The organism is Alteromonas profundi, assembly GCF_010500865.1.
Taxonomy (GTDB): Bacteria; Pseudomonadota; Gammaproteobacteria; order Enterobacterales; family Alteromonadaceae; genus Alteromonas; species Alteromonas profundi.
In genome coordinates this window covers 1-57671 of sequence record NZ_JAAAWN010000010.1, presented here as the reverse complement: position 1 = coordinate 57671, position 57671 = coordinate 1, and the positions used below count along the sequence as shown (strand labels likewise).

Genomic DNA, 57671 nt, shown 5'->3' with positions numbered 1-57671 from the left:
GGGGAAGCGGTAGCCCCAGGATTTGAATACACAGATATGCAGCTTGGCAAGCAAAGCCAACTATTACAACAATACCCACAGCATAGCGCACTTATAAAGCAATTAACCCGACCTTAAAAAAAGCCACGGTATTAGCGTTTAATTAACCATGGTGTGGCTTACGCCATGATACGTGTGAACATTATTTCACTGATATAAACAAAATGAGCGTAACTCAATAAGTGTAGATGTTTTAAAAACTGGTCTTCAAGACAGATGTTCAAAGGCCATTTACAGACTACTTTTATATTTCCCCGCTGTGGGGAATAAACAAAAGGAGTGAATTATGAAACAACTAACATGCAATGAAATCGGCCAAGTTTCAGGTGGCTGTGCCAAATATTGCTGGGGCGACTTTAGTACTGCCGGCTTAACTGCTTCTATGGTAGCGGGCGCCATTGGCGGCTTTAGAGGCGGCTTTGCTGCTATGGCCTTAGGGGCAATTTCAGGTGGCGTGGGCTACGCTGGAAGCAAAATAGGCGATAAGATGTCCGAACGCACCTACAGCTCAATATCGCCCCCTTCTTTTCAACAGTAAACAAAGGAGCTCACGCTCCTTCTCTAAGGGGGTTAATAATGTTTACCAACATAAAGAAGATTGTTAGCTATATTGTTTATGTGCTTTCAATCGCTATTATCAGTACTTTATTCATTCGTTTCATTAAGCGTATAACGACACTCAACGATACCATGGAGCTAATAATGATGGTGGGGGTTATTTGTATAGTCACACTGACGTTTACCGAATTTGCGATAAAGTTAAATCTATTTCCTTTAAAAAAACGACATCCCCCTTCCTAAAAGGGGGGAGAGTCTATATACCCTTTCCTTAATATCTCGGCAGATAGCCCTTATTCGCTAAAACACCTATAAAGCGTTTGCATATCCCCATACTCGCATCTACCCTCTTATTAAGTTCGCTTGAATAATCATGGTATTACTGAGCGATTATTCTATACAAGTAACCTAAGCGAAACATTGCGGCGAGTTCTAACAGTCAGGACAATGTGTAAACGCTAAATTGAAAGCAACGTATATTTTTTATGAAGGGAATTCGTCTCTATAGTCAATGGTGCAAGCCCACACTAACGAAAATAACGTAGGGTTAGAAAGCATTACCGAGCAATCAGATGAACAAATACGCTTGCTTGACTCGCTTAAAACCGCTGTAGGGCGCTTTGAGCTGGAATAAATAAGCACAACACACCCAGTGCTAGTGCTGTTAGGAGGACTATATTATACTGAACGCATCTTTTTATATTGTAGCCTAGTGTCTAATGACGTCTGATTATTCGAAGATCAAAGAGGAAAACGAGAAACTGAAACAGGAGCTTGAGCGTGTCCGCTACGAAAAGGACAAGTACAAGAAAATGTTTGATGTTTCCGCCGACGCCTTATCGATTATCGACTTGGAATCGGGAAGATTTATCGAATGTAACCGCTCAGCGATAGACATGCATGGTGTAGAGAGCAAAGAAAATTTCTTGAATCTTCGGCCATCGGATCTCTCGCCAACGTTTCAACCAAATGGACAACGCTCTGAGGCTCTCGCGGGCGAAAAAATTCATCAGGCTGTAAGCAAAGGTCCACAACTTTTTGAGTGGGTACACTCAAAATTAGATGGTTCTACTTTCCCCTGCCTCGTTTCTCTAACTGCCATTCAGGTAGGCAATAAATACCATGTGCTTGCGATAGGCAGAGATATCTCGATGCTGTCCGACGCCCAAAAGCAACTTGAAGATGCCCATGTTGAAGCACAAAGCTTTAAAAAAGCCTATCTACGTGAAAAGGAAAAATTTGAAAAGTTCGTCAACCTAGCGCCTGTGGGCATTGTTATAAACGAATTTGATACAGGTAAATTTGTTTATGTGAACAAGGAGTTTAGCAAATTTACAGGCTATAAAGTTGGGGAACTGAATAGCATGGATTATTGGCAATTAACACCTAAAAAATACGAAGCGGAAGAAGCTGAACAACTCGCCTCCTTAACCACGAAAAAACGCTACGGCCCGTACAAAAAAGAATATATCCACAATCAAGGGCATAAATTTCCTGTTCTGCTTTCTGGGATAAAAATTGAAGATGAGGATGGCAAAGAGTACATATGGTCTGTAGCCCAAGATATTACCGAACAACAAACCATAGAATCTGATTTGCGTAATGCCAAACAACTTGCCGAAAGTTCCAGTAAAGCGCGAAGCCAATTTTTATCTAACATGAGTCATGAAATTCGAACGCCCATTAATGGTATTTTAGGCACGTTGCAAATACTCCAACGAGATATTAGTGAAAATCAGCATAGCCGCCTCATTGGCAATGCTATTTTTTCCGCTAAATCCTTACTAAGAATTATAAACGACATTCTCGACTATTCAAAAATAGACGCCAATCAACTTGAACTTGAAACAGTAGAGTTAGCACTTGATAACATCATAGAATCGGTTGTGTCAGACTTTCTACCCGTAGCGCACAATAAAGACATTACTATCAAAACTGTTTTTGCACAGAATATGGCAAACCGCTGGTTAAGCGACCCTGTTAGGCTTAGACAGATACTCATAAACCTAGTGTCTAATGCGGTAAAATTCACTGATACAGGCAGCGTTACCATCAAGGTAAGTGAAGCATCAAACGAGGCTCAAAACGGAATTATTATTGCGGTGTCAGATACAGGAATTGGTATGTCTGAACATGCTTTAAGTCAGCTTTTTGAACGTTTTACCCAAGCAGATACATCCATTACACGTCGCTTCGGTGGTTCGGGGTTAGGTATGTCCATTACCCACAACTTAGTGACCCTAATGGGAGGCTACATTCGGGTAGCTAGTTCAGAAGGAAACGGTACTAAATTTCTCGTTTATTTACCTATAGAGAAAGCCGCTACCCAAGTTTCCTATAGGCATGACGAAGGCCTTGCTTTTGAAACACCTAACCTCGCTGGAAAATGCATTTTGGTAGCAGAAGACAATATGATTAATCAGGAAATCGTAAAGTCTATGCTAGAAAAAACCAATGCCGATTTACACTTTGCAGAAAATGGTAGGGTTGCGGTAGATATGTTTAACAAGGTGGCTCCTGATATCGTATTAATGGATATACAGATGCCAGTGATGGACGGTAAACAAGCATTTCACCTTATACGCGAAATAGACGCGGTAGTACCCATAGTCGCGACTACCGCTAATGTTATGACAGAGGATGTCAAAGAATATCAAGCCCTAGGTTTTTCGGGGTACTTAAGTAAACCCTTCGATCTGTCTTCATTTTATCGCTACCTAGATGAAAAATTAAACAACTGAGTGGGACGTTCGTCTGCTCCCCCTTTTTCTTCCCCCCCAATCTTATAAAAGTAATCTGACAGGCGCATTGTTACGTAATTTTAAGCGGATAGCCGTAATCGCATGAGCTGTTATCTGTACCATTATTAACGTTTCATGAATTATTTATTAAATTTATTTGACACTCTAAAAACAACCCTTAGACTGCGCTTTTTCACCACGAGTCTGTGTGTTTTATGGGAGCCTTATGAGAACATTTTTTACAGCGGGGATGATTTCTAGTGCGCTATTAGTGGGCATAGCTGGATCACCTGCGAGTGTTAGTGCGAACGAACTCGACGCTGATATGTCATATAAAAAGGGGTTTACCTTTCAGACCACTGATAATCGCTATAAGATGCAAATTCAAGCGCGTATTCAAGCACGCATTGCTACACCCTCGGATAGCCAACCCACTTCACTTGAAGATTATCTTAACTATTCTAAAGGTGATGAAGAGATAGGTATTAACCGAGCACGGCTAAAGATAAAGGGCCACGCCTATCAACCTTGGTTAAAATTCGCCCTCGAATATGACTTGGATGGCAGTCGTTTATTATCGTATACCGTGAACGTAGAGAAAAACGACGGGTTAAAATTTAAAACGGGCCAGTGGAAATTTGAATATTCTAGAGAGCGCAGCGTGAGTAGCGGCGGACAACAAATGTTAGATCGCTCAATAATCAATCGAATTTTCACTATCGATCGTCAACAAGGCGCGGCAATTTACGGTAATCTAGGCAGCCAACATATTCCCAACGTAAGTTATTGGTTGGGCGTAGGTACAGGTAACGGCTTAGGTAGCAATAAAAATGACGGCGGTGCGCCTCTTTATTACGGGCGCGTGCAATGGAATATAGCCGGAGAAGACTTTGGCTTTAATGCCAGCGACCTTACTTTTTCTAAATCGCTGAATGCATCCATGGCTATAAGTTTTTCAACAAACGAGAGTGCGTTTACTCGCTTTTCCTCTTCCGGCGGCGGGCAATTAGAAAGCTTCGAAGAGGGTATAGATAATCAATACGAGATTGATCAGCATAATATTGATTTTGCATTGATGTACCGTGGTTTGAGTGCTCAAGGAGAGTTTCATAAAAAAAATATCTCAGATAGCGCGGGCGTACAAAATACAGATACAGAATATACCGGCTACTACGTGCAAGCGGGGTATCTAGGACACGCGCGTTTTAATTGGTGGCCGAAGCCGTTAGAGATAGCCTTACGCTACGCTACCTATGAAGAAGTAGACAATACAAATGATGAGCGACACGTTGAAAAAGCCCTCGCTGCAAACTGGTTTTTCAATGGTCATCGCAATAAACTCACCGCTGATATTACTCAGTTTGATATTGAGCAGGCTACCTTAGCTACTGTAGATGAGACTCGCTTTCGAGTACAGTGGGACGTCACGTTTTAACGCTAACGTTTTAAACAAAAAAATCCGATGATTAGTTAATCATCGGATTTTTTGTTTGCCTAACATCATCCATCTAAGGAAGGACATTACTCCTGTCTGGAGCCAAATTCGCAGCTAGTGGTGCGCTAGAAGTTTTTTCTTCTTCTCAATTTTACAATCGAAAATACGTTGCGCGTTTTTACGGCCAACATATGCAGCTACTGCGTATGGGTGCTTGGGTTTGAAACATTTTGTGATTGCTTTTAGCATAATAAGCCCCCTTGGTTATTTTTTCACTTTTTAATGATACCCTATTTCTTTTTTATGAACAAGTGGTTTTATTACTTATTCAGTACCACAGAAAGGTGAAAGGCTTAGCGGCCAAATATCGCGCCCGCTCTAGGCCGTCATAACTTCTTCAAAAAGAGCGGAAAACTGTTCCAGCCCTTCCCTTAAGTGCGCTTCATCAATAGTCAAAGGTGGCAGAAAACGGATGACATTGCCATAAAAGCCGCACGCTAGCAGAATTAATCCATAGTCGAGAGCCTTGCTAATAATGGCTTTAGTGAGCTGGGGGTTAGGTTGACTGGGCTCTCCATGTTGCATTAATTCTATCGCAATCATCGCACCGTGCCCTCGCACCTCTGCAATCACGTCTGGGTAACGAGATTTAAGCGCATTTAAAGATTCTTTAAACTGGCGTTCTATCATCATAGCCCGATTGCAAAGGTTTTCCCTATGAATGATATCGAGAACCGCCAACCCTGCTACGCAACCTAAGGGAGAGCCGCCATAAGTGCCCCCTAGCCCCCCTATAGGCGCGCTATCCATAACATCCGCCTTACCTACAACCGCGGAAAGTGGAATACCCCCAGCGATACCTTTCGCCATGGTTATTAGATCGGGTTCTATACCTGCGGCTTGCGTATAGAACATGCGTCCTGTGCGTGCAAAGCCACTTTGAATTTCATCACATATGAGCAAAATGTCATGCTCATCGCATAGTGCGCGTAGTGCTTGCAAAAACGCGGGGGAAGCCACGTAAAATCCGCCTTCTCCCTGAATAGGTTCAATAATAATAGCCGCCACATCCTTAGGCGAAATATCTACTTTCATCAGCGTAGATAACGCAGCCAAGCTTTGCTTTTCAGATATACCGTGCAGGGTATTTGGAAAAGGCGCGTGATAAATATCACCAGCAAATGGGCCAAAATGATCTTTATAAGGTGTTACCTTTCCGGTAAGCCCCATGGTTAAATTCGTTCTGCCGTGAAAACCGCCATTAAAGGCAATAATGCCTCGACGCCCTGTGTACGCCCGCGCGACCTTTACCGCGTTTTCTACTGCTTCTGCCCCTGTAGTAACAAACATGGCCTTTTTAGCGCTATCCCCCGGAGCAAGCTCTACCAGTTTTTCTGCCAGCGCAACCGCGCTTTCATAGGGATTAATCATGACACAGCTATGGCTGAACTTCTCCATTTGCCCGGTAACTGCCTCAACGATATCAGGGTGGGCGTGACCGGTATTACATACCGCTATGCCGGTACCAAAATCGAGGTAACGATTACCTTCTACATCCCATAGCTCTGCGTTTTTTCCATGGGAAACATAGACGGGATACAAATTACCCTGCCCTTTGGCGAAAACCGTTTGCTTGCGTTGTTGAAGAGAAATATTTGTCGCCATATTAGTAGCCTCCTATGCAGCGATATTGAATGGATAAATAGTCATCTAAACCGTACTTAGAACCTTCTCGACCGAAGCCGGAATGCTTAACGCCGCCAAAAGGAGCCGCTGGGTTTGAGATAGCCGCCTCGTTAATGCCCACCATGCCATAGTCGAGTTGATCTGGAACTCGCTTCATACGTGTGTAATCGTTAGTAAAAATATAAGCCGCTAGGCCATATTCAGTTTGATTAGCCAAACTTACCGCGTGGGCTTCGTCATTAAAGGGAATTACGGTTACCACCGGGCCGAATATTTCTTGACCAAAAATAGCCATTTCTGCTGTTATGTCGGTCAATATAGTGGGGGGGTAGAATGCGCTGCCTGTCCATTCTTGGCCGAAATGTTTAGATGCGCCTTCAGCGAGTGCTTTTACCACTAACGTGTTTACTTTTTCTGCCGCGTGAATACCGATAAGTGGCCCTATATCAGCCCCGTTCAAGCCATTACCTATACTAAGCGTTGCTACTTTGTGCATCAGCGCACTAACAAATTTATCGTGCACACTCCGATGCACCAAAAAGCGGTTGGCACACACACAGGTTTGCCCGGCATTTCGAAACTTTGCCAGCATAGCTGCACTCACCGCAGCGTCAATATCAGCATCTTCAAACACAATAAAAGGGGCGTTGCCTCCTAGCTCCATGGACACCCGCTTAACTGTTGGTGCGCAGTCCTGTATAAGTTGCTGTCCCACCCTTGTGGAGCCTGTAAAAGAAAATTTCGCAACGCGCTCTGATTGCGTTAGCACTTTGCCGAGCGCTTTTGCGTCTGTCCCTACCACAATATTTAACACGCCCGCAGGGATCCCCGCATCTTGCGCTAACTTTGCCATTGCAAGTGCGCTAAGCGGGGTTTCTGCTGCCGGGCGCCCCACAAAGGCGCACCCGGCAGCTAAGGCCGCGGCAGCCTTTCGCGCAATCATTGCGTTAGGAAAATTCCAAGGAGTTATGGCGCCAACAACGCCTACGGGCTTTTTCACTACCTGAATGTGTTGTGTACTGTTTACTCCCGCGCAAACATCGCCATCGATACGTTCAGCCTCTCCTGCAAACCAACGTATATACCCAGCACCATAGTCAATTTCTCCTTTTGCTTCGCTAAGGGGCTTGCCTTGTTCCATTGTCAGAAGCTGCGCCAACGCATCTCTATGTTCTATCAACTTTTCATACCACGCCATAAGTAAGCGAGCCCGCTCAAGGCCACTGGTATATCGCCAAGAATCAAATGCAACACTTGCATGGCTTATAGCCATTTCCATATCCGATACTTGTGCGTTGGCAAGCGAGGCTAATTGCTCGCCCGTGGCTTTATCAAAAATAGAGAACCTAGTATCACTGTGTAACCATTCACCATTGACCAAAGAGCCCGGCATGATGAAATCTTGATATGTGTTTCCCATAGCAATTCCTATTTATTTATCAATAAAGCTATTGAATCAGGGTTGATAACATCGTTAAATAACAAACATTCAACCTTTAGTTTGATGGAATAAAACTTTTGAAGATAGCGGGAAGGGCAATAACTGAATACGATTTAAAGCTACTGAAAGTCTTTAAATCGGTGGTAGAGAATAATGGCTTTGCCGCAGCGGAAAACGAGCTTGGCATTACGCGCTCAACAATCAGTGTGCATATGAGCAACCTTGAGTCGCGCATGGGACTAACGCTTTGCCATCGAGGGCGAGGTGGCTTTGTACTTACTCCTGACGGGCAAAGTGTTTACCAGGCCTGTTTAACTCTATTTGCAGCACTGGGCGACTTTTCTCATGCTGTATCGCAAATAAGCGATGACATTCGCGGCCCTCTGGTTATTTTTCACGCAGACGTGCTTGATCATGCCCGACATCGCCTACTCGCTGACACGATAGACTCCTTGCTCAAGCAAGCGCCTGAACTCACTATTACCTTAGATGGTGATCGTATAGAAAACATTGAGCAGGCACTACTTAAAGACAAAGCGCACGTAGGTATATTTCCGGGCTATAGAAAAATGGCGGGGTTATCGTATAGCGACACACTTAATGAGCCCATTTATCTTTGCTGTGCCCGGGGCCACCCTCTGTTTAGCATAAGTGATGAAGATATTAACGATACGCTGGTGGCTCAATACCCGGCCGTTGTCCCCGGGGTTGAAATAAGTCAGCAGGGGCGGGAGCAATTAAAAAAACTCACCCATGGTGCCCATGCCTATCAATTCGATTCGCGAAAGGCGTTGATAGCGTCAGGTAGATATATTGGCTACCTACCCGGTAGTTACGTACACAACGAGGTACAAAGTCATACCTTTAGGCTTATATGCCCTACACGCTATCAATATAACTTTGCCCAGTCGCTGGTACATAAACAGGTACCGGCTGAGCCGAAAAAAGTGGCGTTATTTACACGTATATTTAACCAGCATATCCAGCAAAGCGATACTTGGAAAGCTAGTACCTAGCCCTTGTGCAATTATGCTAGAGATATACGACGAGACCTGTACGCTGATAAAAGACAGCCTAAAGTAATCCCGCGCCAGCTAGCTTTTCCTGCACGTCAACGAGTTGTGAAGCATAACGTTGCCACTGCCCTATGCCGTGACTATGGATAGGTTCTCTCACCTGAGCCGCACTACCAGTAGTTACGCTAGAGGGGCGCTGGTAAAAGTTAAAACAGTTGGGGTCGTAGTCAACCTGACAAAAACGACTTATACGCTGCATTTCTGCCTCAGGGTTTGCGACCAGGGTTTCATAATTCACTGTTAGCAGGGGGCTTTTTTCCACACGCGAGAATAGCTGCTCCCAATGCGCCATCAAGGCGCGATACGCAATATAGTAGTCAGCAATTTCTGCAAGGTTATAAGAAAACGGGTAAGCATGCGTAAACAGATGCTTGTAAATTGACCACAAGGTATCCATGGGGTGGCGTGTCATGTGAATAATTTTAGCGTTAGGTAGCGCTTTGTGTATTAAACCTAAATACAAAAAGTTAAGCGGGAGCTTGTCGGTAAGTCTTGTTTTGCTTGCATAATCGCGAGTCCCGGTAAGATAACTACGTCCGATAGCGCTAAAGTCACACATCGTTGCACGGCTAATCGCCTGCTCAATAGAGGCCGGCGTTCCGCCTCTAGCAACGTCCTCCATCATACTGCTCGCAAAGGTATTTAACTCTCCCCCCATCGATACCTCTTGGTGGGCCCCCAAAAGGTTTTCAACAAGGGTTGTACCGCTACGGGGCATACCCACAATGAAAACCGCACTTTCCCCCTGTGGCTTCCCCTTGGTTTCATCAAACCATTGAGAAGAAAACTTCGTTTCAATGGTTTGCATAATAGCCTTGTCATTGGCTACTGAGTATTTTAAATAGCGCCGACGCAGGTCTGCCCCGGTCTTATAGGCGTTAAAACTCGCTTCATCACGGCGTAGATCTTCATACTGCTTGCCTAACGCGTACCATGCATGTACACGTTGTTTAGGGGGAAACTTTTCCTCGGTTAACTTAGTCAGTTGAGCGATACGGCGGTGATCATAGGTTTGTCGGCCTAGCTGAACTTTAAGCCAGTGTGCTTCTGCATCGTCAGGGTTTTTCCTAATATGCTCACTAAGCGCAACGTCGGCACCGCTAATATCGCCGGTTATTCTAAGGGTGGAGGCTAGATTGTAATGATAGGTGGGATGCGCAGGTGCGCGTAAACACACCTGCTGATATAAGTGCGTAGCCCCAACAAAATCATTGGCTTGGCAGCGCCAATAGGCGGCTTCGGCCAATTGCTCAACCGAAGGGCTGCTTAAGCCATTAAGATAGCGCTCAATGGCCTGTTGTGCTTTTAACCAACTACCGGCCTTAAGAAGAGGCCGGACAATATGTTCCAAAGGTAACTCCTAGAACTGATATTGAAGTGCCACCCCTATGGTGCGTGGCTGCGTGATATAAGATTTAGACCCATTTCCGTAAAAGTTCTCTTGCGGATCTGTTCCCATATACCCTTCAGATAATACGCCCGTGATCCCCTCTTCGTTAAATAGGTTTTTCACGTATAGACTAGCGCTCCAGTTCTCTGCATGTAAAGTCGTACTTAGGTTAGCAATCCAAAAGGAGGGCAGCATAATGTCAAAAACGGGGTCGTCCCCTAACGCATTTCGTGAATCAGACTGATAGTAAGCGCTCGCCCTACTAAGTAGATAGTACTCACCTTCAAGTTCATAATAGTGCTCTAAATTTGCACTAAACGTATGCTCTGCCGTACTGGGTAACCGTTCCCCCTTTTCTGCCCGCAATACTTCACTAGGGCTGTCCTGAGTGCCTGCGGGGATATAAAGATCATCGGTAAGCTCAGCATCAGTATAGGCGTATTGTATGCCGTATTGCACGGTATCGGTAAGGTAGCCCCGGGTTTCAAACTCCACCCCTTGCGTGCGGGCAGATTGCCCATTAACCGCGGCATAAAAGCCCCAGTTCGGCGTTGTCACGTTAAGCTGAGGGTCGTCCCAATCCATTCTATAGAGGGTTAGCGCATAGAATACTTCTCCGGTATTGCCTTTTACACCCAACTCGTAGTTCGTCACTGAATCAGAATCGTAATTAAGGTAAGCAGGGTTTTCAGCAAAGCCTCCAGTAAGCGGAATGGCACTGGTTCCACCACGCCGATAGCCTTCGGAAACCGTGCCATAAATCATCATGGCTTCATTAACATCGTACGATAAATTTACTTTAAATAGCGTATCACTTTCTTCGGTAGTAGCGCTCACCTCGGAAGCACCTGGATATATGGGCAATTCAATTTCTGTATCATTTGAAATTTCGTTGTCGAATCGACGGGCACCCACCGTTAAATCAAGTCTGGTATTTACATGCCAAGTTACTTCACCAAATACAGATAGGTCTTCCACACTACCGTTATCACGATAAAGGAAGTCTTGGTCGGTTAAGGTACCGCCCCAGCTTGCTAAGGTTTGATCAAACCCACTTGCTATAGCCCACTCAGAAAAGCCTGGCATTATACTGTCTTGCGTGGCTTTTGTGTCTTGGTCGAGATAGAAGGCGCCGGCAATCCAGTCAAAGGTTTTACCTGGTGAAGAAACTAACCGAAGTTCTTGGGTAAAGCCTTTGTCCTCATAAGAGCGAATAGCACTTGCCATTGGGCGAGGGGCGCCCCCATAGAACCACGCGAACCAGTTATTTTGTGCATAGAAACCTGTGTTATCGCTTATAGAACTTCCAGTGTGCTCATAATCTGAGGTACTTGAAGATAGCGTGGCAAAACCCAAATTCCATTCCATTTCCAAGGACATTAGATCAACTTTTCGCTCAGAAGGCTCACGTTGTATCGCGCCATTTTCATAGTCGTTGTAATCTTGTTCTTCCCCAGATACCCAGTTGGCTCCCGTAGTAACTTGACGACGCCCGCCTATTTCATCTGACTGATACTGATAGGATAGAAGCGCACTAAAGGTATCGGAAGGTGCAAACAAGATAGACGCCCTGCCGTAATCTATGTCCACCGTGTCAGCATCTTCTATACTTTTAAACGAAGGATCCCCTTCAGCAATGTCACCGTCTACCGCTACCGGCGCTCCCTCGCTATTTAGCTGGTAAACATTGGTATAGTCGATGATGCCGTCATTGCGGATCACCCCAACGTTCGCGCGAAATGCCACTGTATCGGAGATTGGGATGTTAATTAGCGCATCGTAGTTTTGATTTAGCCCTTCGGAGCCTTCGCTTTGACTAATGGCGCCTTTAACATTACCGCTAAAATATTCTAACTCGGGCCGGTTCATCCGATAGCGTACTGTGCCAGCTAATGCGCCTGAGCCATACAAGGTTCCTTGGGGTCCGCGTAGCACCTCTACAGCATCAATATCTTTAAGGATAAAGTTGGCAAATAGGGGGGTATCATTGACGTAAGATGAAACCGTAGGGGCTGCATTCAGTGCGAAGTCACCATTACCTGAGGAATCTACATTCATGCCTCGGATAATAATATTATTTAGCACACCGGAATTTCGATATCCGCGGTCTACAGCCGTTACTCCGGCAACGCTACGGATCATTTCAACCGCATCGACAATATTGCGTTCGCTAAGCTCACTTCCATTAACCACGGATAAATTGTAGGGCGTCTCTTCGATAGTAGAGACTCGGCGAGAGGAAGTGACTTCGATACGCTCCATGGTGCGCCCTTCCGGCACATTGCTTTCTTGTGCCAGAGCAAGGTTACTAAATAGTGCTGAACCCATGGCCAATGCCAAGGGTGATAAAGTGAATGGCGTAAATTTATTCTTTTTCATCAGTCTGTTTCCCTTCAATCTTTTGTTTTTATGTCTAGTTTGACTGTAAAAATTTTGCCTAATGTTGGTTAGTACCAGTTTTACTTTTTTGTTAGGCCAGATTATCTGGTTTTTTTAGTGGGCCTAACCCATCGAGCGCTTTAGAGCGCGCTTCAGCTTGGTATTGGGGGTAGTTAAGAGGATGGTCCCGAAAACTTTTAAGTGGTTGCCCTAACCCTTGCCAACCGCGCTCCCGCACGCGCCGCACATAGTCAAAGTCAACATCAAACAGCATAACGTCATGCTCACTACTTGACTGATGAATAATTTCCCCACCAGGCCCGACAATGATTGAACGTCCTACGCCCATAGGTGATGCTGCATTGATATCCACCATATAGCATTGGTTTACCGCCGCGGTACTACGTGCGATAGACAGTTCGACATCTCGATCTATTGTATTGGTTAGTGTGGGGTGAATAATCACCTCAGCCCCTTGCCATGCGAGCGCCCGCGTGGTTTCCGGAAACCACATGTCATAGCAGATAGATAGCCCTATTGTGCCAACGTCTGGAATAGTAAACACACAGGGCGTATTGCCGGATGAAATTCCCTCTTCAAAAGGTAAAAATGGGAACATTTTTCGGTATCGTGCAACCACTTCACCGGCTGGCGAAATAACCGAACTGGTGTTGTACACACGGTTCTCGTCACGTTCAAATATTGAACCGTTAACTAACCATATACCTACCTCACAAGCCAATTCAGAATAAGCTGACTCACACTCTCCCGGTAGAGTTTGCGCATAACGGGGGGCTGGGCCAAAGGTAGCAAGCTCTGAAAGTACTACCATTGATACGTGGGGGAAGCGCTTTTTGACGTTGCGCACTTCCTTGGCAATTACGTCAAAATTATTCTCGTTCGCCGGTAGTGCAAGCTGTAAACCGGCGATGCTCATGACCGTCATAGTCACTCTCCTGTCAGTCGAGGTGTATAGTTCCTGTTGAATGACAGAGTAAAATGCCAAGATGTTGGTGAGTAGGTCCAGATGGAGATTCTAAGTGGGGCCAGCTTGGAAGTAATTTACGGTTTAGTGTAATTTGCTGCATCAACTAACTTACCGTCTCGCACCCAATGTATACGGTTTTCGGTAATATAAATATCAAACCCTAAAAGCTCACCATAAGACCATTGCTGCCATTGACGATACCAAACATTGTCTTTCAGCCACCAGGTACCTTCATCTACTTTTTCGTTATTATGCCCCTCCACGCCTTTCATACTGCCGTCGGGGTGCAAGGTGATACAGTACGGATCGCCAAATACAGTATGCCCCGAGAAACTTACCCCCGAGAGAAAGCGTTTAAGTTTTTCACCTTTTAGATGGCAACCAAATGACGGATCGCCGTCAGCGCGAATATCATCAATAAGCTTAGCGAGCTCTTCAATACCCGGCCGAATTTTCTCTTTTGGTAAACTTCGAACCCCTAGACGAAAGAAAGAATCTGGTTTCTCTTGACCACCGTAAAAACGGTCAACAGGCTCAATCAAAATGCCTTTTTGTGCGGCCGCGGCGGCGAACTTTTGGCTGTTTAAGCCTGGCGGCCCCTTTACCCAACAGGTACTTCCTCCCATGGTTTCACTGGTAACTATATAAGGCCCTAAGTAATGATTGAGCGCCTCACGTAACTCCTGCCAGCGTTCATTAATAGCCTGATACAGCCGCCGCATAGTCATATCGTAGTAACCTAATGAAAGGAATAACGCCATAATGCGTTGGTTATTCGCTGGCGGATGACGCAGCATTAGCGCGCGTAATTGTCTTGCCCGCTTAATTAATACCGGGCTTGCCACCATAAAGCCAAGCCGTAAACCAGGCGCGAGCGCTTTTGAAAAACTAGAAATGTAAATAACCCGCCCTTGGCTATCAAGGCTTTTTAGGGCGGGGTTTGGATTGCTAATGAAATTAGCCTCGCTTTCATAGTCATCTTCAATAACAATAAAGTCGTCTTTATTTGCCCGCGCCACTAACGCTTCTCGTTTTTCTTTTGACATAGTCACAGCAGTGGGCACCTGATGGCTAGGCGTGACGTACAGCAGTTGGGTTTGCGGCGATACATCGTCAAGGGCAATGCCATCTTTTTCTATGCTGGCGAAGCGTATGGGGCATAAATTGTGTTGAGCTAACTGGCGTATACCTTGATACCCAGGTTCCTCCATTGTTAACAACGTAGAAGTATTCATAAGCAAACGGCTGACTAAATACAAAGCTTGCTGCGAACCCAAGGTCACAAGTATTTCATCTGGCTGCGCTTGAATGCCACGTCGAGGAAGTACTTTCGTGCGAATCTCGTGAATTAAGCTCGCATCATCTTCATAGCCACTATCCCGCGCCCAGCTTTTTATCTCATCGACATTTAAACTTATTCGAGAGCACTCTCGCCATTGGTTAAGTGGAAATAAAGATTGATCATATTGTCCGTCAATAAACGGGTAGCGATAATCGTCCCAATTGTCGGGGTATGGCGGTGCAGAAGACTCGATACTGAAGGGGTTGCAGGCGGCTTGCCAATTAAGCTGATCGTCTTTAATACATTCAGGCTTTGTCGATTCGGCATGCTCGTCAAACACATGAGTGCTAACAAAAATACCGCTTCTCTCACGGCTAACAAGGTAACCTTCGTCGCTCAATTGCTCATACGCGGCGACGACAGTATTACGAGACACGCCAAGCTGCTCAGCTAATTTGCGCGACGAGGGCATACGAGACCCCGCCGCAAAATAGCCGTTTAGAATAGCTTCTATTAATTTACGCTGAAGCTGGCGCTGAAGGCTTGTAGTACCATCATCAAGAGTGAAAAGGTGTTGTAGCATACTGCTCTTATTATCATCAGCCTACGCCATCCTGAACCGTTTTATCTAATTTATCAAGTAGTTGTGTAGGGTATATGCATATTAATAAGCAGCCAACTAAGGCGATAGCTGCTACATTGATTAGCATGGTATAGCCCTGACTATTAAGCAAAAGTGCTGAAACTAATGGCCCAGAGGCGAGCCCAGTTTTAGAAGCAAAGCCACCAAGCGCCGCCATTTTTCCTTCCTTATCGAATTCGGCACAAATTCCAAGTAGGTAGGCAATGCAAAACGCCCAGGTGACCCCTACCAGAACGTTTGCGAGCCAAAAAATAGATTGGGAGGCGCTGTAGTGCAACCCAATGGTGGCAAGCAACGTTAGCGAAGTAGCGATAAATAATGGTAGCGTACGCCCAAAACGGGTAGAAAATACAATAACTAACCACGCCCCCACTAGTCCTGCCCACGCTGAAATACCTAGTGTCGGAGCCATGAATGAAAGCGTAAGGCCGTACGACTTACCTAAGTCAATAATATAGGCATATAGACCCATATTTGCCGCCTGGAACAAAAATACAGAGAGTAACGCTGCGCCTAATGGGCGCCAGCGAATTTCTCCGGCAATAGTGGGGGTAGGAATATCTTCAACACGGTAAGCAGGCAACAAAAACAACATTAGTAGACTAAAGGCACTGAAGGCCACCAGCGATAAAAATAAAGCGGAGGTGCCGTAGACTGGCGCGAGCGGGGGCAGCAACATTACACCCAACCCGCCAAAACCAAACTGGACGAATAGCAGATAGCCAAAGGTTTTATGCACCAGGCTCACTCTTGCAATAACCGCAAATGAAACCCCCACTAACATACCACCTATCATACCGTGTAGCCCACGGATAAGTTTCATTGTAAAGGGCTCTGTTACCCACATAGACGCCATATCAAAGCTCATTAACCCTATTAACAACCCTATCGCCAACGGCTTCCAATAAATTCGGGTGATAATAAATACAGCGCATAAAGCCCCGATTGCAGCGCCATAAATATTGAATGAAGCGACTAAACCGGCATCTGCGCGGCTAAATGCTAAGGAATCGATAAGGCCTGAAACTATCGCGGGCATTATATTGACATAAAACAGCCCTGCGGTGGCAAGGAAGGCTAAAATGATCCGTGCGGCCATCCCTTCAGGGTCAACTGTCATAACTGCTCTCATTGTAATATTGCTCTGCGTGGTTAACATAACATTCACCCTACTTAAACTGGCCAATCCGTGTTAGTGCCAGTTGGTTACTCAACAAGGCGCCAGATTTCTATAACCCGCATATAGGGCTAATCTTTTCTAATTCTTTGATGGTTTTGATAAAACCATACTCGCTGTTGTCACTCACATAGTAGTAGACCATATTATTGGGCATCATAACTACGCCTATACCGCCAAACCCCGACATGTATGGCAGCCAGGTGGGAGTAGTACAGTTTGCCTGTGACGAAGCACTTAAATCATAGGCCCATACACTATGTTGGTAGCGGCTGCCCACACCGCTACTAAGACCGCCGGCTGAGGTTTGTTGCAAAGCCTCCCTTAATAAGGTGTTATCAAGTAAGGACTGGCCGTTTAATTGGCCATCACTTTGCCCAACAAACCTACCAAGTTTAGCGAAATCATCCCCTGTTAAGGTAAGTCCGTAGCCTCCCCATACTTGAGATTGGGTGGAATACGTACGTTTACTTTCATAAATTAGCGGGTTTAAGTTAAGCGGCTTGAATATATCCTCCACCAGTAAATCGCTATAATAGTCACGAATACTCCCTTCTTGATGGGCGTAGTATTGTTGCAACATACGGCTCACGATATAAGTATCTGAAGTATGGTAGACAAATTGGGTTGCGGGCGATGCTTTGCGCGGATAACTACAGCTATGATTTATTTTATCTGCATGGGATGAAACCAGGAAAAAATCATCTAAGGTTTTTTGTGCGCCTTCGTCTACTGAATCTACCGCTGAATCGTAGTTACCCGTAGCCATATCAAGGGCATTTAGCAAAGTAACATCTTGCCATTGTGTTGCGCCGCATTCATCCACCCAATCACTCACCGAAAGGTTCTGTTGACTACCTGCGTATTTTTGTTCCACGCGCATAGTGCCAAGCCCTGCCACTATGGTTTTTGCTGTAGAGTAACTTGGCAGCGCCATAACCTCGCAAAAGGGATAGTCGCCGTAGCGTGTTTGACAGCTTCCTCGATAGTGGGTGCCTTGATATAAAACGCCATAAGCTGTCATATCTGCACTGCTTTGATCGCTCCCAATATTCGCGGTAAGTACTGACGAGGTGGGGAAGTCTGCGCTCAACGAAGATAAGGGCTTAACAGGCAACCGGTTAGCATATTCGCTTTCGTAATTAGCAACAATTGTATCGCGCTCATTCACGCTAGCAGGGGTGTAGGACGCGCTGACTTTACCATGTAAGTTGAATTTAAAGTACGTGCAGGTTTCTTGTGCTATTTGATAGGCCACATTTGATACGCTACCGTCGTTTTTAAACAAAAACGTCATCACACCATTGTGCGTACAATTAGCGTTTATTTCTTGCAGTGCAAAGGGCAAAGCCACTCGAGAGTAGCCATTATCACTCGCCTCATCCCATACTTTTCCAGGAAGAAGCGCCCATTCCCACGCACTATGTCCTGTATTCACAATCTGACGCTCTGTGGGAATGATATGTGTTCCATGTTGCACAAAAGAAAAGTTAAACGCAGGCAGACTATTAGGGTTGGTATAGGCTGAGGCCAAGTTGGTTCCCTGCTCGATGAGCGTTCCTGGCGTAATTGTTAGCGACAAGTTTCCCTCAAATACGTTGGTAGGGTTCGAAGCCCCAATCGGCACTCCGTAGTGGCTATAGTCGAGCAGTGAGATTGGCTGGCTATCGAATAGCTCGCTAAGTGTAAGGTTGGTACGGTTAACATTGCCCGTGCCCTCAAAACAATCAAAATCGCATGCTGGGTTTGTCGATGCAGCGCCCGTCAGCAGCACATTGTCACCGTAGCAATAATTCCCGTACAACGTATAGGCTCTAAAGCGTATTAGCAGTGCGCTTATATCGTCTAACCCTGCGTTAACCGTACCCGTGATTAATGCGCCATTGTCTTGTCCATTAACGACAGATGCAATCTGCTGCCAAGAGCCACCATTATCAGTCGAGTATTCTGCATAACATGCATCACCTGAAACCAAGTACAACCCCGCCACATCGGCTGAAAGAGAAACACTCTCATAGTTTTGCGTAGAGGTTTTAACAGTAAGGGTACGCAGTCCATCATGACGTAGAGAGTAATTACCCTGATATAAGTTAATCGCATCGTTACCGTTTCCGTCTGCCGTCCATTCGCTATAACTGGCAGACGCAGACTGAAAGTTATTCGCGTAGATAGTATCGGCCAGTGGCATCACTGCTGTAAAACAGCTATTTAGAAGAAATAGAAAGAAAAGTCGAAAACGCATATCACCCTCGTCACTGTTGTTTTTTTATTCAGACTAGGGGAATACGAAAAAGACGACAGAGCCAGTTGCATTTTTGCTTAGTACCAGACGAAAAAAACTATTAGAACTCGCAAGTTAGCTTCGTTAAGAACCTTTTTAAACCAATACCAATAAGTAACGAAAAGGCTACCAATGTTTAATATTTACGCTAAACTGAGTTTTAACAGGTAGTAGGGAATATCATAGAGAACGCCTCATGAATTAATACTAGTACCTGCATAACTCGTTGATAACGAGATTTTATATACACTTACTGTATTCGGCAAAAGGAGTTTCACAATGAAAACAAAAACAATCGCGCTAGCATTATTACTATCGGTACTTGGCGTAACGGCCTGCTCTGATTCTAAAGAAGAGTCAGCAGAAGAAGTAAAAGAGGAGATGATGGTAGAAATGGAAGACGCGAGTGATACTACCGCTGACTCTTATGAAGATGCAAAAGAAAGTGCATCAGACGCATGGGATGAAACCACAGACTCCGCATCGGATGCGTATGAAGATGGCAAAGATAAAGCTTCCGAAATGATGGAAGAAGGCGCTGAAAAAACGGAAGAACTAAAAGGCGCAGCCGCTGAGAAAGTGCGTGAAGCGTGTATTAAAATGAAAAAGCAGATGGGCGGTGACGTAAGCGAATGCGATAAAAACGACTAACCCAAGGAATACGCTATAAGGGGCTATCATTCGTTAGCCCCTTTTTCCAAATTCCTTGTAGTGGTCCTCCCCCACCCTCTCAGCAACACTGCCTATTTATTGCAAGCCATCAACAAGCAATGCCTTTTCTACTCGCATAGCGGCTTTACCCTTAGTCACTTTGCCTCATATTTTATAGTGAAGGCGCATTACAAAAAACGCTTTTCTAACTCACGCCACAGCGGCATTTTCCACCGTTCTAAGTTCAACCTCTGATTAAGAAACTCAGAGACGAACGCACAGCCTATATAGATAATTAAGATCAGTGCTATTTGCTTGTAAATTTGCTCGACACCATCAATCCACGCATAAAAAGTGGGATAAAAAGCAAAAATAATAGGCACATGAATAATGAAAAGAACAACGGTATTTCGCGAGAAAAACTGTACCAACTTACTGGCTGGCAAACTGCGCGCAAAATGAAAGAACAATAAGGTACTTACGATATAGATAAATGAGATAAAAAGCGATTGGAGAGGGAGTGTCCACACTTCCCGCCCGAGTAAATGACGAAAAGGAATTTCTCTACCTACTACAATGTGCTGCATTAATTCACTCCATCCAATGGCTACAACTAGCCACACTAAAAAAACAGCCAGAGCGCGTTGAAGCGATAAGTTATCTTTCTTTTGAGAGAGATAATGACCGAGTAGAAATATACTTATCCAACTGGGAAACAACATGTATGCGATATATATATTACCGCTAAACAGTAAGGCGGTACGTACCGCATTTTCAATAATAAAACCAAGTATTAGCGTTTTATAGGTTACGGGGTTATGCCGCAGCCAGAAAAACCATACGAGAAGTAAGTGTAAATAGGTACCTATATACCAGGTAGTGGGGTTGGCGGGAAAGTTATCAAAAAATACGTTTGCGCCAAACATAAGGGGCAGAAAATTACTTAGCTGCAGCGATGGGCCAAAAGCGAAACCCACAATCATGAATAATAAGGCAAAAATAAGCCCATAGGCGAAAAGCAAATATAGCCGACTATACAAGGTGTACAGCGAAACGTTTTTTGAATTGGCCAGCCCCCAGCCAGTAATAAACACAAAAAACGCGACGCCTAATTGTTTTGTATAAGCGGGCTGAGCAATCTGATTAAAGGCAGAATAGGGGTCTCCTATCACATGGCCTGCAACAATTAAAAACATGCCAACCGCCTTCATCCAATCGATAAAGTTGAGTCGGCCTTCCATCGAGGCAGCCATATTAAATGGTCTCCGAACGGACCGCCGCTGGCACCTCAATTTTTTTGATAAAACGCGGCGGATTGCCGCTTGCTAAAATGCCTGATTTAATATCGCTAGATACTACCGATCCAGAGCCAATCTGACTTCTATCGCCTATATTGGCGGCAATAGTGCTTCCTTCGCCTATCCAAACGTTTTCGCCTATGTTGGTTTGGCTTACGCTATCGGCACTGTAGGCGGTCCAATGCCCGTCCTCGCCCATTTCATGTAGCGCGTTTCTACTTATTATGCTACTGCGGCTGCCAATTAAACTATGAGCGCCAATGGAGGCAGAGCCAATAATGGTGTACATACCAATATAAACGTAACGTTCTACTCTCACACTACGGTGGGAAAACAAGCTACCAAAACCAATATGGCAATCAGGAGAACAAAAATCTAAGGTTAAGGTATAAAACCCTTTTCGCAAAAATGCCCCTGGCATGCCTGGCAACAGCGCAACGAAATGCGTACACATACTAAACATTGACTCAGACTTCCCTGCTGACAGCCACTCTTCAATTTTACATAGAATAATAAACGGTGACATTATCAACTGACTGATAAAAAGCAGCCCCCATTTTGCGACTTGTCTGCCACTTAAGGGTTTATGGGTATGGGTTATTGTAGTCATCATTTCACCTCGCGTCTCATTCGTTTGAAGCGCTCGTTATAGGTTGTGCCTTCAGTTAGTATTACCTTACTGGGGATCTTGTAACTGGCGAGTTTATCCGCACAGAACTGCCTCATTTTCAGCTTTAACTCACGGGGCGTAACGTCAGAACTTGGTTTAATTTTGGCGGTCACTACTTTACCTGTCATTGGGTGCGGCACGCCGTATACCACAACATCCTCTACCTCGGGCATCTCCAGTAAGATGCTTTCTACCTCTGCCGGAAAAACCTTTGCTCCACCGACATTGATAATTTCACTTTTACGACCAAGAATGCGTATCCACTCGCCGTCCTGTTCGACCAAATCTTCGGTATCCATAAACCCATCTTCATCAAATGGGCTGGGCGCATTTAAATACCCTAACATTGCCGACTGCGAACGTATCCGCAGGGTCCCATCTACAATTTTCACGTCAAATTCACTGCCTCCTACCTTCACCCACAATGACGAAGAGTCACGAGACTTTGAACGCAATATTCCCACCTCGGAAAGCCCATAAGTTTGCTGAAAGGTAGTTTGGGGAAAGGCCTGAGCTAGTCGCTCCAAGGTGCTTTTCTGCATAGGTTCGGTGCCGTAAGTAATCAACTGCAAACTCGACAAGTCGTATTGCTTATAAACGCCACTCATTAATAGCAAGTTTAAGAAAGTCGGAGATGTGGGAAGCACTTGTGCATTGAATTGCTGTATGGCTTCACACACCTTAGTGGGCGACCTGTCCCGTGCTACAATTACAGTGCCTTTATTCGCTAGCGCGTAAAGCAGCGAATTGACACCTCCAATATGATCAAGCTGCAAAAATATGAGCATTCTCAGCGCTTTTCTCGGCACTGTGAATTTACTCATGAGTTTACTTAAGTTTTGAACAATGCCTTTACTTTTGCCTGTACTCCCCGACGAAAAAAGAACCAGCCCAGGCGCATCACCCTGCTTTAGGGTATCGTAGTGCTGATGGTTTGCTACACGGCCCGTTTTATGTAAAACCGCGTCATCTGTGCCTAGGGCAATATCGTACTCAGTTTGTGCAATGTCACGAAAATCATCAAAATGCGCTTTTGAATCGGTGGATAAGGGCACCACGATATTGTGGTTGTTAGCCAGCGCTAAGAACAATGCAATGGCGCTAGAGGAATAATCACCATCAAAAGAAACCACCGCGCCTTTCGGTACCTGATGCTCTTGCAACCACCTTTCAAAATAGACTATTTTGTCGAGTAGCTGCTGATAGGTAATGGATAAAGAGGAGGAGACCACTGCTTCGTGCTGGGGGCTGCTGCGCATAATATCAATAAAGTGCTTTATCATGATGAGACCCCTCCAAGATATAACACCTGACCTGAAATCATTCGGCTCTCTGGTTGAATGAAAAAGTCTAACGCATTTAATACGTCTGCTTCCTCGGCCATTTCCTTTACAGCTTGCCTGCGGATGAGTTTATCAATCTTTTCTTTAGGGACGTTTTGAATAAGTGCAGTAGCAATCGGCGAAGGGCCAATAGCATTGCAGGTAATGCCAAAATGGCCGTATTCTTTCGCCATTATTTTAGTTAGGGTTTCCACTGCGCTTTTGCTAGCTGCATAGGCCGCCTCCCCCTCTAATAATAGCGGTACAGCAACGGTGGTTAGGTTTACAATTCTTGGATGGGGGCTTTTTTTCAATAAGCTCAATGCTTTTTGGCAGCAAAGAGATGTGCCATGCACATTCACTTGAAAAATATTATGAATCGTATCGGCAGGTGTAGTGGCAAAAGCATTCATACTAGCGATGCCAGCGTTATTAATTAACCCATCAAGATGGCTTACTTGTCGCCGAAGTTCGAGAAAAAATTGTTTTATTTGGTTTGCATCAGAAATATCCACTTCACTATGATGGTATTGAGCGTGGGTTAGCTCACTTGACGAGCGAGAGAGGCCATATACTGTGTCGCCAAGAGAAAGAAAATGCTTAACCATTGCTAAGCCTAGCCCTCTACTAGCCCCCGTTATTACAATAATTCTCGACATGTTATGCCTCGGAGGTGAGCGCGTTAGATATGTACGCGACTAGCGTGGCTACAGTAAGAAAAGGACTGTTTTTTTGCGACATGGCTCTGTCATCACTTAGTGAAATATCAAGCCCTTCGTCCTGTAAGCTTTCTTCAATATCAATGAGTAGCCCCACCAAATCCATTGAGTCCAAATGACCTTGAACACCGTAAAGAGAGGTATCCTGTTTTAGTGGAATTTGCCTATCGCTTTCGCGAACTTGGTTAATCATATCTAAAGCGTCAAACACAATTTGACGTATTTCCGTGTTCGTCATACACATAATCCTTTTAAATATAGGCGGGGTAAGTATTTTTATTAGATAACGACAGTACGACTGAGCACGTTAATGTAGCTTTTTTTAGTTTTGAATGAGTGTGCGACCTGTCCAATATCTAAACAATTAGCACAAAAATTGTCTATTGGGTATTTTTTTTACTCGTTAAACGGTTTAATACACATGTCACACATACGTTTAAAAGGGGCATCAAAGATGGATTGCCTTAACCCCGTATTGCGTTAACATGGAAGCACTAGCGCTGCTATTGAGTTCAGGCTAATAGACAGTACGTTACCGAATAAGAAGAGAAAAAATTTCTATGCAAGTTAACAAGGACGCTCCGTTATCACTTCCCCTTTCATGCAATGGTGATGCACCTGGCTTGCAAAGTTCACGGCTGAAACGCTGTGGCGTGCCCTTTCCTCAGGGGCGGTTTCGTTCAATATCAGAACTGACACTGGCCTCAACCACCGCAGATTACTATTGTCACCCTACTGCCCGCTGGCCCGATGGCAGTATTAAGTGGCTCGAACTAGGCATTATTGAAGCGTCTGCCCACGCAAAAGACTATACGCTTTCGAGTTCATCGCCCTCAGCGGAGCAGTCCTACGAAGATGATAGCCATATTCAACTACATGAATGTGCTGGCTATTTAATTGTAGAAAACGCAAAGCAATCAATAAAGCTTAACAAACGTTCTCTAACTGCACCTGTGCCGGATACCCAAAATAGTCCCAGCGAGATGACACTTATAACGCAATCGGGGCTGAGCCTAAATGCGAAAATACATCATTTCGCGCATCGCTTTTATCGCCACCCGAAAAGTGGGAAGAACAAATCTTTACAGATTAGCATGTATGGCGAATTTGAAGCCCCAGCAAATCAACCAAGATTACAATTTGAGGCAAGCTATCGTTTCTACGCTGGGATATCTGCAGTATCGTTAGACGTAACTATTCATAACCCTGCACCAGCCACTCATGAGAATGGGATCTGGGATCTCGGCGATTCAGGGTCATATTATTTTAAAAGCCTTGCGTTAAAGGTGGCGACGAAACCACCGCTACACGGGAATTATTATCTTTCCCCGCTCGAAGAAGCGCGCAGTTTGCCTGTACCTGAATTAGCGATTACCCAACATTCCAGCGGGGGTGAAAACTGGCAAAGCCCAGTACATGTAAATAAGGATAATCAGGTACCTCTTACGCGTAAAGGCTACTCTGTTACTGCGGGGAATGCCGCAATCGAGCAAGGAATGCGCTGCCAGCCCGCGATAGAATTAATGACAGAAACGGGCGGGATTGCAGTAGAAATTGAAACGTTTTGGCAAAACTTCCCGAACGCATTAGCTGCCGATAAAGAAGGGTTAACCCTTGCGCTATTCCCCGAACAGCCTGACATAATGTATGAGCTGCAAGGTGGGGAGAAAAAAAACCACACCATGTGGTTCTCAGACTCACTCGATAGTTTGCGCTTTTGTAATCACGTCACTCAGCTATCTATACCAAGTAAATGGGTAGATGAATGTAACGTTATAGCCCATTATAGTCACGCCCTCCCTGATGCTAAAATGCAGGCGTTAATTAATCAGTGTATCGAAGGCGAAAGTGCATTCGTACAAAAACGCGAGCAGGTAGATGAATATGGCTGGCGTAATTTTGGCGATATCTACGCTGATCATGAAACCGCCTCTCACGATGGCGATGATATTTTTGTTAGCCACTATAACAACCAATACGATCCCTTATATGGCATGCTGAGACAGCACCTCGTCAGTGGTAACTATACGTGGTTCACCCTTGCCGATGAACTCGCCAAACATGTTATTGATATCGATATTTATCATACTGAACACGATAAACCAGAATATAACGGTGGGCTTTTTTGGCATACAGACCATTACCTTCAAGCCTATACCAGTACGCATCGCGCATATTCTAAGCACCAAAAGCAAGGTGCGTATATGGATCATGCAGGGGGCGGAGGCCCAGGGGGGCAACATTGTTACACCGCTGGCTTGATGTTGCACTACTTTATGACCGGAAACGAAAGGTCTAAAGCTGCAGTATTACAACTAACTCAGTGGGTGAGTAATTTTTATGAGGGGTCAAACACCTGTTTAGAGCTTCTAGTGGCAATAAAAAACCGTAAAGTACGCGGCTTAAAAGATGCCTTTAGCGAACAGTATCCGCTAGACAGAGGTACTGCAAACTACATTAATGCGTTGCTAGACTGCTATGAACTTACGCTAGATCTTAGTTATTTAACCCGGGCTGAATACGTCATTAGTCATACCGTGCACCCCAATGATGATGTAGCCGCTCGCGAGTTAGGCGACATTGAAAACAACTGGTTTTATACTGTTTTTTTGCAATCGGTAACACGCTACTTATTTGTTAAAGAGCAGCACAGAACCAAAGATGATAGTTTTTACTACGCACGGGATGCATTACTCCACTACGCTCAGTGGATGGTGAAAAATGAGCAGTTATATTTAACCACCCCAGACATTCTCGAGTACCCTAACGACACTTGGACCGCCCAGGATTTACGTAAGGTAAATGTACTGCTCATGGCGAACTACTATGCCAACAAACAATACCCCGAAATGGAAAACAAAGCCTTTGACCTTTACCATGCGCTTATCGATAAGCTAACCCATTCTAGCGAAAAGCATTATGCGCGGATCTTAGCGCTTATCCTTCAAAATTGTGGCGTGGTTGAGTTTTACCAGCACTCCCTGTCAAACACTAACTATGCGCCAATACGCCCAACGTGGAAACCTGCAGCCTATCAGGGTAACCGTGTCTTATATGCGGTAACAGCGGTAGCCCGCCGTTTTGTTAACTTCTCTTTTAAAAGAGAGCGACAATGGTTGTCTCATCGTTTATCAAACTCAGATTCCACATCACAGGTCCCCCATAATAATGAGAACAAGCCACCGGTTATTTTTGTTTTTTCCATTGATACTGAGGAAGAGTGGAGCTGGGAAGAAGGCTTTCCCGAGCGAGATTTTGAGCTAACAAACATAAAGAAAATACCGCAGTTGCAACAGCTTTTCCACCAACTAGGCATTCGCCCAACCTACTTAGTTGATTATGCTGTGGCCGACGATGAAGCCTCTGTGGCCACCCTGAAACCCTATATTGACGAAGGTGCATGTGAAATGGGCGCGCATTTGCACCCTTGGTGCAACCCACCTTATTTTGGCCCTACTGACGATAAAGGGTCTCACGTTGTTAATCTGCCCGAAACACAAGTAAAACAGAAGCTAGATGCTTTACTAGAGAAGTTACAACAACAGTTTCATGTTGCCCCAAATTCATTTAGAACTGGGCGATGGGGCATAGACGAGAAGACGTTAAAGTTACTGGCTGCTCGCGGCATTACCGTAGACTCCAGTGTTTATCCCTACTATAAAACAAAATACTTTGATTGTTATGGGGGGCCCTTGTTGCCTTACTGGCCTGCCTATAAAGACCCATTGGCACAAAGCGACCAACGAGATATCTTCGAGTTACCCGTTACCGTTGGCTTTAATCGAAAAAACTTTGCGATGGCTAATCGTATCCACCAATTATTGTGTGCCTACCCCCTTAGGTGGTTACGTTCTGTAGGGGTTGCCTGGCACACTCGGGTGTTGCGTAAAATATACTTGTGTCCTGAATTAAGTAAACCTGAGGACATGAAAACTTTAGTTAAACGTGCGCTTGATAATGACTACCCAATTTTGCATATGTTTATGCACAGCTCTAGCTTAGTTGATAACGAAAACAGTTTCGTGGCACAAGAAAACGCATTCAATGCCATTGCTGGGTCAATAAAAGAGGTGGTGGAGTACATATCATCTGAAAGAAAGGTACGCTTTTGTACGGTGAGTGAAGCAGCTACGCTCCTTCAAACAAACCAAAAAAAGCCCCCTCATCATTAGGCTAAGCATACTAGGCATTAGGTACACGCAAAAACCAAAGGATGTGAGGGTGTGGTAGTCGACAAAAGGCCTTCTAGCTAAGGTGTTGCTTAAAGAACGCCAAGGTTCTCTGCCATGCTAACTCAGCATCTTTGGGGCTGTAACGGCTAGTGGAGTCGTTGTGAAAGCCATGCTGCGCTTTGCCATAAACGTGAGCTTGGTATGTGGCTTTATTGGCTTTTAGTACCTTCTCATACTCAGGCCACGTTGCATTCACACGCTTGTCGTTTTCTGCAAAATGTAGCAACAGTGGCCCTTTTACTTGCTCTTGCAACCCTTCGCTTGCCGGCGTTCCATAAAATGGCACCGCTGCGTCGATAAGCGTTGGCAAACTGGCCGCTAAAAAGTTGCTAATATAGCCGCCGAAACAAAACCCAACCACGCCGAGTTTGTCTGTGGTTTTATCATGCTTATCAAGCCACCTGGCAGCAGCAACGAAATCTTGCTCAATCTTCTCCCGATCAAGGCTTTTTTGCATTGCTCTACCCTCATCGTCGTTACCAGGGTACCCCCCTAATGGAGACAATGCATCCGGTGCAAATGCAACAAACCCCTCCATCGCAAGCCTTCTTGCAACGTCTTTAATATAAGGGTTTAGCCCTCTATTTTCATGCACAACCAATACAGCTGGCGCTGTTTCCTTTTCACTTAGTTGCGTAGGTACTACTAGATATCCACTACCGGTGCCATGGCCTTTAGGTGAGGGAAATTCTTCGTAGGTGGCCTTTATCGCCGGGTCATTAAACGAAACCTGCTCAGCTTTTGCATAGTCAGGTATTAAAGCACTGCCAATAACCCCCACCGATAATCCTGCCACTGACAAAGAAGCCAAACGGCTTAAAAACGTACGGCGGTCAATATCTCCATGCGCGTATTCGTCGTACCAATCAAACGCTTCTTGCGGAATAGAAATAGTCGTTGTATTTGTTTCCTTCGCTGATGTTGCCATTGTGACACCCTATATTGAGATAAAGACCTTTATCATACTAGTACATAAATGTTGTTTTATTTATTAAGCTCAACCACCAAATAACGCACTTTACCGTTTACGGGCTGCGGTAAGAAAAAGACCCCATCAAACGTGAAATATTGAATACCATTAATATTGACGGGTTGGGCGCGGCTCGGTAAATCGGTATAAAACTGCCCTGAAACGTACTTAGTATTGCGCTTCCCACTAGGAATTTTTGGTTCATCCACGACGATATATTGGCCACCTGAACGATAGTAATACACCCCCTGCTCCACGTAATAAGTGTCACCATTGATGATAATAGTATCTGGGTGGGGACCCAATGCAGCGACGGTAATCCCTAAAGGCGGCTTTACAACATGAAACCTGCCGTCTATTTTCCGGTAATAAACGCCCTTGTGGTAGTGATAGGTAACACCGTGAAAATGAATATCCTTGGCATTATCCGGGATACGTAGGGGGGTGTGATCTATTTTATATCGCGGGTGAGTGAGTACGTTTGTAATAAGCGCACCTATACCTATACCCACGGCAACCGCACCGGCTCTTCCTCCAACATTGGCTCCTGCGTGTACATGTCCGCGGCCCCCTCCATGAGAATGAGCACACCCGGCAATAAGCGTAGCTGCAACTGCTGTTACTATGAAAAATCGAAAGCGCATTATAAATTTCCTCATACCTTTTGTATTACACAAGCAAAGCGACCCTACTTGGTATTACTATGAGTGCGGTATAAGGCAAAGATTCGTCAAGGTAGAGCCAATGTTTGTATAGAAGAGGTAAAATTCTCCCCCTCTTTAAGCGACTTTCCCTTTTGCATTCGCCTCTTTTTTCAGTTGCCTACTTAATCGTAGGTGTGGTGTCGGGTAACGCTAAAGCGGTTTAATATGTGGTGCATTACGTACACGGCGCACAGGCTTACTAGTATTGCTACTGCTACCGAACTGAAACGATACAAAGCGCTGTAGATTACGTCTTGATTGGGCGCTAAAGAGTTACCAAACAAAATGCCAAAGGTAGTAAGCACGCCAAAGCCTACCCCAGGTACGCCACCACCTAAAATATGATAGCGGCTAAAAATGAATGATAGCAGCCACAATATCATCACCGAAAAAAGCAGGAAGTTACTGTGGTTATACAACAATAGCTGGGCAAGTAACGCCACATTGCAACCTATTAAGGTGCCTATCGCCCGCTGCCATCCGGCTACCCCAGCGGCTTTCCAACATAGAGAAAACAAAATTAAAACTGAGGCTGCTTGGGCTGAAATTGAGTCTTGTAAATCGAGTACTTGAAAGACCACGAACGAAAGGGTTGCGACGGATGCACAAAGCAATACCTCGTGACGGATACTTTCTGCTGTTTTTGTTGGCATAGCTCGCGGCCGTCTGAGCATTACATCAGGAAATAGTCCGTGCATTAATACCGCTATTGCAATTGACAATAATGTGGCAAAACCGTTACTCACTATCAGTGGGTAGATACTACTTTCTCCGCTAACATAGCTAGAAAAATGTAACTGTATTGATAGCCCTACCGCCCCCATTGCACCAAATAAAAAACCGCTACCACTGCTCATTTGGTAAAACAGAATACAAAATGATAGGAACACTACTATGGTCATAACTATCGGTAAATGTGAAAGTAGTCCTTGAAAGATAAGGACAACAAATGCACTGTACCCGGCACTTGCGATAAATTGCCTAATAACCCCTCGGTTTATCACAGGTACTAACCCTAGTAACAACATGGGATACACGGTAAAAAATATCCCATATGGCCAATTCATTAGTTTGCTAATAGTGAAACCCAGGGTACATCCGCCGGCAATTCGCAACGCTTGGCGAAGACCATTCTTATCTAAATGAGGCCCCTTGCTTGCGGCCTCTGTAGTTCCGTTATTAATAGTAACTCCGTTAATAAATGTAGTGTAAATAGCTTATAACGTTTATTTGGGCCGTAGCCAGCCACTGCCCCACGGTTGATTCTGGCAGAAGTTGCACCGTGGCACGGGCCCCGCTGGGCATGGTTGTAAGCACATTTGCCGCCTGTGACATGGTCAGGTGAATACGTTGACGTTGTGCATCACGCACCCAACGATTGCTCGTTTCCGTTGCCGACAATGTACCATTTGCATTTAGCTGTCCCGCGCTTACACCCGCTTCATAAGATTCGATCTGCGCGCTGAATGTTTCACCTGGGCGACTGTCAAAAACTACCACCGCCTTACTTCCCTCGTGCGTATGTAATAACGACTTTTCCCTAAAATCTGCGACAAGGTCTCCATCAGATGCGACCACAGCTAGCAAAGGCGTTCCCTTTGCTGCATAAGCGCCTTCTTGCAATTGCAAATTAGCAACCACGCCATCACGCAATGCGCGTACTTGGGTATAGGACAAATTAAGTTTGGCTTGTGAAAGTTGGTTCGCTGCATGACGCACAGCCAAATTTTGCTCTCCCTGCTCTCCCCTCGCTAACACCACCTCTGCATGTTGGGCTTTAAGCGAAGATACCGCTGCTACACTCGCTGAATAATTAGCATTTATGGTTTCAAGCTCTTGCTCAGATATTGACCCTTGTTGAAAAAGCGATTCGCCGCGGGTTTTAAGTAATTTTTGCTCATGCAATTTTGCCTCTGCCGCCTTAATCTGTGCATTAAGCGACATGATCTGGGTATCAAGACGCTGATTTTGTAAACGAGCATCATCTAACGCAAGTTGTGCTTGTTCCAAAGCAATCTTGTAAGGTTGTCTATCTAATTCAAATAGCACGTCCCCGGCTTCTACCGCTTGGTTGTTCTTAACAAACACCTTCGTAACCCTGCCGCTTATCTGTGGTGCCATCTGTACCACAGGATGATAAATACGTGACTGCGGTGTAACCGGCATATAAATGTCGGCAAGTAGGTAATAAATAAAGACTAAAATAAACCCATAGAGTGAAAAGCGAACATAGCGTGAAAACGTTTGATCAGGTGTCATACTAAGCTCTCCCCGCCTCTATACAGGCAAGCGCATTTTTCTCTAGTTGCACCAGCGCATGTGCTACTTCGTTTAGCTGTTGGTGGGTAAGCGTTTTATATAGCTGTTGTTTAATATCTGTCAGTTTCTGCTGTAACGACTCAAGTACCTGGCGGCCTTGTTCGGTAAAGTACAGTTTTTTGCTACGTTTATCGTTTTTATCCACCTGGCGGGAAATTAATTGCTGCTCTTCAAGTTGCTTTATCGTTCGGGTTAATGAGGGCATTTCAATTCCCAAACTGGTGGCCAACGCCAGTTGTGTTACCCCCTCTCCCAACGTATCGATATGCACTAGCGCAGTCCATCTAGATTGGGTTAGCCCTAGTGGCTCCACCGCTACGGTTACAGCGTCGCGACAAAGGCGATGCACTCTTCCCATACTACCAACGATACTAAGATCCAATGTTTCGTGAAACTGTTGATGCGACATACTATCCCCCCTTACTTAGCTTGCTAACCATATTAACATTAATTAGCAGGCTAAGTAAATAACAGAGAAATGAGTAAGGGAAGCGGAGACTGAACCTAGCAGTTGCACGATGAGATAGGCGTAAATAGGCGCATGATATAGGGGCAATGGTTGGTGCTAATCGAATGTGACAACAAGGTGGACTAAACGAAAGTATAGAAATTACATATAAATTCGATATTCGGCAGTAAAGATCTAGACTAAATGCGTTATTTAGTTGAACTGCTGGTCGGATAAGCTAATATCAATCACATGTTTATCCCTTACGCTTTGTAGTTTAAAGAATTACACCATTGAAGCATTTTGCCCTGCCCCGTATAATTTTCATTGCATTCGTGTTCATGCATACGCAGTCCTATGGTGTTTCATTTTTACAACCACCCCAATATAAATATCTCCAGAGCGCTCAAACTGAAGGAACTTCTTCGGTGGAGGCTATTCTTGCAGTGGCAGACGAACATTACCGTTTAAAGGCCTATCAACAGGCTGCGCAGAAATACCTTAGTGCTGCGATGCTACTAGAAACGCACGACGACCTCTCGTCGAAGAAACGCTTAGGGATAACCTATACCGATATCGCTCAGTCTTTAAAGCGGCTAAAGCGTAGAGAAGAAACGGCTGACTACTACCGAAAAGCCCTTGCAGTTTTTACAGAAATCGACAACAAAAAGTATATGGCCCGCACCCTAAACACCTTGGCCGAAGCTGAGCGCTATTTGGGGAATTTTGAGACCGCACTCAACCACGCTACACAGAGTTTAAAAATTCACAGTCAAATAGATGACCCTGAAGGCGAAGCGAAAGCTCACATGGGAGCTGCTATTATTTATCGTTACATTGAACGCTACCAAGCGTCTTTAGCGCATGCAAGAAGTGCATTTGTGTACTTTTCCAATGTTAACGATGCAAGCGGCATAGCAAAAACTTCGAACGAAATTGGCCATATCTATATTCGCCTTGGACAGTTTGATTTAGCCCGTTCCTTTTTTAGCAATACAATTAAATTACCCCGAAGCAAGGTGCAAGCAAGAACCTTGGCAACGGCCCTTCGGGAAACAGCTGTTATCGATTTGAATACAGGCAACTATGAGGCTGCCGCTCGTCTTGCTGAACAAGCGTTGGCGATTTATAAAGACGAAAAAGAAATAGAAAAACAATCGCATACCACCCGCATTATTGGCGATATTTACCGCGCCAAAGACAATGTGTCTAGCGCCATTGGTTATTACCGACAATCCCTTTCTTTAGCCCAACAGGTGAAAAGTGATAAACAGAAAATAGACGCCCTTATCCCACTCGGAGAAGCGCTCTTAACGAGCGATTTACCGCAAGCACTTTTAGTACTTAGCGATGCGTTAGCACTGGCGGAAAAAACGGATAGCGATGAATATCAGTTACGCGCTATCGCGCTGCTTAGAAAAGGGGAGAAATTAAGCGGGAATATAAGCCGCTCCCTTGATTACGCCGAACAGGAGTTGGAACTCTCTGAAACGATCCACAATCAGGAAAGCGCCAAGCAACTCGCCATTGCGCGTGCGGCTCTTCATTCCTATAAGTTAGAACTAGAACTAGAGGGGTTACGAAAACGTACCGAACTCGACAGGCTTGCTCTGGAAAAGAAGAACAATGAAATTGCTATCGCGCGCAGTAAACAACAAATATCAGAACTAGAGCTTAGTAAAAGTCGCTATGCCAAGTTTACCCTGTCATTACTGCTAACGCTTTGCACTATTGCCGCGTTGTTTATTTTCCGACGTTTCATGCTTTCAAAGCAGCGAAATAAAGAACTCGATTATTTAGCCTCTCACGACCCTCTTACCAATTGTTACAATCGTCGTTTTCTTTTTGAGTCGCTTAACCGCGTATTTAATAGCCCGCCTGTGCCCAACAACCTAAGCTTTATAATGCTAGACATTGATCATTTTAAAACGATTAATGACACTTACGGCCATAGTGCCGGCGATCGGGTATTACAAGGGGTAGCAAAAATACTGTTAGATAACGTAGAGGAAAATGCTATTGTGGCGCGCTTTGGCGGTGAGGAATTCTGTATTGTGCTCCCTAACACAAACTTAGATAATGCCACTACAATCGCTGAAGATATTCGTCGCGATGTAGAAGGTTATGTTCTTGATAGTATTACTTTAACCTGTAGTATTGGTATAACCTCTACTGCCGGCAACGCAACCACTGTGTCTGAGCTTATCGATCAAGCAGATATGGCATTGTTCGACGCGAAATCAGAAGGTAGGAACAAAGTAACAGTATGGCGAGATAATGAACAGTTTAAAGGGGCCCGTACGGCCCCCTAAAATTAATCTGTTGGCATCACATAAACTTCTCGAATACAGGCCGTTTTACTGCTCGACAAAGCAAACAACACGCTCTCAGCAATGTCTTTTGGAGACAGCTTATCCTCTTTAGGTTCGTCGAAAAATGGTGTGTTAACCATACCTGGGCAGATCGTTGTACACTTTCCCCCCCACTCGCGCATTTCTTCCGCAAGGTTTAAACCAAAGCCATAAGCAAACCATTTACTCGCACCGTAAACGGAGCCCTTAATCGTCTTTCGACCTGCCGCCGAGCTGGTAAGAAGAAAGTGGCCTTTACCCGCTTTAAGAAACGGTAACGCCACTTTCGCGGTGTAAAGCAAGCCGTTTATATTGGCGCCCAACATGGTAGACCATTCGTCTACATCACCGTTTTCAATACCGGCTGCGCTCGCACCTGTGCCCGCATTTGCGAATACGGCGTCAATAACCTCATAATGCCGATGAATGCTTTCAAATGCCTGATTTAACGCATCAAAGTTACTAACATCAGCGGTTACCGCAAACGCGTTATCTTCTCCGAGCTCATCTACAAGCGCGGTTAGTTTGTCATCACTTCGGGCAATAAGCGCTACTTTATCGCCATTATTCACCAGGGCTTTAGCAGTAGCTTCGCCTATTCCGCTAGAAGCGCCGGTTATTACTACTACTTTACCCTCTGCCGATTGCTGTGAGGTCATAAAAACTCCTTCGTTATCCCTAATGCTAGGCAACTAGCTCACTAATTTTTTCAACGAATGCTGGGATATCGTCGGGATTTCGGCTTGTTACAAGCTTACCGTCTTGCACCACTTCTGCATCTTTCCATGTAGCGCCAGCATTCTTTAAATCAGTTTTAATGCTAGGGAAAGAAGTAAGTGTATTATTTTCTGCTAACCCCGATTCCACTAATAGCCAAGGGCCATGACAAATAGCGCCTATTACCTTTATTCTATCTTCTGCGTGGGCATTACTGATGAATTCAACTGCCTGCTTATTAGTACGTAAAATATCTGGGTTTATTTGGCCACCCGGCAGTACTAAGGCGTCATAATCACTTGGATTAGCTTGTGAAACTTGGGTGTCTACCTTTACTTTTTCTCCCCAATTATCTTCATCCCAGCCTGTAATCTCACTTTGATCATCTACGGAAATCACATCTACAATAGCGCCTTGTGCAATGAGCATTTCTTTAGGTTTCAATAATTCAATTTGCTCAAACCCATTGGTTGCTAACATAGCCACTGTTTTACCTTGTAAGTTTTGCGAATTGTTCATCACTTCTAATCTCCTCTTTTCACTACAGATTTCGACAACGACATGGCCAGGTACGCAACAAAGTAAGCATTTCACCTCAGGCTAGAGAACAGTGAAGCAAGTGTTTTCTAAATACACGCTACATGGCTTCGCTATCTAGTCGCCCTTTATTGGCGTGTTCGCTGTTGCAAGTTGTGCACATTCAATGGTTTGCGTACCCTTCGTATAGTGAATAGCTGCAATAACTAAACCATCGAAAAAAAAGCTTTAACCATATGATAAATAGTAAGAAAAGAGTGACACGCCAGAATTAGCAGCACGAAGGGTAAGCCAATTTTTTCAGTTAACCTGAAGGTTTTACACATCTCCCGATCTTTATTCTGTCTTTACATTCGCAGCCTAGATACTCCCGTTGTATTTATCTACTATTTGCCAAAAGTAATTTCTTCTCAACGTTACGGGCTTTTAAGGATACTAAAATGTGGAACCTGCGGTGTATATGCTTCGTTGCAGCGCTACTTCTATCGTGGACCGCTAATGCGCATCATGGTAGCAGTGGCCAATTCGACACGCGCGCTAGCGTGGAGTTGAGCGGAAAAATTACCCGAGTTCGCCTGGTAAATCCTCATGCTTATGTTTATTTTGACAGCACGAATGAACGCGGGGATGTGGTTAATATGCGCTGCGAGTTGCAATCAGGCTCGCTTCTTAAACGTCGCGGTTGGACCAAAGAACTTTTTGAAACCGGAAGCCATATTGTCATCAAAGGATCGCCGGATCGCACCGACCCTACCACCTGTTATATGCAAGAAATCACCTTTGAGAATGGGGTTTCCGCCCATCGAGATAGCGAGTTTGATGAAAATGGCACTCTCATTCATTCTCACCAACACGATGAAGATATAAAAAAGGAACGCGCAGAACGCGCGGTAATTCGTGAAGACGGCGCGCCAAATCTTGCGGGTAACTGGGTAATGATACGTAAAAAGGGGCAACGGCCCGGCGGTGGTGGCGGCAGAGCCTTGCTTACCGAAGCAGGTAAGTTAGCCGTAAAAGACGCAACGGCGGCGCAAAACCCTCGCTACCAGTGTAAGCCCACCAATATCATTATGGATTGGTGGTTCGATTTAATGGTAAATAAAATCGAGCAAACAGATACAAAAATTACCCTAACGTATGGCTTTATGAGTCTAAAGCGGACAATTTACCTTGATGGCACCCCCATGCCCACCGACTACCAGCCTAATAGAGCTGGCTTCTCAACGGGCGAATGGCAGGGCAACACCTTGGTAGTTACAACAACAGGCTTCGATGAAGGCTGGATAATGGCCCCAATAGACGGAAATCCCGGCGGCATGCCACAGCGCGGGAAAGATAACAACGATAACCGGCCTCCGCCTCCATCTGACCTACCCCCATCCGACCTGTCCGAACGGACGGCACCGCCAAAAAATGGGAGACCAGGGCCTCCCTCTCCAGCAAAAAATAGCTCGCAGTTAACTATAGTTGAACGCTTTACCTTAAGTGATGACGGTACTGTATTAACACGGGAGTATACAATACGCGACCCCTTATACCTTGAAGCGCCGATGACAGGGAGCGATCAGGTTACACTTACACAAGCAGGTTACCAGCCCTACGAATGCGAAGATTTAACCGCTGAAAGAGGCTCGGATAGCTTAGGTGGTTTAGGTGTAACGAAACAATCAACTGCTTCCCCTCGAGCTTCATCGTCTACTCTGCTTATTACGCTAGAAGATTCGTGGCTCGGCACTATGGTTGCTAGCACGCAGTGGGGTTACCCTATCGTGCTTTCACTACACGCTATCGGTATGGCGACCATGGTAGGTATTGCACTGATGATATGCATTCGCGTAGTGGGGTTCGCACCTAGCATACCGCTCAATGCTATGACCCCCTACTGGCACGTGGCGCTCATCGGCTTTGTTATTAACTTGTTTTCCGGTACCGCACTATTTTTAGGCAACGCCGTGGAATTATACTATAACTGGGCGTTTCGCATTAAGTTGCTCTTGGTAGTGATAGGCTTAATTATTACCTGGCAACTGGTTCGCTCATGCACAAAGCAAACAAACGATAACGGCGATGGCCTACGACCATTAGCGCTTTTAGCATTATTGAGCTGGATAGGCGCTATTGTAGCGGGCCGACTTATTGGCTATATGGGGTGAGGAGTATAAGCCTATGAATTCACTGCTTTGTTGGGCAATAGATACGCTTTCTACTAGCGCCATGAACCACGTAGTTATGGATAACGCGGTGGTATTCCCCGCCCTTGAAATGGCCCACTTTGTGGGGCTTAGCGTACTGTTTGGCTCACTAATGGTGGTTGATCTGCGTATTATTGGATTTGCCAAGCACCTCCCCCTAGATAAGGTCTCATTTTTTTTGCGCTTTGCGGTTATTGGTTTTGTTATAAATTTTATCTCAGGGGCGCTGTTTGTTATTGGCGATCCTGGACGCTATCTTGTCAACATCGCGTTTTGGTTGAAGATGTTTACCATTGGACTGGCAGGCCTTAACACCGTGTTTTTTATACTCCACGTAAAACCTAAACTTTACCGCTCTTTTGCCGGCCAACAGTTAACGAACCGTGCGCGTTTAGTGGCGTGGCTCTCGCTGATACTGTGGCTGATAGTTATTGTTTTAGGGCGCTTTATTCCATATTTAGAAACACCTTAACTGGTTTAAACAATGCGTTGAAATAACACCGGATGAGGGCCTTTCGCTCTCACTTAGTTTTGCTTCATAAGTAAACCGACTTTGCCACTGCACAGTACCAACCGTATCGGGCAACAAAGATTGACGTATATACATGAGTACACAGCACGTAAATAAAGCAAAGTCGGTTCTTGAGCTACCCACTAAAAGTTGGTGGCCTATTGCTAAACGCATAGTCTCAAATATGCAAAGTCATAATGTACCGCTTATCGCTGCGGGGGTCGCCTTTTACTGCTTGTTAGCAATATTTCCCTTACTCGGTGCTACAATTTCTTTATACGGTTTATTGGTATCGCCAGAAGAGCTACAAAACCATATGGCGTTATTGGTCAATGTTGTTCCAAGTGATAGCAGCTATATCATAGAAGAACAATTGAAGAACCTAACTGAGAAGTCGAGTTCAACCTTGGGCTGGGGATTTCTTCTTACCTTGGTGCTATCGTTATGGAGTAGTAGCAAAGGCGCCAATGCGTTAATAACTGCCTGCAATATTACCTACTGTGAATTCGAGGGACGAAGCTTCTTTGCCGGCATTCTTGCGCGAATTGTTTGTACAATTAGTATGATAGCGACGGTTATTGTGGCGCTATCATGTATTACCTTTTTTCCCAAAATAATAAGCTGGTTGGCCGGGGACTTACTCACTAGCAAGCAAGCGGCGTGGATAACGTGGCCTGTTATGTTGCTACTGTTTAATTTTAGTCTATCTGCGCTTTATCGGTACGCGCCTCATCGTCGCTCTGCGCAGTGGCGCTGGGTAACCCCAGGTTCAATCTTTGCTACCTTAATGTGGGTAGCTGCCTCATACGCTTTTTCTATTTACCTAAGTGAATTCGCCACTTATAACAAAACCTATGGCTCGGTAGGTGGCATCATTATTTTGCTTATGTGGTTATACCTAAGCGCCTATATCATCCTCATTGGCGCTGAGGTAAACTCGGCTGTAGAGCTTCAAACCACCGCCGACAGTACGGTAGGTGACGACAAACCCATGGGGCAACGCGACGCTGTGGTAGCTGACAATACCCCAGAAGATCTGCAGCATAAGTAACCCTGCATTAAACCGAAAGCGGGCATGCCCCATTGCGCTTAGCCCGCGCTAAACGCGGTAGAAACACTACTTTGCCTTTACGCGCGGTAGAAATGGCGAAAAAAGCATTACTATCGTTTCGTAACAATAGTATCGAAAGTGCTGTAACGCGCCTTATAAAAACCTTCCCCCATCAGTAACTTTTATAAATGCCCGCGGCTTATCGTGCTAGAATTTTTATATCTCAGCTTACTTTACGTTTTGTTTTATAAGGGAATACCATTGGCTGCTTTTTTCTCTCATGTGTTGCGCTCGCCAGTCATGCTTATGTGTGTGTCGATTATTTTATGGATGCTCTACCCGCCGCTCGTTAACTATTTAATCGATCGCTCCAGTACGCTATTTGTCGCGGGGATTTCACACACGCTTGCCGCAGTAGCCACCCTGGTTGTGGTAGTGGCGGTATTTTACCGAAACACACACATAAGGCTCCCCCAGCTGTTAGCGCAATATAAAGCACCCGCATTATATTGGCCCACGCTCGCATCAGGGGTGCTTATTTGTACCAATCATTTGCTCCTTTATGCAGCACTGCAGTCTTCACAAGAGTTTGATGTAATAGCCATTCTCATATTTGAAGCTTGGCCTATTTTATTTTTCTACATTGATAGCACATTAAGAAAGTCCCAGCGCACTACTTCAGCAACAGACTATATCTTTTCAGGGGCCGCGTTTGCCGGATTTGTGGTTTTAATGGCACCAAATATCAGTCTTGCAGACTGGCTACTCTTAGAAAGTCCTATGTTAAATACCATCATGCTTGCAGCACTAGGTGGGCTGGCCATGGCAATAAATTGTTATATGCGGATGAAGTGTATGGACGCATGGAGCAACCTATGTGTGCAGCAAAACCTATCACTTACCCCACTGCGCCGAGCAATTTTAACTGAGACCGGTGTACGGTGCGTGGCGGCTCCGCTGATATTAGGAACGCTCTTCTTTTTTGGCCAATTGGACAATCAGTTTACCAACCTTGATTACGTTATTATTGCCTTTGTGGGCGTGGCTATCTTAGCGCTAGGAAGCTTACTGTACGACTTATCAGTGTACTCAGCCGATAATGCATCGATTAGTGTTTTTTGGTACTTTATGCCTGTGGGTGCGGTAATTATTTTAGCCACCATGCAGGGACGGATCTTAAATCAGTACGAAGCGGTGGCTTCTGTATTGATTGTTTCGGCCAACATATTTTTGGGCTTGAAGTTTCCGCTGCGCTCCTCACTTTTGGTGCTTTTTACCTCTGTATGTTTAATTGGTATTTGGCTTATCTTTGCACCTACCTACCCCATAGACTCCTATTACGATTTACTGGCTGTTTCTACGGTTTTCTTTGTTTTGTTAGCCACCTTTGCGTTAGAACGCACCACCTCGCTTAACCGCGAAAGAGAACGCCTGTTAGGTGAATTTAACGAATCAGTGATGCGTTTACCGAAAGCGTTTTCAAATTCAGCGCTTCCTTTACAAACCTATCAGCAACTTATTCACGGTTATATCACTAAACATCTATTTACATTTTTACGGGCATTTCAATCGATAGAAGAAATGCGCCGTGTACAAAATGAAATTCAAACCATAAAGCACACCTTATTAACGCACGTAGAGGGCGATGCCTCAGTAAGAGAGCGGCTACTGAGCACCTTTAATGTAGGTGAAAAGATAATGACAATGGAGAGCGATAGAATTCCACCAGAGGAATTTGTTATTTTAATATTATTGGGAGCGACGAATGTATTTTTCTCCCTTATATTTCGCCCCGATAGCTTCTCAGCAGCGTTGTTCTCTCTTATCGTGGCAACCTCGGTTATTTTCCTTATTCTTCTTATCAATGAACGGGACAAATACACCCAAGTGAGACACGATCACGGTTTGGTGTGCCGCGATATGCTAATTTATGCGAATGCATTTAATAGCGAGCAAACTGCAGCGAGCAATAGTCACACCGTGGACGCTGTCGAGCATACATTATCGTCTAAATCTTCAGGCCCAGACTCCGTTGTGAAAAGCTATTGGGTTTTTGGTGTATTTACCTTTTTATTCTTTGGTTTCGGGTATGCGCTTCTTTATGAAACGATAAACGATGTTAGGGCCGATGAATCCTCTCCCATAGTTTCAAACCGCAACATGAATAACGCCCATGTAAATATTGCTCTACTTGACTGGCCGGCCGCGCAAATTAAGGCGCATATATTGAGCGATATTATAAATACACATACAGAAACCCAAGCCCATCTGATAGCAATACCACATAAACAAGCTTTTGAAGAAATAGGCAAAAGTAACGGCGGTATCGACGTACACCCGGATATATGGGTTGCCAACAATGCACCTCTAATTAGAAAGTTTGTTCGTGCTTACAAAACCATGGCGTTAAGCCAAACATCAACCTACGGGCAACAAGGGCTGTGTTATACAAATTATCAAGCGGACGGTAAGGTTGCTATGGCCGACTTAGCATCAGCGAAAACGGCCGCAAACTTTGACTTATCAAATAATAACAGAGGCGATATATGGGTGGGGTCGAAAGGCTGGACAGCCTTGGACATCGAAAAACGGCGCCTAAATGCATACGGTTTATCAAAATACTACGACTATCATGTCTTTGATCAGGATCTACTACACAAACTGATTAACCAAAACCATAGAAATCAGCAAGCAAGTTTGTTCTTTTGTTATTACCCCGATGCCTTGTTTAGTAATGACCATGTGAAGTTTATTAGTGAGCCAACCCATGACGAATCACAATGGCAAGCCATTATGCGTGGGCGCAATAGTAGCGACGAACTAGAGGGAACATCGTGGCCGAGAACAGAAATTAAAGTAGGCTATCGCGCCTCGTTGGCATCTTCCCTGCCTACCATCGCGAAGTTGCTTGATCATTATTTTATAGATAATAAAGACTTAGTAAGTATGCTTCAAGAAATTGAAAATGGTGCCAGCGTTGAAGCGGTGTCAGAAACCTGGGTAAATGCCCACAACGATAGGATTATTCAATGGCTTACTGGGTTTGCCCTTTATCAGGATAAAACGGCAAACGACCAATAAGGTGTAGGCTAAAAAGGTCAGTGTCGCATAAGCATAAACGACACTGACCTGCCTACTGTGTTCACATTATGCGTCTTGAAGGTTTACCACATACCTGCCCACTACCTTGCCGTCAAAGAATCTATCAAGATAATCTGGTGTCTCATTCAAGGTAATTTCTTGCCCGTATTGCGCTAGGTTCGGTAGCTTCATATCGGTAGCTACGCGGTGCCAAATATGCTTTTTATCGTCAAGGGGTATATACACAGAATCTACCCCTAACAATGAAATTCCACGGGTGATAAACGGGATAACACTCATTGAAATTTCTGGCGAAGCAGCAAGGCCTACATTAGCCACGGCGCCCCCTGGTTTAAGATGCTTTAATAGCCCTGTTAAATAGTCGCCACCTAGCGTATCAATAGCGTGCGCCCATTTGGGCTTGGCGGCAAGCGCGTCTTTAACCTCAAGCAATGAATCTCTATGTAAAATCTCTGTAGCACCTAATGATTTAAGCTTATCAGACTGTTCGGGCTTACCTGAAAAAGCAATGATTTCATAACCCAGATGTTTAAGCAGCGCTATACTAATACTACCCACACCGCCTGTTGCCCCAGTAACAGCAACCGGACCATCACTCGGTTTTGCTCCCATAGTTTCGAGCTTTTGAATACAAAGTGCTGCGGTAAGGCCGCCAGTGCCATAAGTCATAGCTTCTTTAAGTGTTAAGGTATCTGGACACGCCACCGCCCACTTGGCGGGAATTGAAATGATCTGACCTAAACCCCCGGGGGTGTTCATTCCTAAATCATAACCAAAGACCAGCACTTCATCGCCTGTAGAAAACGTATTCGACTTATCGCTTATTACTACGCCAGCCGCATCAATACCTGGCGTATGGGGGAAATTTTGGCTAATACGTTTATTACCGCTTGCTGACATTGCATCTTTATAATTAAGCGATGAATAATGCACTTCTATTAACAGTTCATTATCCGGTAAATCATCGACACTGCGCGTAACCACGGTTTTGCTAAATGTGTTATCGCTATTCTCTTCTACAAGTAGAGCGTTGAATGTACGGTTGTTACTCATGGCGAACTCCTATCTAGGTATTGATAACCACAGGCGTACGAGCATACAAAAGTGCTCGTAAGATAATTGGACAATAACCACTAATGTTGGGGGTTACTACGCCGTTTCAAGAGAAATAGCACAACCTTTTGCTCCCCCCTTTCATCCCTGCACCTTATCCCACCTCAGTAAAGAGCGTGATACAGGCAATAAAACATCATTGAACATTATTAGCCCTTTGCTTCGTATCAAGGCCAGTTACGTCCGTTTTTTAATATTTCACACAGGTATTCTATATTGAGCCAGTAAGGATATAAGCGTGTTAAACTTAGCAAGGAGTCATAGCCGTGAGCCAGTTAAATCTTGCCTTAGCCACTATTGGAGCCATTGTTCTAACGCTAGGCATGCTAACCCGATACATAGACCGCTCCTACCTATCGATGCCACTTCTCGCCTTTATTTCCGGTATAGTTCTAGGCCCACTTGGCGCAGGTTTTCTAATGCCAGATTTATGGGGAGATAGCCACAAGTTGTTCGAAGAGTGCGCCCGTGTAACGATTGGCATAAGTTTAATGGCCATCGCCTTGCGTATTCCCAGAAACTATCTTTTTAAACATCGCCGATCATTTGTACTGCTGCTTGCTATAGGCATGCCTGCAATGTTTTTGATAAGCAGTTTTTTGGCGCACTGGATACTCGGTGTTCCCCTACTAGTGGCGCTACTCGTTGGCGCTGCAATTTGCCCAACCGACCCTGTTGTAGCGAGCTCTATTGTAACCGGGGGGCTAGCGCGTAAACACTTACCTGAGCGCTTTCGATACGGGCTATCTAGTGAATCGGCTATTAATGATGGTCTCGCCTATCCGTTGGTGCTGTTGCCGGTACTATTGTTGTCTCCCAACGAAAGTAGCCCGTGGGTAACATGGGGAAGCAAGGTTATCGTTTGGGAAATTGGTGGCGCCCTTGCTATAGGGGCGGCGTTGGGCTGGGTTGTAGGCAAAGGGTTACTACTCGCCGAGCGAAAAAACACCCTCGATCATTCCGCCTTTCTCGCCACCACCTTAGCGTTAACGTTACTCACGTTAGGCGTGGCTAAGCTTATTGCTACCGATAGTGTTTTAGCTGTGTTTGCAGCAGGCGTGGTTTTTAGCCAATTAGTCGGCGGCAGTGATCGCGCAAGAGAAGATAAAGTGCAAGAAACAGTAAATTTATTCTTCACTCTTCCTGTATTTATATTCTTAGGTTTAATGCTGCCTGTGGAGCGCTGGTTAGATCTGGGCTGGGGCGGGATAGGCTTCACTCTCGCAGTACTGGCGCTTAGACGTATACCGGTTATTCTGTCCCTCTCTCCTTTTCTCCCGCTGTGGAGCAATTGGAAGTTGGCACTACTGGCTGGCCATTTTGGCCCGATAGGCATCTCGGCCTTGTTCTACGGTATGGTGATAATGGACAAAAGTGGATATGACATTGCGTGGACTGCCGGAAGTATGGTGATTACTGCTTCGCTTATTATTCATGGAACAACAGCCGCGCCCCTAGCTAGGCTTTGGGCGAGGGCTGAAAATCAGTAAAAGACAGCCTGTGTAGAAACTACACTTTGTACGTAAAAATTATATCCCCAAAGGGGATTTCTCATCGGTTGTGAAAACGTATGAGCGACCAAGTGTAATTAGCTCCTGCCACTTACTGGTAGGGCTTATTGAAACGTTTTATTTTCTTACTCGCTTTTTAAAGCCGAACTGACCAATGCCTTGGCATAAATATCGCACACCCTTATTGTCTTTTTCGTTAGGCGTTACTGCTTGATGCCAAAACCTTTTTTCCAACTGGTTTTTTTCTGTTTTTTGGGGAATTTTTGTATCAGGAGTAATGCTACGTAAATTCAACGTATACGGAGGAAAATATGTCTCATGAAAACTACCGTGCCTGCATCGATGCATGTAATCGATGTGCCGATGCCTGCGACCACTGCTCTACAGCATGTTTGCAAGAAGACGATATTGCAAAAATGGCGAAGTGTATAGAGCTAGATATGGACTGCGCAGCCATGTGCCGACTTGCCGCTTCGGCCATGGCAAGGGGCAGCGAATTCGCCCCAAAATTATGTCAGTTGTGCGCAGAGATTTGCCAAGCCTGTGCTAGCGAGTGCCAACAGCACGAGGCTGATCATTGTCAAATTTGCGCAAAAGCCTGTAGCGATTGCGCAGAATTGTGTCGCTCAATGGCCGCGTAACCAATGCTAGGTTGAGTGCGACATGCTGCGGTAACCGCACTCAACTATCGCTTACTGCCATACTATAACCATATGTAAATTAAAAGGAATTTTAAAATGCATTCCTCGTCGAAAGAAACCACGGCCAGTTGGCCGCTACGCATTTATTCAGTCGTAAGCTTGTTGATTGGCGTGTATTTAGCAATAGGAGGAGTGTGGTTAATTGTAGAGGGCGGTTCGCTTTACTACGCCATTGCAGGTGCTAGCTTAATTATCTCAAGTCTCTTTTTATACTTTAAAAAGCGGCTTGGCGTATGGGTTTTCGCCGTTTTATTTTTAGCTACCTTAGGGTGGACTATTTGGGAGTCTGGGCTAGATTATTGGCGGTGGGTACCCCGCATGGGCGTTCCGGTGCTACTTGCTTTTGTACTTGCGCTACTACTGCCAGGTTTTAATTTTTCAAAACGTACTAGCTTCTCATTTGCAGGGGCATTTTTAGTTATCTTTCTCGGCGCCTTTGCTATGGCGTTTGTTCCTTCCAATTGGATCTATAACGCCCCGGCGCCCGCAGTGGGTAGCAGTGAAATACAGCTAGGCGCTAGCAATGGAATTAACAATATCAACCCGAATGACTGGCCAGTCTATGGACGGGACAATAATGCTAGCCGCTTCTCACCAATAACGGATATTACGCCCGAAAACGTTTCTTCGCTAAAACGGGCTTGGGTATATAGGACCAAAGACATCCCCCCTAAACGGTATGGCGCCGAAACTACGCCGATTAAAATTGATGACACCCTGTATTTATGCACAGCTAGAAATCAGTTAGTTGCTTTAAAGGCACACAACGGGGAAGAAATATGGCGCTACGATCCTAAGGTAGCCGATGAAGACATTCCGTATACGGCGGCGTGCCGTGGCGTGGCCTATTATAAAACCCCTGCAAATAGCGATATTAAGCCTCAATCAAGCCCTAGCGACGCCATAACCGCGAGAGCGTGCAATGAACGAATTATTAGTGGCACACTAGATGGGAGAATTATCGCGGTTGATGCCCAGACAGGCAAACCCTGCAACGATTTTGGCAATCAAGGTGAAGTCGATATTAAAAAGAATATGGGAAAAACGCCGAGTGGTTTTGTGGCCATTACCGGTGTTCCCGTAATCGTTCAAGGGGTTATTATTACCGGCCATCAGGTACTCGACGGCCAAAGACGCTACGCTCCTTCTGGGGTAATTAAAGGGTTTGATGCGCAAACTGGCGAACTTTTGTGGGCTTGGGACATGGTAAAACCCTACATTGATAAATTACCCCCAGAGGGCGAAACCTATACCCGAGGCACACCCAATATGTGGACCACTGCCACTGGAGACAATGACCTAGGCCTTGCCTATTTGCCCATGGGAAATTCGTCGGCAGACTATTGGAGTAGCTCGCGAACAGCTGCTGAATTTAAATACGCCACATCGCTGGTTGCCATGGATGTAAATACGGGCAAGCCAGCTTGGTCATTCCAAACGGTGCATAAAGATGTATGGGACTACGATTTAGGCTCGCAAGTCAGTCTTATCGACTACCCCACTGATGCAGGCACAGTACCAGCGCTAGTATTGCCCAGCAAACAAGGTGATATTTACATTTTAAACCGAGAAACCGGCGAACCGTTGACGGGTGTGGAAGAACGTACCGTGCCAGTAGGAGGCGTGGGGCCAGAAAAACGTGCTAATACACAGCCATTCTCAACCTTTCACACGCTACGTAAACCCGATTTAACAGCAAAAGACATGTGGGGCGTAACTCTGTTCGATCAGCTCGCGTGCCGTATTCAGTTCCAAAGTGCCAGTTACGACGGTATATATACGCCACCCACTACTGATCAACATTGGATCCAATACCCAGGATACAATGGTGGGTCCGATTGGGGAAGCGTTGCTATCGACCCTTCACGAGGCGTTATTATTGCTAATTACAACGATATGCCAAACTACAATAGACTTGTTAGCCGTGAAGAAGCAAATGAACGAGGTTGGAAACCACGTGATGAAATAGCGCACGATGAGGGCGGGCCTGAAGGCGCGGGCGATCCACAGCAAGGTACGCCCTACGCGGTAAATGTTAATGCTGGCTGGCGATTAGGATTTACCGGCTTGTTGTGTAAACAGCCCCCTTATGGTGGCATACGTGCTATTAATTTAGCTGACGGTAGTACGCTATGGGACCGCCCCTTGGGCACGGCCCGTAACAATGGCCCTTTTGGTATAGCTTCTGGCCTGCCACTCACCATAGGCACCCCTAACAATGGAGGTAGCGTGGTAACACAAAGCGGCTTAATTTTTATTGCAGCGGCAACCGATAACCTTATTCGCGCTATCAATATCAATACGGGCGAAACCGTTTGGCAAGACGTATTACCCGCTGGCGGGCAAGCCAATCCAATGATGTATCGCGAAAACGGCAAAAGCTACTTAGTCATCGTTGCCGCAGGCCACCACTTTATGGAAACCGAACCCGGTGATTATGTGATTGCCTACGCCTTAGATGACTAGAAATAGCAAACAATAGGGTCAGAGTACTTTTACTTGCACTACCAAGTTAGAGTGCAATAAAGGTAAATAAGCTCTGCCCATTGTTTCAATACAAACTAAAACACCTATATTCACACCAAGACGCGAGAATCACCATTACTTCTGCTGATGAATAGGGAGTACCATTTCAACAAGGAGTCCTCCGTCGGTAGGACTATGCATACGCAATGTTCCCCCATGCTTTTCGATTGCTTTTTTCGCGATACTTAAGCCTAAGCCAAAACCCGATGTGTGCATTTGGTTACCAGCCCGGTAGAACGGTTGTAGCAGTTTTTCCATTTCATCTTCTTTAACCCCAGGGCCATGATCGCGTACCGAAATAATAACAGTGTTACCCTGTTTTTGCGTAGATAACTCAACAGGTTCACCGCGAGGTGAATATTTACAAGCGTTACCAATAATATTCTCCAGCGCTTGATGCAGCGCTTCTGGATAACCGGAAATTTCTGCATTCGGATAGCCATTAAATTCTATGGGTATACTCGGGTAATGCACCGCCATATCATCTGCTACACGTTCGCATAACCTATTTACGTTGCACATTTCGACAACGGGGTTAACTTTTTCCAGTTTCGAATAATTTAAAATTTGTTGAATAAGCGCACTCATACGCTCGCAATCGCTATGAATTTGCTTAACATGCCGACTTTCAGGGTTATGCTGCTCAATGATTGCGGCCGATGCTTGCAACCGCGCTAATGGCGCACGAAGTTCATGGGAGACATCATGAAGCAACTGTTGCTGGTTACTGGCTGCTTGATGAGTCTTGTTGATCATAAAACTAATATCTGCAGCCAAGTCCCCAAGTTCATCGCCTCGAGCAAGCATAGCTTTTGGTGGCGCAGCGACTTGCTGTTGGTTGGCATAGCGACGACTAAACGCACCAAGATAATTTATAGGCCTTACTATTCCCCAGCTTAACAACGCACTTACTAAGGCCGAAGCGATAAAAATAAACACAAATTGCAACGACTGGAAACGGTACAATACCTGTTTGAAGATACGCGGAGCCTCTGGCAGCCGAATTTCAACCCTATAGGGCAGCGCAGACAACCCATAGACCAACCTTTCGGTTCGATCTCGCGGCTTTACTTTGTTCATTCGAAAGTGGTAGATCGTCCTGCCGGTATTGTCCACTATCTGCATAGGAATCAGGTCGCTTCGCTTTTTCACATTCCTGCCTATCCACTCTTTTATCTTCCCTTTTGGTACGTTACCGTTGGATAAGTCTTGTTCATAACGCCATACAATACGCTCGGCTTGGCTTAAAACGTCATTGAAATAGCGCTGGTTGTACTCATCAGACGAATATTTACTGACCAACACATATCCAGTGGCAGCCATAACCAATAAACTTGCCAACCAGAAAGTAAGGAATATTCGCCAAAACAGGCGCTTGAACCCGAAGGTATGCTTGAGTGTTTGCCAAAGCTCTGAGCGCTTCACGAAATTTGCCTTATCGAGGCGACGGGGTAAGCATTTGATAGCCCACACCGCGCACCGATTTGATAACGTCGTTAATACCTGCCGCCGCCAACTTTTGACGTATTCGGCTTACATGCACATCCATCGCTCTATCGTATGCTTCAAGAGGCCTATTAAGAACTTCTTCGGTCATTTCTTGCTTGCTAATAGTTTGGCCTACCCGCGCCATCAATAAGCTTAATGCGTTAAATTCCGCACCGGTTAGCGGCAGTGTGGTATTGTTGACTAACGCACTTCTCGAACCACTATCTAGCACAATACCGTGAAGTTCAGCATGAACCATAGCCTGCGTGGGCGCATTCGCGTTTTGTGTTCGACGAATAATAGCCCGAATACGGGCGGCGAGTTCGCGAGGATTACACGGTTTAGCAAGATAATCATCGGCGCCCATTTCCAAACCTAAAATCCTGTCTATGTCGTCGCCACGCCCAGTGAGCATAAGAATAGGTGTTTGCTTTTTAGCACGAACATTACGCAGTACATCTAAGCCCGACATGCCAGGCATCATAATATCTAACACCACTGTATCAAACTCATCACTTTCCAATAAGCGGGATACAGCGGCATCGCCACTGCTTAACGTTTCTACTACAAAACCGTCTGTCTGAAGAAACTCACTTAGTAGCGCACAGAGTTCTTCATCATCATCGACCAGTAATATTTTGTATTTTTCATTTTCCATATAAGAGAGCTTAACTTTTTTATGTTAGGGGGCTTTTCAACTTTACCGAACTTTACACTAGCTTAACCCTACTTATCGAATGGTTTGTGCATACTTAGCTTCGTTGATTGAACAAACCCTTTTTACCCACGTCATGCAGTATCATGGCAAAAACAAGTAGGAATATTAAGATGAAAAAATTAATTACCGGTGTTTTATTGAGTGCATGTATCGCCACCACAGCTTACGCTGGTGGTAAACATTCAGACGATCACAAGGGTCAAGGTTTCTTCCCAATTCATAAAATGGTGAGAGTTCTAGACTTGACCGAAGAGCAACAAGAAGCATTGAAAGCACTGAAAGTTGAACTTAAAGCCGAGCGTAGAGCGGATCGTTCAGCAAAAGAGGGGCACACCTCAATTAGAGCGCAATTTGAAGCGCTTGACCCAACCGATGCTAATTACCAGCAAGACGTTAATGAACTTGCCGAACTACAAGCTGAAAAAGCAAAAGCCCGCTTTCTGAGAATGGCTGATGTACGTGTTAAAATTAGTGAAATACTTACCGACGAACAATTAGACAAGTTCGAATCTATGAAAGAAAAACGCAGCAAACGTGGTGAGCGTAGACATCATGGCGATAAAGCTGAACGAAACAGCTAAGCGTTACTTAGCTACCTTTTAGCCGAAAAAGCCCAGTATCATTCATACTGGGCTTTTTAATATCGACGCATCCGCCCCATTAAAAAATAGGGCCCCAAAAGGGGTCAGAGTACTTTTACCAGTTACTACTCTCGTTTCGCTCTTTCGCAGCGCAGCTATTGCAACTTTTTGCTCGCAGGCTTAGTTAATCAGCCTATTTAGCAACACCCCCCCTCCCCTTATCGCACGCAAATACGCGTATTGTGCAAAAGTTATCCCAAAGGTAAAAACGTTGAATGTAAATTATGTGCAGGAGTGAAGATATCTAGTTGACTTTATCAACTCACGCCACTAAGGTTGACAGTATCAACCATATTAATAAACCGTCTTCCATGCAGCATATTAAAAAATTCATTGTACTCTTGCCGGTAGCTATACTGGCGATTGGACTATTTACCGCAGTAATGACATCGGTCACTATCTTACCTGATCAGGCATTTATGCCTATGTGGTTGCGGGCACTTACCTTTGCTATATTGCTCATGCTTCCACTAGGCGGCGTTATTTTCTATTTAGTTAATAAAGTCGTACAGCGCCTATTCGGCTCATTTTCGGTGATACAGCGTAATTTAATTCATGGCCTGTGTATGGCGTTTATCATGGAGACAATATTGGCATTGGTCACCACATTCAATAATCTAGGTTGGCCTTCTTTTGACGTTTTTGTAAAAGAAGCTTCGTTAAGTTTAGTTACAGCGTTGCCGATAGGCATTGCAATGGCATGTTTAATGAGTTTAGTGGTTAAGCCTAGGCTAGAAGCGCACTTTTCCTCAAACGTTCCCGGGAGCACGGCATGAGTAGTAATGCTAAAATAACAAATAACACTTGGAAAGATAATCTTCAGAAAACCCGTTTTGTAATGGACACTGTGTTACTTGTGTCATTTTTGATTGTTCTTGCGCCGCAATCCACCGGAATAATGCTGCATGAATGGCTAAGCGTAGTCTTCCTTATCCCATTTGTTATTCATATACTCCTGCATTGGCAATGGTTTATTGGCAGTTTCAAGCAACTTAAGCGGGCTAAAACAATACGGGAGCGGTACAACTTCATTCTTAATTACTCCTTGTATCTGCTGATGATATTTGTCTTAGTTAGCGGATTTCTGGTTTCCGTTTCGTTATTCCCTACATTAGGTATTCCATTAGAAATACAGGACTTTTGGTCCAAAATGCATCACGACTCAGCTACCCTTATCATGCCTGTTTTGGGGTTACATTTAGCGTTGCATTTTCGGTGGATTAAATTGCTAATTACCCAAATGTCGAAAAAGGCGGTGTCATGAAGTTTCTCAAAAAAGACTGGAAATCTCGTTCCACTATTATCGTTGCCATTTCCCTACTCGTAGGTGTGTTAATGATCACTGTTGATCAAACCCAATTTGCTAGCGAAATTAATGCTATGGGCTATCATCATGGCGGTGAAGGCAAACCCGATATTCCAGCCGTCGTTCTGTTTATACTGCCCTTTATAAAAGCCTTGGTGTTGATAGGTGTGCCGCTAATACTGGCTCGGCTTATTGCAAGTATTCTTAGACGTTTTTCCCCCAAGCGATAACGGAAACTTAGTGGATATTAGCAAGCTCGATCTAAACCTGCTTATTGTGCTTAAAACTCTCATTAGGGAAAGGCATATTAGCAATACAGCCCTTACGCTAAATATGAGCCAATCTTCAGTTAGCCGAGCGCTAGGAAAATTAAGAGAATTGTTCAACGACCCTCTGTTAGTTAGAGTATCGGGGCAATACGAACTGACAGAAAAAGCGGCGTCTTTAGAAAGCGAACTCACCGACCTTTTGGCAATGATAGAAGGGATGGTGAATAAGCAAACCTTTTCACCTTCACGCAGTACAGCCACGCTCAAGTTATTTGGTTTGCCCCCTCAAATGAGTGTATTTATTAACCCCCTGATAGGTGAAATAAGACGTCGAGCGCCTGGTTTAACCCTAGATATAGACTCTACCCCAAAGCCCCAATTTAGGGGGTTAATAAACGGTGACGTTCACTTTGTAGTAAGTGGTCATTCTCCCGACAATGCTGAAGATAGAATTCATAGGCTACCTCTTTTTCAACGAGACTTTGCGCTGGTTATGGCACAATCTCATCCGCTGGCAAATGAAGAAATCACTGTTGGAAAGCTGAAAAATTGCCATTTTGGGCAAATTTCAACCCAGGGTGAAAGCGTACTCCCCATAGCCGGTCACTTGGAAAATTTAGGCATCACCACTATTTCCACCCCCATTAAGTTAAAACACTTTTATAATATTGGCGGATTAATCGAAAACGCCGACATTATTTTCCATTTACCCCTCCACTTCGCAGAAGATATTGCCAAAACACACGATGTGGCGATACGCAAAGTTCCTGCGCCGTTAAATATCGACTACTCACAGGTTTATTTATATTGGCATCAACGTTTTCATGAAGACCCGCTATGCCAGTGGTTCAGAAAACTGGTTAAAAGTCACTTTCAATTTTGACATAGCTACTATCCGGCAAACGCATAAACTATAGGTTGCTCAACCTGCCACAAAAATATTTAATGCAAACCATTCTCAATAGCATTTAGATTGTTTTTTTACAGGGGAAGTGCATTGCCGCGTTTTAATGTTAGTAAGCTCAGTTTCATTGTTAGCTCAATTTTAATGGGAATGTCCGCGAATGCGATGGCTGACGACAATGGGTCGTCATCAGTAAACGACAAAGAAGAAACCGAAGTTATTGAAGTGTGGAGTACCAATATTATTAATTCTGCACTAATAGAAGATGATATTGAAAAGAAACAAGCGGCACACTTAAGTGACCTATTACGAGACCAAGCCGGTATTGACATTGGCGGCTCTCATTCTATCGTGCAGGGCATTAACATTCGAGGCGTAGACGATTTAGACCTCAATATCACTATCGATGGTATTTCGCAGAACAACAACATGTTTCACCATGCCGGCAACCTGCTGGTTAATGCCGATATTCTAAAAGCCGTAGATATTAACGTTGGCACCAACTCAGTATTAACAGGCGGACTATCCGGCGGCGTAGCATTTGAAACGAAAGATGCTAAAGATCTGCTGTTGCCTGGTCAACAATTCGGTGCACGGCTTCACACCGATATCGCTTCAAATGATTATTGGGGCGGCTCTGCTACTGTCTACACACGCGTTGCTGATAATGTAGATGCCATGGTGTACTACACCTATACCGATAAAGATAATTTCGAATCCGGCACGGGAAGAGAAGTTACCGGTAACGAAGGGCACAATTATAATGGAGTGGTGAAGCTAGGTTGGGACGTTAACGACCACAACCGCGTTGTTTTTTCTTACGATAAATATAACGACCGCGGCGACTATTATGTAAAAACAAACTTCGGCGCTGGTTTTGCCGAAGACACCGACGCTGAAACCCAAGATATTGATTACACCCGCACCAGTATGTCAATCGCCCATGAGCTAGATTATGGCGATGCGATTACCATGAGAAGTACGCTTTATAAAAATGAGTTAAGTTATGTGACCATGGGTGTAGAAGGTAATTCAGAACATACTGGCTACAATGTGCTAGCTACCTCAACGTATACGTTTGGCGATACCTTGCACACGCTACGATACGGTGGCGAAGGCTATGAACAAGTATCTACTCGCATTGATAGCAACGTACAAACAAACGAAGATACCGCTGATTCTCACGCTTTTTATTTGGAAGATGAAATTCAGTTCACCCAAAGGTTCTCTTTTACCCCTGGCGTTCGCTACAACTATTATTCAACTGAAATGGAATCGGAAGGGGCAAACGACTCACTCGATAAAAGCTGGACAGAATTTACGTTTGGCCTTGCAGGAAAATACCGCCTTACTGACGCGTGGACGTTAAGCGCCAGTGCAACAGAGCTTTTCCAAGGGCCCGGCTTGCGAGAGAGCTACGTAGACTACACCACACAGTTTGATCAAGCCCTTAAAGCCGAAACAGGGATCAACAAAACCCTAGGCGTTGCTTATCTAGAAAACGACGTCATGGGGCTAGATAGACTGGCTTTCACCTTTAACCTTTTTGAGACACGCATAGAAGACTACATAGACAATTGGGCTATCGGTAAGGGGAATCCAGTAGGTTTTTACGAAAATTCAGGCGATTATGATATTGATGGATTTGAGTCGTCGCTATCGCTTCGAAAAGCCCAGTTTAATGCCCGTTTAAGTTACTCAAAATCAGACTCTGAGCACGTGGAAACGGGTGAGCAATTGCGCTACGAAGTAGGTGACAGTATTGCGCTAAACCTCGGCTACGACATCCCAGAATATGATGTGAATGTTAACTGGACAACACTTGTCACCCGTACTGACGATTCGGTATTTGCTGGCGCAAATATCCATAAAGCGGGTTATCAAATTCATAATTTCACCATGCAATGGTTACCCAGAGACGTAAGTGCACTTACGGTTACCTTTGGAGTACAAAACTTGTTTGATAAGGCGTATTACTCTCATGCCTCTTATAGCAGCGATACCGTGCAAGATTATGAGCCAGGCAGAAATGTGAAGCTATCGGCGTCTTATGTGTTTTAAGTAAATTTGTTTTAAATAAAACTGGGGTAACGCAGCCCCGACCAGGCAGATTAAAGATAGCGCTAACGTTAATAGCGCTATCTTAGACTTAGCCCTATCTTCCCAGCCCCACACTTAGTTTCTTACGCTGTAAAATAGCATGCCCCCGCTACGCCAAGTTCGGGCGTGGCCCCAAACACCATAGCGCCTCTCATTCTTGCTTTTATAGTCTTTGCATCCATTCGTACATACCTACAAGGTCTCGCCTATTATAAATATCGCAGAAATGGTTAACGATAAAACGTAACGGTGACAAAAATGATTTTCATCCGCTTTGAATTGATGATCTATACAAACAAGTGAGTAAACGTAGGCCTATTAATAGACGGGTTTTAATTGACACGGACTTGCCCACCTCGTATTCACTAAACGTGGCAATACGTATGTATTAGCGTTGCAATATTAGGGGCGAAAGGCTTTATTAGCTGATAAACTAGCCCGCAAAAAAGCAACCGAGAAGACCATGGCGCTTAAAGCAACTATTTTCAAAGCCGACATATCGATAACCGATATGGATCGCAATTACTATAACGATCACAACCTGACTATTGCTCGCCATCCGTCTGAAAACGATGAGCGCATGATGCTTCGTATCATTGCCTATATCGTTAACGCCCACGAGCACCTTCAGTTCACCAAAGGTTTGTCTGATGACGATGTACCAGATCTCTGGCAAAAGAACTTTAGTGACGAAATAGAATTATGGATAGAACTAGGTCAGCCTTCAGAACAACGTATTAAAAAAGGCTGCAATCAAAGCCAACATATGATGATTTACGCCTACGCCGATAATAGTTTTGATGCATGGTGGAAAAAAGAGCATAACAAATTACAAACAAGAAAAAACTTATCTGTTTTTACCTTGCCTGAATCATTAGCTGGCACACTCGCTAGCGCAGTTCAGCGCTCTATGCAAATTCAAGTTACCATTCAAGATGGGCAGATATGGCTGACTATAGAAGGTGGAGAAGTGACTGAAAGCGTTGAAGTCGCTATAGAGAAGCACATGTAATGAAAAAGCTCTCAGCAGTTCAACGTAAACAACAAACACTGGTGTTGGACATTGCTAACAGGTTAGAAGAACAAGCACGAGAAGAAATTCCAGGCATGGTTCAATGTTGGTTCAACGTACAATATCACCAGTTTCCAGGCTCTTTACTATTACGTTTTCAGTTTGAAAGTGAAGACGCCGTGCGTTCAGCAGAACCTGAATTAAGAATGTGGCAAAAACGCCTAAGTGCCGCACTGCTTAAAAAAGGCGTGGTGCTAAAGGACATGCGCAGGCATTTAGTCTTTACCACTGAAGAGCCGTAATAAAGGGGTCAGAGTACTTTTTGTCATAAAATGTACTCTGACCCTGAGGGATCCCCACGAATTTAATTTCATGCACATCCGGCCCAGGCCCCGTCTACTATAGAGCTGTACCATTTGAGTGCAGCTTTCCACTGTCGCATAGTGAATCGTATTCGGCAAGCGACAGCCCT

Annotated in this window: 45 protein-coding genes and 1 pseudogene (1 of these 46 running past the window's edge); 23 read left to right on the top strand and 23 right to left on the bottom strand. The window is 44.9% G+C overall.

Annotated elements, in window-relative coordinates:
* From GTH32_RS09225 to GTH32_RS09210, 4 genes and pseudogenes are all read left to right on the top strand, one after another.
* A pseudogene (locus GTH32_RS09225) lies at positions 1-117 on the top strand (cupin domain-containing protein) (its annotated part extends 384 nt beyond the left edge of the window); the annotation flags it as partial.
* Between the two features lie 208 nt (positions 118-325).
* Positions 326-577, top strand: coding sequence for a hypothetical protein (locus tag GTH32_RS09220; protein ID WP_163084990.1), 252 nt, complete (start codon positions 326-328; stop codon positions 575-577).
* Between the two features lie 739 nt (positions 578-1316).
* Positions 1317-3338 (top strand): PAS domain-containing hybrid sensor histidine kinase/response regulator, encoded by a 2022-nt coding sequence (locus GTH32_RS09215; RefSeq protein WP_163084988.1) that lies wholly within the window; start codon positions 1317-1319, stop codon positions 3336-3338.
* A gap of 226 nt (positions 3339-3564) precedes the next feature.
* Complete coding sequence (locus GTH32_RS09210; protein WP_163084986.1) at positions 3565-4773, top strand: porin; 1209 nt, start codon at positions 3565-3567, stop codon at positions 4771-4773.
* A 378-nt stretch (positions 4774-5151) separates the two neighbouring features.
* Here GTH32_RS09210 and gabT read toward each other — a convergent pair whose 3' ends face one another.
* Positions 5152-6438 carry a 4-aminobutyrate--2-oxoglutarate transaminase gene (gene gabT, locus GTH32_RS09205; RefSeq protein ID WP_163084984.1) on the bottom strand — a complete coding sequence of 429 codons (1287 nt, stop codon included), beginning with the start codon at positions 6436-6438 and terminating at the stop codon, positions 5152-5154.
* Between the two features lies 1 nt (position 6439).
* Entirely contained in the window at positions 6440-7879 is a 1440-nt protein-coding gene (locus tag GTH32_RS09200; protein ID WP_163084982.1) for an NAD-dependent succinate-semialdehyde dehydrogenase, read from the bottom strand.
* Between the two features lie 98 nt (positions 7880-7977).
* On the opposite strand from GTH32_RS09200, the gene GTH32_RS09195 reads away from it, so the two are divergent.
* Positions 7978-8916 carry a LysR family transcriptional regulator gene (locus GTH32_RS09195; RefSeq protein WP_163084981.1) on the top strand — a complete coding sequence of 313 codons (939 nt, stop codon included), beginning with the start codon at positions 7978-7980 and terminating at the stop codon, positions 8914-8916.
* Positions 8917-8974: 58 nt separating this feature from the next.
* On the opposite strand, the gene GTH32_RS09190 is transcribed toward GTH32_RS09195, so the two are convergent.
* The 6 genes from GTH32_RS09190 to GTH32_RS09165 form a co-directional block, all read right to left on the bottom strand.
* A complete protein-coding gene (locus GTH32_RS09190; RefSeq protein WP_163084979.1) occupies positions 8975-10327 on the bottom strand; it encodes a tetratricopeptide repeat-containing sulfotransferase family protein in 1353 nt (450 codons plus the stop codon).
* Positions 10328-10336: 9 nt separating this feature from the next.
* The gene (locus GTH32_RS09185) at positions 10337-12745 is read right to left on the bottom strand and encodes a TonB-dependent receptor (protein WP_163084977.1); all 2409 of its coding nucleotides are present in this window, start codon (positions 12743-12745) and stop codon (positions 10337-10339) included.
* 91 nt (positions 12746-12836) lie between these two features.
* Positions 12837-13691, bottom strand: a complete 855-nt coding sequence (locus tag GTH32_RS09180; RefSeq protein WP_163084975.1) for a carbon-nitrogen hydrolase family protein — start codon at positions 13689-13691, stop codon at positions 12837-12839.
* Between the two features lie 116 nt (positions 13692-13807).
* Positions 13808-15598, bottom strand: coding sequence for a MocR-like pyridoxine biosynthesis transcription factor PdxR (pdxR, locus tag GTH32_RS09175; RefSeq protein ID WP_163084973.1), 1791 nt, complete (start codon positions 15596-15598; stop codon positions 13808-13810).
* 16 nt (positions 15599-15614) lie between these two features.
* Positions 15615-16817, bottom strand: coding sequence for an MFS transporter (locus GTH32_RS09170; protein ID WP_246223203.1), 1203 nt, complete (start codon positions 16815-16817; stop codon positions 15615-15617).
* A gap of 70 nt (positions 16818-16887) precedes the next feature.
* Positions 16888-19077 carry a serine hydrolase family protein gene (locus GTH32_RS09165; protein ID WP_163084971.1) on the bottom strand — a complete coding sequence of 730 codons (2190 nt, stop codon included), beginning with the start codon at positions 19075-19077 and terminating at the stop codon, positions 16888-16890.
* Between the two features lie 318 nt (positions 19078-19395).
* On the opposite strand from GTH32_RS09165, the gene GTH32_RS09160 reads away from it, so the two are divergent.
* Positions 19396-19767, top strand: coding sequence for a hypothetical protein (locus GTH32_RS09160; protein WP_163084969.1), 372 nt, complete (start codon positions 19396-19398; stop codon positions 19765-19767).
* A 188-nt stretch (positions 19768-19955) separates the two neighbouring features.
* Here GTH32_RS09160 and GTH32_RS09155 read toward each other — a convergent pair whose 3' ends face one another.
* The 5 genes from GTH32_RS09155 to GTH32_RS09135 are packed head-to-tail and all read right to left on the bottom strand — an operon-like array spanning position 19956 to position 24014.
* The gene (locus GTH32_RS09155) at positions 19956-21020 is read right to left on the bottom strand and encodes an acyltransferase family protein (RefSeq protein WP_163084967.1); all 1065 of its coding nucleotides are present in this window, start codon (positions 21018-21020) and stop codon (positions 19956-19958) included.
* A 1-nt stretch (position 21021) separates the two neighbouring features.
* Complete coding sequence (locus GTH32_RS09150) at positions 21022-21678, bottom strand: acyltransferase (protein WP_163084965.1); 657 nt, start codon at positions 21676-21678, stop codon at positions 21022-21024.
* Positions 21675-23018, bottom strand: coding sequence for an ANL family adenylate-forming protein (locus tag GTH32_RS09145; protein WP_163084964.1), 1344 nt, complete (start codon positions 23016-23018; stop codon positions 21675-21677). The genes GTH32_RS09150 and GTH32_RS09145 overlap by 4 nt, the downstream gene beginning before the upstream one ends.
* Positions 23015-23716: an SDR family NAD(P)-dependent oxidoreductase gene (locus GTH32_RS09140; RefSeq protein WP_163084962.1), complete on the bottom strand. Its 702-nt coding sequence runs from the start codon at positions 23714-23716 to the stop codon at positions 23015-23017. The genes GTH32_RS09145 and GTH32_RS09140 overlap by 4 nt, the downstream gene beginning before the upstream one ends.
* Before the next feature lies 1 nt (position 23717).
* Positions 23718-24014, bottom strand: coding sequence for a hypothetical protein (locus GTH32_RS09135; RefSeq protein WP_163084960.1), 297 nt, complete (start codon positions 24012-24014; stop codon positions 23718-23720).
* A gap of 322 nt (positions 24015-24336) precedes the next feature.
* On the opposite strand from GTH32_RS09135, the gene GTH32_RS19500 reads away from it, so the two are divergent.
* Positions 24337-27948, top strand: a complete 3612-nt coding sequence (locus GTH32_RS19500) for a polysaccharide deacetylase family protein (RefSeq protein ID WP_246223202.1) — start codon at positions 24337-24339, stop codon at positions 27946-27948.
* Between the two features lie 73 nt (positions 27949-28021).
* Here the strand turns inward: GTH32_RS19500 and GTH32_RS09125 are convergent, their stop codons facing one another.
* The 5 genes from GTH32_RS09125 to GTH32_RS09105 all read right to left on the bottom strand — a co-directional run bounded on the left by GTH32_RS09125 (position 28022) and on the right by GTH32_RS09105 (position 32410).
* The gene (locus GTH32_RS09125; protein WP_163084958.1) at positions 28022-28936 is read right to left on the bottom strand and encodes a dienelactone hydrolase family protein; all 915 of its coding nucleotides are present in this window, start codon (positions 28934-28936) and stop codon (positions 28022-28024) included.
* Positions 28937-28992: 56 nt separating this feature from the next.
* Entirely contained in the window at positions 28993-29622 is a 630-nt protein-coding gene (locus GTH32_RS09120; RefSeq protein WP_163084956.1) for a DUF6515 family protein, read from the bottom strand.
* 182 nt (positions 29623-29804) lie between these two features.
* Positions 29805-30866: a DUF2955 domain-containing protein gene (locus GTH32_RS09115; RefSeq protein WP_163085144.1), complete on the bottom strand. Its 1062-nt coding sequence runs from the start codon at positions 30864-30866 to the stop codon at positions 29805-29807.
* Between the two features lie 10 nt (positions 30867-30876).
* The gene (locus GTH32_RS09110; protein ID WP_163084954.1) at positions 30877-31941 is read right to left on the bottom strand and encodes an HlyD family secretion protein; all 1065 of its coding nucleotides are present in this window, start codon (positions 31939-31941) and stop codon (positions 30877-30879) included.
* Position 31942: 1 nt separating this feature from the next.
* On the bottom strand, positions 31943-32410 hold the full coding sequence (locus GTH32_RS09105) for a MarR family transcriptional regulator (RefSeq protein ID WP_163084952.1): 468 nt from the start codon (positions 32408-32410) through the stop codon (positions 31943-31945).
* Positions 32411-32877: 467 nt separating this feature from the next.
* Here GTH32_RS09105 and GTH32_RS09100 point away from each other — a divergent pair, with 467 nt between their 5' ends.
* On the top strand, positions 32878-34761 hold the full coding sequence (locus GTH32_RS09100) for a diguanylate cyclase (protein ID WP_163084950.1): 1884 nt from the start codon (positions 32878-32880) through the stop codon (positions 34759-34761).
* A 2-nt stretch (positions 34762-34763) separates the two neighbouring features.
* Here GTH32_RS09100 and GTH32_RS09095 read toward each other — a convergent pair whose 3' ends face one another.
* The gene (locus GTH32_RS09095) at positions 34764-35459 is read right to left on the bottom strand and encodes an SDR family oxidoreductase (protein ID WP_163084948.1); all 696 of its coding nucleotides are present in this window, start codon (positions 35457-35459) and stop codon (positions 34764-34766) included.
* A gap of 25 nt (positions 35460-35484) precedes the next feature.
* Entirely contained in the window at positions 35485-36036 is a 552-nt protein-coding gene (locus tag GTH32_RS09090) for a type 1 glutamine amidotransferase domain-containing protein (protein WP_163085143.1), read from the bottom strand.
* 458 nt (positions 36037-36494) lie between these two features.
* Here GTH32_RS09090 and GTH32_RS09085 point away from each other — a divergent pair, with 458 nt between their 5' ends.
* The 4 genes from GTH32_RS09085 to GTH32_RS09070 all read left to right on the top strand — a co-directional run bounded on the left by GTH32_RS09085 (position 36495) and on the right by GTH32_RS09070 (position 42889).
* Positions 36495-38207, top strand: a complete 1713-nt coding sequence (locus GTH32_RS09085; protein WP_163084946.1) for a DUF6152 family protein — start codon at positions 36495-36497, stop codon at positions 38205-38207.
* A gap of 13 nt (positions 38208-38220) precedes the next feature.
* Positions 38221-38718, top strand: coding sequence for a DUF6644 family protein (locus tag GTH32_RS09080; protein ID WP_163084944.1), 498 nt, complete (start codon positions 38221-38223; stop codon positions 38716-38718).
* A gap of 133 nt (positions 38719-38851) precedes the next feature.
* Entirely contained in the window at positions 38852-39808 is a 957-nt protein-coding gene (locus GTH32_RS09075; protein ID WP_163084942.1) for a YihY/virulence factor BrkB family protein, read from the top strand.
* Positions 39809-40069: 261 nt separating this feature from the next.
* On the top strand, positions 40070-42889 hold the full coding sequence (locus GTH32_RS09070; RefSeq protein WP_163084939.1) for a glycine betaine ABC transporter substrate-binding protein: 2820 nt from the start codon (positions 40070-40072) through the stop codon (positions 42887-42889).
* A 66-nt stretch (positions 42890-42955) separates the two neighbouring features.
* Here GTH32_RS09070 and GTH32_RS09065 read toward each other — a convergent pair whose 3' ends face one another.
* Complete coding sequence (locus GTH32_RS09065) at positions 42956-43963, bottom strand: YhdH/YhfP family quinone oxidoreductase (protein WP_163084937.1); 1008 nt, start codon at positions 43961-43963, stop codon at positions 42956-42958.
* A gap of 326 nt (positions 43964-44289) precedes the next feature.
* On the opposite strand from GTH32_RS09065, the gene GTH32_RS09060 reads away from it, so the two are divergent.
* From GTH32_RS09060 to GTH32_RS09050, 3 genes are all read left to right on the top strand, one after another.
* A complete protein-coding gene (locus GTH32_RS09060) occupies positions 44290-45513 on the top strand; it encodes a cation:proton antiporter domain-containing protein (RefSeq protein WP_163084935.1) in 1224 nt (407 codons plus the stop codon).
* 332 nt (positions 45514-45845) lie between these two features.
* Positions 45846-46175 (top strand): four-helix bundle copper-binding protein, encoded by a 330-nt coding sequence (locus GTH32_RS09055; RefSeq protein ID WP_163084934.1) that lies wholly within the window; start codon positions 45846-45848, stop codon positions 46173-46175.
* 96 nt (positions 46176-46271) lie between these two features.
* Entirely contained in the window at positions 46272-48701 is a 2430-nt protein-coding gene (locus GTH32_RS09050; RefSeq protein WP_203565432.1) for a membrane-bound PQQ-dependent dehydrogenase, glucose/quinate/shikimate family, read from the top strand.
* Positions 48702-48836: 135 nt separating this feature from the next.
* Here the strand turns inward: GTH32_RS09050 and GTH32_RS09045 are convergent, their stop codons facing one another.
* Complete coding sequence (locus GTH32_RS09045) at positions 48837-50186, bottom strand: sensor histidine kinase (protein WP_343033418.1); 1350 nt, start codon at positions 50184-50186, stop codon at positions 48837-48839.
* A gap of 10 nt (positions 50187-50196) precedes the next feature.
* Positions 50197-50907, bottom strand: a complete 711-nt coding sequence (locus tag GTH32_RS09040; RefSeq protein WP_163084933.1) for a response regulator transcription factor — start codon at positions 50905-50907, stop codon at positions 50197-50199.
* 170 nt (positions 50908-51077) lie between these two features.
* Between GTH32_RS09040 and GTH32_RS09035 the strand changes: the two genes are divergently transcribed.
* The 8 genes from GTH32_RS09035 to GTH32_RS09000 all read left to right on the top strand — a co-directional run bounded on the left by GTH32_RS09035 (position 51078) and on the right by GTH32_RS09000 (position 57501).
* Positions 51078-51548, top strand: coding sequence for a Spy/CpxP family protein refolding chaperone (locus GTH32_RS09035; protein ID WP_163084932.1), 471 nt, complete (start codon positions 51078-51080; stop codon positions 51546-51548).
* Positions 51549-51856: 308 nt separating this feature from the next.
* Positions 51857-52384, top strand: a complete 528-nt coding sequence (locus tag GTH32_RS09030; protein WP_163084931.1) for a DUF2798 domain-containing protein — start codon at positions 51857-51859, stop codon at positions 52382-52384.
* A complete protein-coding gene (locus tag GTH32_RS09025; protein ID WP_163084930.1) occupies positions 52381-52872 on the top strand; it encodes a cytochrome b/b6 domain-containing protein in 492 nt (163 codons plus the stop codon). Before GTH32_RS09030 ends, GTH32_RS09025 begins: the two co-directional genes overlap by 4 nt.
* Positions 52869-53144: a hypothetical protein gene (locus GTH32_RS09020; RefSeq protein ID WP_163084929.1), complete on the top strand. Its 276-nt coding sequence runs from the start codon at positions 52869-52871 to the stop codon at positions 53142-53144. Before GTH32_RS09025 ends, GTH32_RS09020 begins: the two co-directional genes overlap by 4 nt.
* A 10-nt stretch (positions 53145-53154) precedes the next feature.
* Positions 53155-54066: a LysR substrate-binding domain-containing protein gene (locus tag GTH32_RS09015; protein WP_163084928.1), complete on the top strand. Its 912-nt coding sequence runs from the start codon at positions 53155-53157 to the stop codon at positions 54064-54066.
* Between the two features lie 114 nt (positions 54067-54180).
* A complete protein-coding gene (locus GTH32_RS09010) occupies positions 54181-56148 on the top strand; it encodes a TonB-dependent receptor domain-containing protein (protein WP_163084926.1) in 1968 nt (655 codons plus the stop codon).
* Positions 56149-56650: 502 nt separating this feature from the next.
* The gene (locus GTH32_RS09005) at positions 56651-57199 is read left to right on the top strand and encodes a YaeQ family protein (protein ID WP_163084924.1); all 549 of its coding nucleotides are present in this window, start codon (positions 56651-56653) and stop codon (positions 57197-57199) included.
* Positions 57199-57501: a hypothetical protein gene (locus tag GTH32_RS09000; protein ID WP_163084922.1), complete on the top strand. Its 303-nt coding sequence runs from the start codon at positions 57199-57201 to the stop codon at positions 57499-57501. The genes GTH32_RS09005 and GTH32_RS09000 overlap by 1 nt, the downstream gene beginning before the upstream one ends.
* Positions 57502-57671: the final 170 nt, after the last annotated feature.

What these genes read in the sequence shown, in the direction of transcription:
- GTH32_RS09220 (WP_163084990.1), top strand. Translation starts at nt 326, where the DNA reads ATGAAACAACTAACATGCAATGAAATCGGCCAAGTTTCAGGTGGCTGT.
- GTH32_RS09215 (WP_163084988.1), top strand. Translation starts at nt 1,317, where the DNA reads ATGACGTCTGATTATTCGAAGATCAAAGAGGAAAACGAGAAACTGAAA.
- GTH32_RS09210 (WP_163084986.1), top strand. Translation starts at nt 3,565, where the DNA reads ATGAGAACATTTTTTACAGCGGGGATGATTTCTAGTGCGCTATTAGTG.
- gabT (WP_163084984.1), bottom strand. Translation starts at nt 6,438, where the DNA reads ATGGCGACAAATATTTCTCTTCAACAACGCAAGCAAACGGTTTTCGCC.
- GTH32_RS09200 (WP_163084982.1), bottom strand. Translation starts at nt 7,879, where the DNA reads ATGGGAAACACATATCAAGATTTCATCATGCCGGGCTCTTTGGTCAAT.
- GTH32_RS09185 (WP_163084977.1), bottom strand. Translation starts at nt 12,745, where the DNA reads ATGAAAAAGAATAAATTTACGCCATTCACTTTATCACCCTTGGCATTG.
- GTH32_RS09180 (WP_163084975.1), bottom strand. Translation starts at nt 13,691, where the DNA reads ATGACGGTCATGAGCATCGCCGGTTTACAGCTTGCACTACCGGCGAAC.
- pdxR (WP_163084973.1), bottom strand. Translation starts at nt 15,598, where the DNA reads ATGCTACAACACCTTTTCACTCTTGATGATGGTACTACAAGCCTTCAG.
- GTH32_RS09170 (WP_246223203.1), bottom strand. Translation starts at nt 16,817, where the DNA reads ATGTTAACCACGCAGAGCAATATTACAATGAGAGCAGTTATGACAGTT.
- GTH32_RS09165 (WP_163084971.1), bottom strand. Translation starts at nt 19,077, where the DNA reads ATGCGTTTTCGACTTTTCTTTCTATTTCTTCTAAATAGCTGTTTTACA.
- GTH32_RS09160 (WP_163084969.1), top strand. Translation starts at nt 19,396, where the DNA reads ATGAAAACAAAAACAATCGCGCTAGCATTATTACTATCGGTACTTGGC.
- GTH32_RS09155 (WP_163084967.1), bottom strand. Translation starts at nt 21,020, where the DNA reads ATGGCTGCCTCGATGGAAGGCCGACTCAACTTTATCGATTGGATGAAG.
- GTH32_RS09150 (WP_163084965.1), bottom strand. Translation starts at nt 21,678, where the DNA reads ATGATGACTACAATAACCCATACCCATAAACCCTTAAGTGGCAGACAA.
- GTH32_RS09145 (WP_163084964.1), bottom strand. Translation starts at nt 23,018, where the DNA reads ATGATAAAGCACTTTATTGATATTATGCGCAGCAGCCCCCAGCACGAA.
- GTH32_RS09140 (WP_163084962.1), bottom strand. Translation starts at nt 23,716, where the DNA reads ATGTCGAGAATTATTGTAATAACGGGGGCTAGTAGAGGGCTAGGCTTA.
- GTH32_RS09135 (WP_163084960.1), bottom strand. Translation starts at nt 24,014, where the DNA reads ATGACGAACACGGAAATACGTCAAATTGTGTTTGACGCTTTAGATATG.
- GTH32_RS19500 (WP_246223202.1), top strand. Translation starts at nt 24,337, where the DNA reads ATGCAAGTTAACAAGGACGCTCCGTTATCACTTCCCCTTTCATGCAAT.
- GTH32_RS09125 (WP_163084958.1), bottom strand. Translation starts at nt 28,936, where the DNA reads ATGGCAACATCAGCGAAGGAAACAAATACAACGACTATTTCTATTCCG.
- GTH32_RS09120 (WP_163084956.1), bottom strand. Translation starts at nt 29,622, where the DNA reads ATGCGCTTTCGATTTTTCATAGTAACAGCAGTTGCAGCTACGCTTATT.
- GTH32_RS09110 (WP_163084954.1), bottom strand. Translation starts at nt 31,941, where the DNA reads ATGACACCTGATCAAACGTTTTCACGCTATGTTCGCTTTTCACTCTAT.
- GTH32_RS09105 (WP_163084952.1), bottom strand. Translation starts at nt 32,410, where the DNA reads ATGTCGCATCAACAGTTTCACGAAACATTGGATCTTAGTATCGTTGGT.
- GTH32_RS09095 (WP_163084948.1), bottom strand. Translation starts at nt 35,459, where the DNA reads ATGACCTCACAGCAATCGGCAGAGGGTAAAGTAGTAGTAATAACCGGC.
- GTH32_RS09090 (WP_163085143.1), bottom strand. Translation starts at nt 36,036, where the DNA reads ATGAACAATTCGCAAAACTTACAAGGTAAAACAGTGGCTATGTTAGCA.
- GTH32_RS09085 (WP_163084946.1), top strand. Translation starts at nt 36,495, where the DNA reads ATGTGGAACCTGCGGTGTATATGCTTCGTTGCAGCGCTACTTCTATCG.
- GTH32_RS09080 (WP_163084944.1), top strand. Translation starts at nt 38,221, where the DNA reads ATGAATTCACTGCTTTGTTGGGCAATAGATACGCTTTCTACTAGCGCC.
- GTH32_RS09075 (WP_163084942.1), top strand. Translation starts at nt 38,852, where the DNA reads ATGAGTACACAGCACGTAAATAAAGCAAAGTCGGTTCTTGAGCTACCC.
- GTH32_RS09065 (WP_163084937.1), bottom strand. Translation starts at nt 43,963, where the DNA reads ATGAGTAACAACCGTACATTCAACGCTCTACTTGTAGAAGAGAATAGC.
- GTH32_RS09055 (WP_163084934.1), top strand. Translation starts at nt 45,846, where the DNA reads ATGTCTCATGAAAACTACCGTGCCTGCATCGATGCATGTAATCGATGT.
- GTH32_RS09050 (WP_203565432.1), top strand. Translation starts at nt 46,272, where the DNA reads ATGCATTCCTCGTCGAAAGAAACCACGGCCAGTTGGCCGCTACGCATT.
- GTH32_RS09040 (WP_163084933.1), bottom strand. Translation starts at nt 50,907, where the DNA reads ATGGAAAATGAAAAATACAAAATATTACTGGTCGATGATGATGAAGAA.
- GTH32_RS09035 (WP_163084932.1), top strand. Translation starts at nt 51,078, where the DNA reads ATGAAAAAATTAATTACCGGTGTTTTATTGAGTGCATGTATCGCCACC.
- GTH32_RS09025 (WP_163084930.1), top strand. Translation starts at nt 52,381, where the DNA reads ATGAGTAGTAATGCTAAAATAACAAATAACACTTGGAAAGATAATCTT.
- GTH32_RS09020 (WP_163084929.1), top strand. Translation starts at nt 52,869, where the DNA reads ATGAAGTTTCTCAAAAAAGACTGGAAATCTCGTTCCACTATTATCGTT.
- GTH32_RS09005 (WP_163084924.1), top strand. Translation starts at nt 56,651, where the DNA reads ATGGCGCTTAAAGCAACTATTTTCAAAGCCGACATATCGATAACCGAT.
- GTH32_RS09000 (WP_163084922.1), top strand. Translation starts at nt 57,199, where the DNA reads ATGAAAAAGCTCTCAGCAGTTCAACGTAAACAACAAACACTGGTGTTG.